50 protein-coding genes and 1 tRNA gene (2 of these 51 running past the window's edge) are annotated in these 57,286 nt (G+C 71.7%); 30 read left to right on the top strand and 21 right to left on the bottom strand.

Going from position 1 to position 57,286, the window contains the following annotated elements; translation table 11 throughout:
- From ABGB21_RS03200 to ABGB21_RS03210, 3 genes are all read right to left on the bottom strand, one after another.
- On the bottom strand, positions 1 to 520 hold the 5' portion of the coding sequence (locus ABGB21_RS03200; RefSeq protein WP_347652844.1) for a hypothetical protein. 83 nt of this gene lie to the left of the window's left edge; 520 of the gene's 603 nt are visible here — the first part of the coding sequence; the start codon lies at positions 518 to 520; its stop codon lies beyond the left edge, outside the window.
- Positions 521 to 842: 322 nt separating this feature from the next.
- Positions 843 to 1,052, bottom strand: a complete 210-nt coding sequence (locus ABGB21_RS03205; protein WP_347652843.1) for a hypothetical protein — start codon at positions 1,050 to 1,052, stop codon at positions 843 to 845.
- A 93-nt stretch (positions 1,053 to 1,145) separates the two neighbouring features.
- Positions 1,146 to 3,749 (bottom strand): DEAD/DEAH box helicase, encoded by a 2,604-nt coding sequence (locus tag ABGB21_RS03210; protein WP_347652872.1) that lies wholly within the window; start codon positions 3,747 to 3,749, stop codon positions 1,146 to 1,148.
- A 362-nt stretch (positions 3,750 to 4,111) separates the two neighbouring features.
- Between ABGB21_RS03210 and ABGB21_RS03215 the strand changes: the two genes are divergently transcribed.
- From ABGB21_RS03215 to ABGB21_RS03250, 8 genes are all read left to right on the top strand, one after another.
- Positions 4,112 to 4,468, top strand: coding sequence for an STAS domain-containing protein (locus tag ABGB21_RS03215; RefSeq protein WP_347652842.1), 357 nt, complete (start codon positions 4,112 to 4,114; stop codon positions 4,466 to 4,468).
- 16 nt (positions 4,469 to 4,484) lie between these two features.
- Positions 4,485 to 4,922 carry an ATP-binding protein gene (locus ABGB21_RS03220; protein WP_347652841.1) on the top strand — a complete coding sequence of 146 codons (438 nt, stop codon included), beginning with the start codon at positions 4,485 to 4,487 and terminating at the stop codon, positions 4,920 to 4,922.
- Between the two features lie 467 nt (positions 4,923 to 5,389).
- The gene (locus ABGB21_RS03225; protein WP_347652840.1) at positions 5,390 to 7,774 is read left to right on the top strand and encodes a sodium-translocating pyrophosphatase; all 2,385 of its coding nucleotides are present in this window, start codon (positions 5,390 to 5,392) and stop codon (positions 7,772 to 7,774) included.
- Positions 7,775 to 8,017: 243 nt separating this feature from the next.
- Positions 8,018 to 8,560: a hypothetical protein gene (locus tag ABGB21_RS03230; protein WP_347652839.1), complete on the top strand. Its 543-nt coding sequence runs from the start codon at positions 8,018 to 8,020 to the stop codon at positions 8,558 to 8,560.
- Between the two features lie 113 nt (positions 8,561 to 8,673).
- Positions 8,674 to 9,240 (top strand): hypothetical protein, encoded by a 567-nt coding sequence (locus tag ABGB21_RS03235; RefSeq protein WP_347652871.1) that lies wholly within the window; start codon positions 8,674 to 8,676, stop codon positions 9,238 to 9,240.
- Between the two features lie 470 nt (positions 9,241 to 9,710).
- Positions 9,711 to 12,572, top strand: a complete 2,862-nt coding sequence (gene topA, locus ABGB21_RS03240) for a type I DNA topoisomerase (protein WP_347676268.1) — start codon at positions 9,711 to 9,713, stop codon at positions 12,570 to 12,572.
- 509 nt (positions 12,573 to 13,081) lie between these two features.
- Positions 13,082 to 13,990: an NlpC/P60 family protein gene (locus ABGB21_RS03245; protein WP_347652837.1), complete on the top strand. Its 909-nt coding sequence runs from the start codon at positions 13,082 to 13,084 to the stop codon at positions 13,988 to 13,990.
- A gap of 208 nt (positions 13,991 to 14,198) precedes the next feature.
- Complete coding sequence (locus ABGB21_RS03250; protein WP_347676381.1) at positions 14,199 to 17,465, top strand: BTAD domain-containing putative transcriptional regulator; 3,267 nt, start codon at positions 14,199 to 14,201, stop codon at positions 17,463 to 17,465.
- A 35-nt stretch (positions 17,466 to 17,500) separates the two neighbouring features.
- Here the strand turns inward: ABGB21_RS03250 and ABGB21_RS03255 are convergent, their stop codons facing one another.
- Both ABGB21_RS03255 and ABGB21_RS03260 read right to left on the bottom strand, forming a co-directional pair.
- Complete coding sequence (locus ABGB21_RS03255; RefSeq protein ID WP_347652835.1) at positions 17,501 to 18,136, bottom strand: GNAT family N-acetyltransferase; 636 nt, start codon at positions 18,134 to 18,136, stop codon at positions 17,501 to 17,503.
- A 122-nt stretch (positions 18,137 to 18,258) separates the two neighbouring features.
- Complete coding sequence (locus ABGB21_RS03260; RefSeq protein ID WP_347652834.1) at positions 18,259 to 19,584, bottom strand: D-arabinono-1,4-lactone oxidase; 1,326 nt, start codon at positions 19,582 to 19,584, stop codon at positions 18,259 to 18,261.
- A 197-nt stretch (positions 19,585 to 19,781) separates the two neighbouring features.
- Here ABGB21_RS03260 and ABGB21_RS03265 point away from each other — a divergent pair, with 197 nt between their 5' ends.
- A complete protein-coding gene (locus tag ABGB21_RS03265) occupies positions 19,782 to 20,426 on the top strand; it encodes a TetR family transcriptional regulator (RefSeq protein ID WP_347652833.1) in 645 nt (214 codons plus the stop codon).
- 38 nt (positions 20,427 to 20,464) lie between these two features.
- On the opposite strand, the gene ABGB21_RS03270 is transcribed toward ABGB21_RS03265, so the two are convergent.
- Positions 20,465 to 21,685, bottom strand: coding sequence for an amino acid deaminase/aldolase (locus ABGB21_RS03270; protein WP_347676271.1), 1,221 nt, complete (start codon positions 21,683 to 21,685; stop codon positions 20,465 to 20,467).
- Positions 21,686 to 22,051: 366 nt separating this feature from the next.
- Here ABGB21_RS03270 and tmk point away from each other — a divergent pair, with 366 nt between their 5' ends.
- The 6 genes from tmk (at position 22,052) to ricT (ending at position 28,335) form a co-directional block, all read left to right on the top strand.
- Positions 22,052 to 24,379 carry a dTMP kinase gene (gene tmk / locus ABGB21_RS03275; protein ID WP_347676383.1) on the top strand — a complete coding sequence of 776 codons (2,328 nt, stop codon included), beginning with the start codon at positions 22,052 to 22,054 and terminating at the stop codon, positions 24,377 to 24,379.
- Positions 24,379 to 25,638: a DNA polymerase III subunit delta' gene (locus ABGB21_RS03280; protein ID WP_347652831.1), complete on the top strand. Its 1,260-nt coding sequence runs from the start codon at positions 24,379 to 24,381 to the stop codon at positions 25,636 to 25,638. The genes tmk and ABGB21_RS03280 overlap by 1 nt, the downstream gene beginning before the upstream one ends.
- Positions 25,639 to 25,971: 333 nt before the next feature.
- Entirely contained in the window at positions 25,972 to 26,298 is a 327-nt protein-coding gene (locus ABGB21_RS03285; RefSeq protein ID WP_347652830.1) for a YbaB/EbfC family DNA-binding protein, read from the top strand.
- Positions 26,299 to 26,736 carry a hypothetical protein gene (locus ABGB21_RS03290; protein WP_347652829.1) on the top strand — a complete coding sequence of 146 codons (438 nt, stop codon included), beginning with the start codon at positions 26,299 to 26,301 and terminating at the stop codon, positions 26,734 to 26,736.
- On the top strand, positions 26,736 to 27,425 hold the full coding sequence (locus tag ABGB21_RS03295) for a hypothetical protein (RefSeq protein WP_347676273.1): 690 nt from the start codon (positions 26,736 to 26,738) through the stop codon (positions 27,423 to 27,425). The genes ABGB21_RS03290 and ABGB21_RS03295 overlap by 1 nt, the downstream gene beginning before the upstream one ends.
- Before the next feature lie 76 nt (positions 27,426 to 27,501).
- Entirely contained in the window at positions 27,502 to 28,335 is an 834-nt protein-coding gene (ricT, locus tag ABGB21_RS03300; protein WP_347676275.1) for a regulatory iron-sulfur-containing complex subunit RicT, read from the top strand.
- A 394-nt stretch (positions 28,336 to 28,729) separates the two neighbouring features.
- On the opposite strand, the gene ABGB21_RS03305 is transcribed toward ricT, so the two are convergent.
- On the bottom strand, positions 28,730 to 29,017 hold the full coding sequence (locus tag ABGB21_RS03305) for a hypothetical protein (RefSeq protein WP_347676277.1): 288 nt from the start codon (positions 29,015 to 29,017) through the stop codon (positions 28,730 to 28,732).
- A 152-nt stretch (positions 29,018 to 29,169) separates the two neighbouring features.
- Here ABGB21_RS03305 and ABGB21_RS03310 point away from each other — a divergent pair, with 152 nt between their 5' ends.
- The 3 genes from ABGB21_RS03310 (at position 29,170) to ABGB21_RS03320 (ending at position 30,433) form a co-directional block, all read left to right on the top strand.
- Positions 29,170 to 29,910, top strand: a complete 741-nt coding sequence (locus tag ABGB21_RS03310) for a DUF5753 domain-containing protein (RefSeq protein WP_347676279.1) — start codon at positions 29,170 to 29,172, stop codon at positions 29,908 to 29,910.
- Positions 29,907 to 30,095 carry a DUF397 domain-containing protein gene (locus ABGB21_RS03315; protein ID WP_347652823.1) on the top strand — a complete coding sequence of 63 codons (189 nt, stop codon included), beginning with the start codon at positions 29,907 to 29,909 and terminating at the stop codon, positions 30,093 to 30,095. Before ABGB21_RS03310 ends, ABGB21_RS03315 begins: the two co-directional genes overlap by 4 nt.
- 146 nt (positions 30,096 to 30,241) lie before the next feature.
- On the top strand, positions 30,242 to 30,433 hold the full coding sequence (locus ABGB21_RS03320) for a DUF397 domain-containing protein (protein ID WP_347652822.1): 192 nt from the start codon (positions 30,242 to 30,244) through the stop codon (positions 30,431 to 30,433).
- Between the two features lie 78 nt (positions 30,434 to 30,511).
- On the opposite strand, the gene ABGB21_RS03325 is transcribed toward ABGB21_RS03320, so the two are convergent.
- Both ABGB21_RS03325 and ABGB21_RS03330 read right to left on the bottom strand, forming a co-directional pair.
- The gene (locus tag ABGB21_RS03325; protein WP_347676281.1) at positions 30,512 to 31,360 is read right to left on the bottom strand and encodes a hypothetical protein; all 849 of its coding nucleotides are present in this window, start codon (positions 31,358 to 31,360) and stop codon (positions 30,512 to 30,514) included.
- A 52-nt stretch (positions 31,361 to 31,412) separates the two neighbouring features.
- Entirely contained in the window at positions 31,413 to 33,146 is a 1,734-nt protein-coding gene (locus ABGB21_RS03330; protein WP_347676283.1) for a metallophosphoesterase, read from the bottom strand.
- 139 nt (positions 33,147 to 33,285) lie between these two features.
- On the opposite strand from ABGB21_RS03330, the gene ABGB21_RS03335 reads away from it, so the two are divergent.
- The 4 genes from ABGB21_RS03335 to ABGB21_RS03350 all read left to right on the top strand — a co-directional run bounded on the left by ABGB21_RS03335 (position 33,286) and on the right by ABGB21_RS03350 (position 37,722).
- Positions 33,286 to 33,359 (top strand) — tRNA-Thr (locus tag ABGB21_RS03335).
- 579 nt (positions 33,360 to 33,938) lie between these two features.
- Complete coding sequence (locus ABGB21_RS03340; protein ID WP_347652819.1) at positions 33,939 to 34,403, top strand: hypothetical protein; 465 nt, start codon at positions 33,939 to 33,941, stop codon at positions 34,401 to 34,403.
- Between the two features lie 388 nt (positions 34,404 to 34,791).
- Entirely contained in the window at positions 34,792 to 34,917 is a 126-nt protein-coding gene (locus ABGB21_RS03345; protein WP_347652818.1) for a hypothetical protein, read from the top strand.
- A 582-nt stretch (positions 34,918 to 35,499) separates the two neighbouring features.
- Positions 35,500 to 37,722: a BTAD domain-containing putative transcriptional regulator gene (locus ABGB21_RS03350; protein ID WP_347676285.1), complete on the top strand. Its 2,223-nt coding sequence runs from the start codon at positions 35,500 to 35,502 to the stop codon at positions 37,720 to 37,722.
- Here ABGB21_RS03350 and ABGB21_RS03355 read toward each other — a convergent pair.
- The 8 genes from ABGB21_RS03355 to ABGB21_RS03390 are packed head-to-tail and all read right to left on the bottom strand — an operon-like array spanning position 37,644 to position 47,874.
- Positions 37,644 to 38,681, bottom strand: coding sequence for a glycosyltransferase (locus tag ABGB21_RS03355; RefSeq protein WP_347652816.1), 1,038 nt, complete (start codon positions 38,679 to 38,681; stop codon positions 37,644 to 37,646). The genes ABGB21_RS03350 and ABGB21_RS03355 overlap by 79 nt on opposite strands.
- Positions 38,678 to 39,940: an FAD-binding protein gene (locus ABGB21_RS03360; protein ID WP_347652815.1), complete on the bottom strand. Its 1,263-nt coding sequence runs from the start codon at positions 39,938 to 39,940 to the stop codon at positions 38,678 to 38,680. Before ABGB21_RS03360 ends, ABGB21_RS03355 begins: the two co-directional genes overlap by 4 nt.
- Positions 39,937 to 40,776 carry a hypothetical protein gene (locus tag ABGB21_RS03365; protein WP_347652814.1) on the bottom strand — a complete coding sequence of 280 codons (840 nt, stop codon included), beginning with the start codon at positions 40,774 to 40,776 and terminating at the stop codon, positions 39,937 to 39,939. The genes ABGB21_RS03360 and ABGB21_RS03365 overlap by 4 nt, the downstream gene beginning before the upstream one ends.
- On the bottom strand, positions 40,769 to 42,856 hold the full coding sequence (locus ABGB21_RS03370; protein ID WP_347676287.1) for an ATP-binding cassette domain-containing protein: 2,088 nt from the start codon (positions 42,854 to 42,856) through the stop codon (positions 40,769 to 40,771). The genes ABGB21_RS03365 and ABGB21_RS03370 overlap by 8 nt, the downstream gene beginning before the upstream one ends.
- Positions 42,853 to 43,920 (bottom strand): hypothetical protein, encoded by a 1,068-nt coding sequence (locus ABGB21_RS03375; RefSeq protein ID WP_347652812.1) that lies wholly within the window; start codon positions 43,918 to 43,920, stop codon positions 42,853 to 42,855. Before ABGB21_RS03375 ends, ABGB21_RS03370 begins: the two co-directional genes overlap by 4 nt.
- Complete coding sequence (locus ABGB21_RS03380) at positions 43,913 to 46,642, bottom strand: thiopeptide-type bacteriocin biosynthesis protein (RefSeq protein WP_347652811.1); 2,730 nt, start codon at positions 46,640 to 46,642, stop codon at positions 43,913 to 43,915. The genes ABGB21_RS03375 and ABGB21_RS03380 overlap by 8 nt, the downstream gene beginning before the upstream one ends.
- Entirely contained in the window at positions 46,639 to 47,607 is a 969-nt protein-coding gene (locus ABGB21_RS03385) for a hypothetical protein (RefSeq protein WP_347676289.1), read from the bottom strand. The genes ABGB21_RS03380 and ABGB21_RS03385 overlap by 4 nt, the downstream gene beginning before the upstream one ends.
- Before the next feature lie 48 nt (positions 47,608 to 47,655).
- On the bottom strand, positions 47,656 to 47,874 hold the full coding sequence (locus ABGB21_RS03390; protein ID WP_347652809.1) for a hypothetical protein: 219 nt from the start codon (positions 47,872 to 47,874) through the stop codon (positions 47,656 to 47,658).
- A 345-nt stretch (positions 47,875 to 48,219) separates the two neighbouring features.
- Here ABGB21_RS03390 and ABGB21_RS03395 point away from each other — a divergent pair, with 345 nt between their 5' ends.
- Complete coding sequence (locus ABGB21_RS03395) at positions 48,220 to 48,657, top strand: hypothetical protein (RefSeq protein ID WP_347652808.1); 438 nt, start codon at positions 48,220 to 48,222, stop codon at positions 48,655 to 48,657.
- A 637-nt stretch (positions 48,658 to 49,294) separates the two neighbouring features.
- On the opposite strand, the gene ABGB21_RS03400 is transcribed toward ABGB21_RS03395, so the two are convergent.
- Positions 49,295 to 49,903 carry a hypothetical protein gene (locus tag ABGB21_RS03400; protein ID WP_347652807.1) on the bottom strand — a complete coding sequence of 203 codons (609 nt, stop codon included), beginning with the start codon at positions 49,901 to 49,903 and terminating at the stop codon, positions 49,295 to 49,297.
- A gap of 1 nt (position 49,904) precedes the next feature.
- Positions 49,905 to 50,396, bottom strand: coding sequence for an SMI1/KNR4 family protein (locus ABGB21_RS03405; RefSeq protein ID WP_347676291.1), 492 nt, complete (start codon positions 50,394 to 50,396; stop codon positions 49,905 to 49,907).
- Positions 50,397 to 50,580: 184 nt separating this feature from the next.
- Here ABGB21_RS03405 and ABGB21_RS03410 point away from each other — a divergent pair, with 184 nt between their 5' ends.
- The 4 genes from ABGB21_RS03410 (at position 50,581) to ABGB21_RS03425 (ending at position 53,996) form a co-directional block, all read left to right on the top strand.
- On the top strand, positions 50,581 to 51,126 hold the full coding sequence (locus tag ABGB21_RS03410) for a GNAT family N-acetyltransferase (protein WP_347676293.1): 546 nt from the start codon (positions 50,581 to 50,583) through the stop codon (positions 51,124 to 51,126).
- A gap of 99 nt (positions 51,127 to 51,225) precedes the next feature.
- Positions 51,226 to 52,293 (top strand): suppressor of fused domain protein, encoded by a 1,068-nt coding sequence (locus ABGB21_RS03415; RefSeq protein WP_347652804.1) that lies wholly within the window; start codon positions 51,226 to 51,228, stop codon positions 52,291 to 52,293.
- 69 nt (positions 52,294 to 52,362) lie between these two features.
- A complete protein-coding gene (locus ABGB21_RS03420) occupies positions 52,363 to 52,866 on the top strand; it encodes a sigma-70 family RNA polymerase sigma factor (protein WP_347652803.1) in 504 nt (167 codons plus the stop codon).
- Complete coding sequence (locus ABGB21_RS03425) at positions 52,866 to 53,996, top strand: sialidase family protein (protein WP_347676295.1); 1,131 nt, start codon at positions 52,866 to 52,868, stop codon at positions 53,994 to 53,996. Before ABGB21_RS03420 ends, ABGB21_RS03425 begins: the two co-directional genes overlap by 1 nt.
- Positions 53,997 to 54,021: 25 nt before the next feature.
- Here ABGB21_RS03425 and ABGB21_RS03430 read toward each other — a convergent pair whose 3' ends face one another.
- Entirely contained in the window at positions 54,022 to 54,378 is a 357-nt protein-coding gene (locus ABGB21_RS03430) for a hypothetical protein (protein WP_347652801.1), read from the bottom strand.
- A 183-nt stretch (positions 54,379 to 54,561) separates the two neighbouring features.
- Here ABGB21_RS03430 and ABGB21_RS03435 point away from each other — a divergent pair, with 183 nt between their 5' ends.
- From ABGB21_RS03435 to ABGB21_RS03445, 3 genes are read left to right on the top strand one after another with little or no spacing between them, the layout of a single operon-like run.
- A complete protein-coding gene (locus tag ABGB21_RS03435) occupies positions 54,562 to 55,068 on the top strand; it encodes a DUF2231 domain-containing protein (protein WP_347652869.1) in 507 nt (168 codons plus the stop codon).
- Positions 55,069 to 55,126: 58 nt separating this feature from the next.
- Positions 55,127 to 55,711: an Hsp20/alpha crystallin family protein gene (locus tag ABGB21_RS03440; protein ID WP_347676297.1), complete on the top strand. Its 585-nt coding sequence runs from the start codon at positions 55,127 to 55,129 to the stop codon at positions 55,709 to 55,711.
- A 22-nt stretch (positions 55,712 to 55,733) separates the two neighbouring features.
- Positions 55,734 to 56,870 carry a glycosyltransferase family 9 protein gene (locus tag ABGB21_RS03445; RefSeq protein ID WP_347652799.1) on the top strand — a complete coding sequence of 379 codons (1,137 nt, stop codon included), beginning with the start codon at positions 55,734 to 55,736 and terminating at the stop codon, positions 56,868 to 56,870.
- Here ABGB21_RS03445 and eccD read toward each other — a convergent pair.
- Positions 56,840 to 57,286, bottom strand: partial view of a type VII secretion integral membrane protein EccD gene (eccD, locus tag ABGB21_RS03450; RefSeq protein ID WP_347652798.1) — the end only. The gene runs 957 nt beyond the window's last position; only the last 447 of its 1,404 coding nucleotides appear in the window; the start codon falls outside the window, past its right edge; it ends in the stop codon at positions 56,840 to 56,842. The genes ABGB21_RS03445 and eccD overlap by 31 nt on opposite strands.

Genomic DNA, 57,286 nt, shown 5'->3' on the forward strand with positions numbered 1-57,286 from the left:
TCCGCTCCAGGCAGCCCGGACAACGCCGGAAGAGCAGCGCGGCGGTGAAGTTGTCCGGGTGAGCCAGCCCGGCCCGGTCCAGCGCCTCGGCCACCGCCGGCCATGAATCGGGGTCCGGGCAGTAGCCGGTCGACTGGTTGCTGATCTCGCTGACCACCCAGTCCCGGCCGGCCGATTCCCCGCCACCCGCTTCCTGGCCGGCCCCGTTCCGGGCGCCCGCCTTCCACGTACCCGCCCGGGAAAAGGTGATCTCGCCGGCCGCCAGTACGTCCCGTCCGCCCGCACAGGCGACATGCTCGCTGTGCCGTGGTGCCAGTCGGAGCACACCGGCCAGGTCGACGACAAAGGTGAACGGCTCGGTCAGCTCGGCCGGTTGTACCGTGGCCAACCAGGTTGCCAGGGCGTGGGGAGTGCGGATCGCCCGGCCGCCCCGGTGCGGTGTGGCTGCCCCACCGGTGACAACAGCCGCCAAGATCTCGGGCGGCCCGAGGTAGCGGTACCGTCGGCCGCTGTCCGCCATGGCCCGACCGTAGCCCGGTAGCGTCCCGTCCCGCGACCGGAAATCGCCGGCCCGGTGGTGCCGCGACGGGGGCGCCAGGTGGTGCGCCGCCGGTCGCCGGCCCGGTGGTGCCGCGACGGGCCGTCGTCACCAACAGTTTTTCGGTTTCCGGCTGAACATCCTGACGTGCCGGGCCGGTCATACCGCCGGCCCGGCACAGCAGCCCGCCGTCGCGCCCGTGGCTCCCGCCGTCGGTCCGGTACGGCCCCGTACGGCCTGGGTGGCGGCGGGGCCCCGGCGCAACCCTCTGTCGCCGACGTGTCCGGGGTGCCGGCGCACCGGCTCAGCACTTGCCGCCCTCGGTCGCCCGTCTGACCGCCCAGGTGTTCAGCACCTGGTGGATGCTGTGCAGCATCTGGTGGATCTGGTCCAGGCGTTCGGCCTGGGCCAGTGCCGCGTACGCCTGAGAGAGTGCGATCTGCTGATCGACCGTGAGGCGGGACTGGTCGATTGTGTACAGGATCTCGACGGTCTCGGCGATGGTGTCGGCCACGACGTCCTCCTCAGGCGGATCCGTGGAAGCGCTCCCAGCGTAACGTAACCGAATCCTCGGAGATTCATGCGTGCGAATACCGACTATCCGCGATCAGTGACCTGACGGGTCGCCGGACGACGTCGAACCGGCGTCGGCCACCGGCCTGTCGGGCGGTGTCCCGGCAGTCGCGGCCAGGTGCGCCAACACCACGTCGAGCACCCGTACGGCGTCCGGTTTGGAGAGCGGATTGTTGCCGTTGCCGCACTTCGGGGACTGTACGCAGGACGGACAGCCGCTCTCGCAGCCGCACTCGGCGATGGCGGCCCGGGTCGCGCCCAACCACTGCGACGCCACCCCGTACGCCCGTTCGGCGAAGCCCGCCCCACCCGGGTGACCGTCGTAGACGAAGACCGTCGGCGCCTCGGTGTCCGGGTGGTTCGCGGTCGACAGGCCGCCGATGTCCCACCGGTCGCAGGTGGCGATCAGCGGCAGCAGCCCGATCGCGGCGTGTTCGGCGGCGTGCAGCCCACCCGGCACGTCGGGACCGTCCACCCCCGCCCCGGCCAGCGCCTCCGGCGAGACGGTGAACCAGACCGCGACGGTACGCAACTCCCGGGTCGGCAGGTCCAGCGGCCGGGTGTCCAGCACCTCTCCGGAGGCGATCCGGCGACGCTGGTACGACACCACCTGACTGGTCACGTCGACCTCGCCGAGGAACATCCCGACCGGCCCCGCGTCGACGTAGGAGCGGACCGAGACGACCGAGACCGAGGTGACGTCCCGGGGGTGGGTGGACCAGTCCGGCTCCTCGGCGTGCACCAGCGCGCAGCCGTTCGCCAGGTCCAGCTCGTCCACCACGTACGACACCCCCTGGTGCAGGTAGACCGCACCGGGGTGGACCAGGAAGTGCGACGACCCCGGGTCGACCGTGCCGAGCAGCCGACCGGTCGACGTCTCCACCACGTCGACCGGGTTGCCGCCGGTGCCCCGCAGGTCCACCTCGGGGCGGCCGGTGTGTCGCCAGTACCACCCGGTCGGGCGCTGCCGCAGCGCCCCGGCCGCCACCAGCGTCTCCACCGCCTCCTTCGCCCCCGGACCGAACAGGGCCAGGTCCGCCGGGGTCAGCGGGGACTCGGCCGCCGCGCAGCACAGTTGCGGCCCCAACACGTACGGGTTGGCCGGGTCGAGCACCGTCGCCTCGACGGGTCGGCCGAACAGCGCCTCGGGATGGTGCACCAGATAGGTGTCCAGCGGGTCGTCCCGGGCCACCAGGACGGCCAGCGCCTCCCGCCCGGACCGGCCGGCCCGGCCGGCCTGCTGCCACAGTGAGGCCCGGGTGCCGGGGTAGCCGCAGATCAGCACGGCGTCCAGGCCGACCAGGTCGACGCCGAGTTCCAGCGCGTTGGTGGAGGCGAGTCCGAGCAGGTCCCCGGTGAGCAGCGCCCGTTCCAGGGACCGCCGCTCCTCCCGCAGGTAGCCCGCCCGGTAGGCGGCGACCCGGGCGCCGAGACCCGGCACCGCCTCGTCCAGGGCCCGCCGGGCGGTGGTGGCGATCACCTCCGCGCCGCGCCGGGAGCGGACGAAGGCCAGGGTCCGTACCCCGGCCGCGACCGCGTCACTGAGCAGGTCGGCGGTCTCCCGCAGCGCCGAGCGGCGGACCGGCGCGGCGTCCCCGCCCCGGATGTTCCGGTCCACCGGGTCCTCCCGCCCCGACCCGCCGGCCGCATCCGCCGACCGGTCGCCGGTCGGGTCCTCCGGCTCGGCGGCGGGGTCGCCGGTCACGTTCTCCGGTTCACCGGTGGCGTCGACCGGGCTGGCGGGTCTGGCCGGCCCGGCCGGGGCCGGCATCAGTGGTGGTTCCCAGAGCGCGAAGGTCAGACCGCCGCGCGGCGAGGTGTCCTCGGTGACGGCGGTGACGGGCAGGCCGGTCAGGCGTTCGGCGACCGTCGCCGGATCCCCGGAGGTCGCCGAGGCGAGGACGAACACCGGACCGGAGCCGCCCGGCTTCCGGTCCGGCCGGGCGACACGCTGTCCGGGCAGGTGGCGCGGGCCGGCCTCCGGCGGCGGCGAACCGGGTCGGGGCGTACCGGGATAGCGGGCCACCTGGCGCCGCAGCCGGCGCAGCACGTGCGCCACGTGGGAGCCGAAGACGCCCCGGTAGGTGTGGCACTCGTCCACCACCACGAACGACAGCCGGCGCAGGAACGGACCCCACCGGGCGTGTGCCGGCAGGATGCCATGGTGCAGCATGTCCGGATTCGTCAGGACGAACCTGGAGTGCTGGCGAATCCAGTCGCGTTCGGCGCGCGGGGTGTCGCCGTCGTAGCAGGCCGGTCGTATCCCGTCGAGGTCGAGACTGGCGACGGCGCGCAACTGGTCGGCGGCGAGCGCCTTGGTCGGTGCCAGGTAGAGCACCGTCGCCCGGGGATCCGTGAGCAGGGTGGCGAGCGCGGGCAGTTGGTAGGCGAGGGACTTGCCGGAGGCGGTGCCGGTGGCGAGCACCACGTGTCGGCCCTGGTACGCGAGCTCGGCCGCCTCGGCCTGGTGTCGCCAGGGCGCGCCGACCCCCTGCCGGGCGAACGCGTCCCGGAGCGGCTCCGGCACCCAGCCCGGCCAGGCGACCGCCTCACCGGCGCGGGCCGGCACCCGCTCGACATGGGTGACCGGATCGCCGTCGGGACCACCCGGGATCCGGGAGCGTAGCCGCCGTAACAGGTGGCCGGGGTCCCCGCTGCCGGCCGGGCGGGGGCGGTCGCCACCCGGGCCTGCCGATACGCTTGCGGGGATCGTCACGTCCTGCACTCTCGCACTGTCGGCGGGGAACCGGAAAGCCGGGTGACGCGCGGCACGGCGGATCGACGAGTTCCGGTGACCTGGGGCACGGCTGGGGTGCGTACCCGGTTCAGCTGTCGGCGGAGGTGGCCGGCGGCGGTCGACGGTGTGGCGGTGCCGACCACGGTGTCGGGTCTGGGACAGCCCGGGGCTGGGTACCGGACGGTCGGGTCCGCCGCCGGTGCGCGACCCGCCCGTCGATGGTTAGATGCCCAGGAGCGTTCCTGGTGGTCAGAGGAGGACTGATGGAACTGTCGCTGACGACCCGCACCATGGGTGAGCACACGGTGCTGGATGTCGGCGGCGAGGTGGACGTCTACACCGCCCCCCGCCTGAGGGAACGGCTCGTCGAGCTGATCGACGGCGGGGCCCGCCGGGTCGTGGTGGACCTGGGGCGGGTGGACTTCCTCGACTCGACCGGCCTCGGCGTGCTGGTCGGCGCGCTCAAGCGACTGCGTACCGTCAGCGGCAGCTTCGGTCTGGTCTGCGACAAGGAGCCGCTACTCAAGATCTTCCGGATCACCGCGCTCGACCAGGTGTTCCCGATCCACCCCACGGTCGACGCCGCGATCGCCGCGGACGCCCCGGGCGCCGGTGCGTGATGGTGACGGTCGCCGCGTGATGTCGAAGGTCAAACTGTCGTTCACCCCGGCGCCGGTGCACGTGCGTACCGCCCGGCTGGTGGGGGTCGCGGTAGCCCGGCGGGCCGGGGTCGCGGAGGAACTTCTCGACGAGGTACGACTGGCCATCGGTGAGGCGTGCGCCCGGGCGGTCGCCCTGCACCGCCAGTACGGGCTGGACGACCTGGTGAAGGTCGAGATGTCGGACGGTCCGGCGTACACGGTCCGGGTGATCGACCGTGCGCCGATCGAGGCCGGCCTGGGCCTCGCGGCGCTGCCGCCGGACGAACTGGCCGACGAGTCGCTCACCGACGAGGCGTTGACCGTCGGGGTGGGCTTCGCCCTGCTCGCCGGCTTTGTCGAGGACCTGCAGGTGCGCCCGGTGGACGAGGGGATCGGCACCGAGGTCCGGATGGCCTGGCCCGTCGGCCGCTGACCCGGCCTGACCTGCGTCGACCTGGCCCGTCGGCCGCTGCCGTGACTCGCCCTGATGAGCCGCTGACCTGGTCACGGCCCGGCTGGTCGGCGGCTGTGTGGCCGGCCGGCCGACAGTTGTGGCCGTGTTGTTTCCCGGCCGATTCGTCGCCGGCCGGCGGCCGGACTCTGTTGCGGTACAACAGATCGAGGGTGCCCTGCGCCCCTCTAGCAGATTTCGTCCGCTAACACAGCGATGAAGATCATCATAACCGGGTGGGTCCTCTGTGTGACCTCCAACACGGCGGGCGACTAAAGTACCCGGGGTTATCAGCATGTGCGCTGGTCCCGCCCGTGCGGGGAGGTGGCCACCACCCGGCTCCGACCGTCCAGGGCCGACGGCGTACCTGCGAAGTCGCTCCACGCGTGGAGACGTCGGGCCGGTTCGTCCCCCGGCCCGGCGCGAGTGTTCGGTACAGGAGGACATAGATGTCCGTACTCTGGGCCGCCGACAACGGCGGGCTGTCCCTCGAAGGCGAGAACCTGTCGTACGTCGTCGTCGCCGCGGTCATCGCGTTGGTGGCGCTCGGCTTCGCCGGCGCCCTGACCAAGGCCGTGCTGTCGACCGGCAGGGGCACCACCAAAATGCAGCAGATCGCCGGTGCCGTCCAGGAGGGCGCCTCGGCCTATCTGCTCCGCCAGTTCAGAACCCTCGGCATATTTGTCGTACTCGCCGTGGTGCTGCTCTTCCTGCTGCCGGTGCACGACACCGACGGCAACGAGACGCTGGTGAAGATCGGCCGTTCCGCCTTCTTCGTGGTCGGTGCCGCGTTCAGCGCGTTCATCGGCGGCGCCGGCATGGCGCTGGCCACCCGGGCGAACCTGCGGGTCGCGGCGGCGGCCCGCGAGCATCAGGGAGGCCGGGAGGCGGCGATGCAGATCGCCTTCCGCACCGGTGGCGTCGTCGGCTTCCTCACCGTGGGCCTGGGCCTGGTCGGTGCGGCGGCGGTCGTGCTCATCTACCGGGGCGACGCGCCGACCGTGCTGGAGGGCTTCGGTTTCGGTGCCGCGCTGCTCGCCATGTTCATGCGGGTCGGCGGTGGCATCTTCACCAAGGCCGCGGACGTCGGAGCGGACCTGGTCGGCAAGGTCGAGCAGGGTATCCCCGAGGACGACCCGCGCAACGCGGCGACCATCGCCGACAATGTGGGCGACAACGTCGGTGACTGCGCCGGCATGGCGGCCGACCTCTTCGAGTCGTACGCCGTGACCCTGGTCGCCGCGCTGATCCTCGGCCGGGCCGCCTTCGGCGAACAGGGCCTGGTCTTCCCGCTGATCGTCTCGACGATCGGCGTGCTGATCGCCATCCTCGGGGTCTTCATCACCCGGCTGCGGGCCAACGACCGGTCCGGGATGAGCGCGATCAACCGGGCGTTCTACGCCTCGGCGGTGGTCTCGGCGATCCTGGTCGCGGTGATGTCCTACCTCTACCTGCCGGCGTCCTGGGCCGACCTGCTCGGCGCCGACTGGCGGGAGCGGCTCGGCCTGGCGGCCGGCGCGGCCGAGCCACTCGGCCCGCAGGTCGTCGCGATCGGCGCGGTCGTGATCGGCATCGTGCTGGCCGCCGCCATCCAGGCGCTGACCGGCTACTTCACCGAGACCAACCGGCGGCCGGTGCAGGACATCGGCAAGTCGTCGCTGACCGGCCCGGCCACCGTGGTCCTCGCCGGGATCAGCGTCGGCCTGGAGTCGGCGGTCTACTCCGCACTGCTGATCGGGGCCGGGGTCTTCGGCGCGTTCCTGCTCGGCGGCAGCTCGATCACCCTGTCGCTGTTCGCGGTCGCGCTCGCCGGCACGGGTCTGCTCACCACCGTCGGCGTGATCGTCGCGATGGACACCTTCGGGCCGATCTCCGACAACGCGCAGGGCATCGCCGAGATGTCCGGCGACATCGACGAGCAGGGCGCGCGGACCCTCACCGAACTGGACGCGGTCGGTAACACCACCAAGGCGATCACCAAGGGCATCGCGATCGCCACGGCGGTGCTCGCCGCGACCGCGCTCTTCGGGTCGTACACCGACACGCTCGGCACGGCGCTGGCCGACGCGGGTTCCACCCTCTCCATCGACGGGCTGCTCAACGTCGCCAACCCGCGTAACCTGGTCGGCCTGATCGTCGGCGCGGCGGTGGTGTTCCTCTTCTCCGGTCTGGCCATCAACGCGGTCTCCCGCTCGGCCGGTGCCGTGGTGATGGAGGTACGCCGGCAGTTCCGTGAGCTGCCCGGGATCATGGACGGCAGCCAGCGGCCGGAGTACGGCAAGGTCGTCGACATCTGCACCCGGGACGCGCAGCGGGAGCTGATGACCCCTGGTCTGCTCGCCATCATGGCGCCGATCGCGGTCGGGTTCGGACTCGGCCCGGGCGCGCTGGCCGCGTACCTGGCCGGGGCGATCGGTGCCGGCACCCTGATGGCGGTCTTCCTGGCCAACTCCGGTGGTGCCTGGGACAACGCCAAGAAGCTCGTCGAGGACGGCGCGTTCGGCGGCAAGGGCTCGGACGCGCACGCGGCCACGGTGATCGGTGACACCGTCGGTGACCCGTTCAAGGACACCGCCGGTCCGGCGATCAACCCGCTGATCAAGGTGATGAACCTGGTCTCGCTGCTCATCGCGCCGGCCGTCGTCGCGTGGAGCGTGGGCGACAGCCAGAACGACCCGCTGCGGATCGCGGTCGCCGTGGTGGCGGCCCTGGTCATCGTCGTGGCGGTGCTGTTCAGCAAGCGCAAGCCGGTGGCCATGTCGGAGTCCGGATCGGACCCGGACGGGACCGCCGGTGGCAGCGCCACCAAGGAGCCGCAGACGGTCGAGGCCTGAGCGGCAACCCTGCCCGGTAACCACGGACCTGGTCCGGCACCTGTGGAGGTGCCGGACCAGGTCCGTTTCCGGTGCGTCCCGGGTGTGGGGCGGGGAGGAGCCCGGCGGGGGGTCGGTTCCATGCTGGTTTGGCCGGCTCTGTGGTTGATCGGGAGCACGGTCGGCGGACCAGAAGTACGGCGGCCGGACGGCCCGGCGAGCTGCCTCCGCACGAAGGCCGGCGGAAGCCGTACGCTGCAACGCATGCGTACGCCCCGCGCGGCAGCCGCCGGACGCTTCACGGTGGTCCTGTGCACGATCGCCCTACTCGTCGGGGCCTGCGCCGGGGGACCGACCCCACAGGTCTGGGCGGCGGCGGTCTGCAAGGCGTTGGCCCCGTGGCGTGCCGAGATCGACAGCCTGACCCGGAGCACCCAGCAGCAGATGACCGCACAGACCAGCCCGGCGCAGGCGAAGGAGAACCTGGTCCGACTGTTGCGTGGTGCGGAGAAGGCGAGCGAGACCGCCCGGAAGAGGGTGGAGGATGCCGGCGTACCGGACACCGACAAGGGTGCGGCGGTCTCCCAGGGTTTCCTCGCGTCGCTGACCGCGGTCCGCGACGCCTACGGCAAGGCGAGCATCTCGATCGAGAAGCTCGACACCGCGCGGGCCAGCGAGTTCTACCAGGGCGTCCGGGCCGCCGTCGACACCCTCAACAAGGAGTACGACGCCAGCTCGCTGGACACCACCGAACTGGACTCGGTGGAGCTGCAGCAGGCCTTCGACGAGGTTCCGGAGTGTCGCTGACCCCGCCGCACGAGCCGGACCGGCGGGTGGCGGATGGACAGTCCGCCGCCGAGCCGCCGGACCAGGGGACAGCCGGCGGTCAGCCGGACCAGTGGCCCGCCCGACAGCTTTCCCTGTTCGGCGTCGAGGCCACCGAGCCGTCGCCCGGCGATCTCGCCGGTCTGCTCGCCGGTCCGGGTGAGGTGGTCCGGATGGGCGGTACCGCTCGGGTGTCGATCGTGGTGGACGCGGCCTGGCGGGTGCACGTACTGGTCGCGGAGCTGGCCCGGCGTGGCCTGAAGGCCAGCTGGATCGGACGGGTTGAGGAGCAGCACGGGGTGCGGACCTCGTACACCAACCGGCTCGCCCCGCTGGCCACGAGCTGGTTGCGGGGCACGCTGAAACGTCCACCGCCGGGTTTTTTCCTGACCGGCCCTCGGCTGCGGCTCTGGGCGGCGGCGGCCGGCCAGCCGGAGCAGGTCGGGTTCCTGCTCCGACTCGGTGCCGCCGACGAGGGCTGCTGGGAGCCGGTCGGGGCGGCCCTGGCGGCGATCGGGCTGCCGGCGGTACTGCTCGACCCGGGGGCGGGCGGTCCGGCGTACCGGATCACCGGACGGCGCCGGCTGGCCCGGCTGGCCGAACTGGTCGGCGACCGCCCGCCGGCCGCCCCGCCCGACCGGTGGCCGGGCGCGCCGGGTTGACGTCACCGGACCGGCGGCCGACCGGCGGGCCCGACCGCCGGGGTGGCCGGTTGACGGTGCCGGCGGGGCCGTTCGGCGGGGGAGGCGGTGCCGGCGGTCGATACCCGGTCGACCGGTTGGCGGAGTCGACGTACGCTGGGATCGACGGCTGTCGTATCCCGGACAACGGATGTCAGATTTGTTCGCTTCCGCCTGTTGTGAGCGTGCTGTCGCAGGCGGGATCCATCCGGTTGGCCACGCGGGAATCAACCGTGGGTGTACGGTGTCGCCGTCCGGCATGACCGTGCGCCCGGCGTTGTCGCGTCCGAGGTCACCGCAGCGTAGCGGGGCGATTCGGCGCCCGCGCAACCCTGGGGTCGGGGAGCGCGTTACGTTGGACGTCCGGCCACCGACGGGTGGATCCGGCGCCGGGGCGAGTGCGGACAGGGCGGTCTGTGGCGCGGAGATCGTGAGTGAGGGCAGGGGACGAAGTGCCGAGTAACGCCAGGAGTACCCGTCTGGTCATCGTCGAGTCACCGGCGAAGGCCAAGACGATCTCGGGCTATCTCGGCCCGGGATACGTCGTGGAGGCGAGCCTGGGTCACGTCCGTGACCTGCCGCGCAACGCCGACGACGTGCCGGCGAAGTACAAGGGCGAGTCGTGGGCGCGGCTGGGTGTCGACGTCGACAACGGCTTCGCCGCCCTCTACGTCGTCTCACCCGACCGCAGGCAGCAGATCAGCAAGCTGACCAAGCTGGCCAAGGAGGTCGACGAGGTCTTCCTCGCCACCGACGAGGACCGGGAGGGCGAGGCGATCGCCTGGCACCTGGTCGAGACGCTGAAGCCCCGGGTTCCGGTCAAGCGGATGGTCTTCCACGAGATCACCCGGCAGGCGATCCAGGCGGCGGTGGCGAATCCCCGGGAGATCGACCGCGACCTGGTCGACGCCCAGGAGGCCCGGCGGATCCTGGACCGGCTCTACGGCTACGAGGTCTCCCCGGTGCTGTGGCGCAAGGTCCGGTCCGGCCTCTCCGCCGGCCGGGTCCAGTCGGTGGCGACCCGGATCGTCGTCGAGCGTGAGCGGCAGCGGATGGCGTTCCGCACCGCCGAGTACTGGGACATCCTGGCCACCCTGTCGGTGCGTAACGGCGGCGACGGACCGCGTACCTTCGGCGCCACCCTGATCGCGCTGAACGGCGACCGGATCGCCACCGGTCGCGACTTCGAGCCCACCACCGGCCGGGTGCGGCCCGAAGCCGGGGTCATGCACCTCGACGCGGACGGCGCGCGAGGACTGGCCGCCCGGCTCGACGGGCGGCCCTTCACCGTCACCCGGGTCGACGAGAAGCCGTACCGGCGTCGGCCGTACGCGCCGTTCATCACCTCCACCCTGCAGCAGGAGGCGGCCCGCAAGCTCCGCTTCTCGTCCCAGCAGACGATGCGTACCGCGCAGCGGCTGTACGAGAACGGCTACATCACCTATATGCGTACCGACTCGGTGAACCTCTCCGAGACGGCGATCGCCGCCGCCCGCCGCCAGATCGCCGAACTGTACGGCGAGCGCAACGTGCCGCCGGAGCCCCGCCGCTACACCGGCAAGGTCAAGAACGCCCAGGAGGCACACGAGGCGATCCGACCGGCCGGCGACAACTTCCGCACCCCGGGCGAGGTGGCGAACGAGCTCTCCGCCGAGGAGTTCAAGCTCTACGAACTGATCTGGCGCCGGACCATCGCCTCCCAGATGACCGACGCGGTCGGCTCCAGCGTCTCGGTCCGGATCCGGGCGGTCTCCAGCGCCGGCGAGGAGGCCGACTTCGGCGCCACCGGCAAGACCATCACCGAGCCGGGCTTCCTGCGGGCGTACGTCGAGTCCTCCGACGACGAGAACGCCGAGGCCGAGGACGCCGAGCGGCGACTGCCGAACCTGGTCAAGGACCAGCCGCTGACCGCCGACGAACTCGCCGCCCAGGAGCACCACACCCAGCCGCCGTCCCGCTACACCGAGGCGTCGCTGGTCAAGGCGCTGGAGGAACTCGGCATCGGCCGGCCGTCGACGTACGCGTCGATCATGCAGACCATCCAGGAACGGGGGTACGTCTCCAAGCGCGGCCAGGCGCTGGTCCCGTCCCTCCTCGCCTTCGCCGTGGTCGGCCTGCTCGAACGGCACTACCCGAGGCTGGTCGACTACAACTTCACCGCGGCGATGGAGAACGAGCTGGACGAGATCGCCGGTGGTGACCACGCCGCGGTCGACTTCCTCACCGCGTTCTACTTCGGCAGCGGGGACGGCGGCGACCAGTCGATCGCCCGGGCCGGCGGCCTGAAGAAGATGGTCACCGAGAACCTCAGCGAGATCGACGCGCGCAGCGTCAACTCGATCCCGCTCTTCGTCGACGACGAGGGGCGCGCGGTCGTGGCCCGGGTCGGCCGGTACGGGCCGTACCTGGAGCGGCACCTGCCCGGTGCCGAGCCGACCCCGCACGCCGAGGGTGAGGACGGCGGCGGGCACGGGGACCGGGCCACCATCCCGGACGGGGTCGCCCCGGACGAGCTGACCCCGGAGAAGGTGCACGAACTCTTCCTCGGCGGTGGTGGCGAGCGCAAGCTCGGCGAACATCCGGAGACCGGCGAGCCGATCGTGCTCAAGTCCGGCCGCTTCGGCCCGTACGTCTCCAGTGGCGAGCGGACCTCGTCGCTGCTGCGTACGCAGTCGCCGGAGACGCTGACCATGGCGGACGCGTTGAAGCTGCTCTCCCTGCCCCGGGTGGTCGGTACCGATCCGGAGGGTGCCGAGATCGTCGCCAACAACGGCCGCTACGGCCCGTACGTGAAGCGGGGTGACGACTTTCGCTCCCTGGAGTCCGAGGACCAGCTTTTCACCGTCACCCTCGACCAGGCGCTCGCCCTGCTGGCGGCCCCGAAGACCCGGCAGCGCCGGGCCGCCGCGCCGCCGCTGCGCGAGATGGGGCCGGACCCGCTGACCGAGAAGCCGCTGGTGATCAAAGATGGCCGGTTCGGGCCGTATGTCACCGACGGTGAGGTCAACGCGTCGCTGCGGCGCGGCCAGACTCCCGAGGCGCTGACCCTGGAGGAGGCCTCGGAGATGCTGGCCGAGAAGCGCGCCAAGGGGCCGTCGCCGCGGAAGAAGGCAACCAAGAAGGCGGCCGCGAAGAAGGCTGCCGCGGGGGCCGAGGCGGGTACGACCGCGGCGAAGAAGACGACGGCGAAAAAGGCCACGACGGCGAAAAAGGCCACGGCGGCGAAGAAGACCGCTGCGAAGAAGGCTCCGCCGAAGAAGGCGGCGCCGAGGAAGGCGGCCGCGGGGACGGGGGCGGCGGAGGATTCCGCCTGACGCCTGCGGTTGGTGGTGGCCGTGGCGGCGAAGCCGTCGCAGGTTCTGACCAGGACTTCACGCATCATCCCGGCGTGTGCCGAGGGTGCCTCGAAGGTCAACGTGGCGGCGGGGTCCGGTGTCTGGCCGTCCACCGCGACGCGGCCCCGGGACCCGCCCCGGCCGGCTGACCGCGTAGCGGTGGCGGTTTCCGAGTCGCGCCTGGTCCGCCTGATCGACGAGTAGCGGCCGGGCCCCCGGAACTGGGCCCAGGTGGCGCACCGGGCGCAGGCCCGTGCTGACGTCAGCTCCCACCAGCGTCCGTACTCGGTCCGCGTCCAGCCCGGGGCGGCGGGCGGTACGGGTGACGTACGGGCAGCGCCGCGCCAGTGTCGATTCCTACCGTTCCCACCAAGCCGCCGTGGACGTGCGGCAACGCCTGACTCCGATTCCCCGACGGCTTGTCGAAAACGACAGGACGCCGGGGTTGCGAATCTCGCCGATCCCACCGTGGAAGGGAGATCTCACGTATGCAGAGGAAAGCCGGGAAACCCCGCCTCACGACGTTGGTCGCGACTCTCACCGTCGCGGTCTCCGGTGCCGTCTTCGTGGCCGCGCCCTCGGCGTCGGCCGACGGTCTGACCAACCCGAGCGGCACGCTCACCGTCTCCTGCCCGGGCGCCGAGGCCTTCATCCAGGTCGACTGGAAAGCCGGGGACAGGGTGACCGTTCGCTGGCGTGTCGACGACACCGGTACGGCGACCAACATCTCTCCGGTGCTGCGGATCCAGGCCCACTCCGCCGACCACAGCGCGGCGCCCTTCATCTTCCCCAGCGGCGACGCCTACTTCGTCCTCAGGGGCGGCAACGGCCACCACGAGGTCGGCCTCAGGTCCGACTGGAACCCTGACAGCATTCCCAACATCAATCACCTGAAGGTGCGGGTCCAGAACGGGACGACCGAGCAGGGAACCTCCTGCTACCAGGAGAGGAACATCTTCAACTGGAGCATGATCGGCCACAAGAACGCCATGGCCAAGCGCGGTGTGGCCTATCGAACCGGAGGAGTGGGAACTCCGGAGCACCCGGGCTACGACTGCTCGGGCCTGGTCTACGCCTCCTACAATCCGATCGGCAACTTTCCCGGCTGGCCGGTCCGCCGCGCCGTCGACATGTGGAACTGGGCCAAGGACAACCAGTCTCCGGGGAAGTTCTACGCCAAGTCGGTCGACTACTCGGACCTGAAGGTCGGTGACCTGATCTTCTACAAGACGACCAGCGAAGCCGTCGGCCACGTCGCCTTCTGGGAGGGCGACGGCCAGATCCTCGACGCGCTCGAACCGGGCACCACCGTCAGCGTCCATTCCGAAGGCAGCCTCCGCAACGTCCGCGTCGCGGCGTTCCGCATCCTCGGTGTCTCGACCGTCGCCAACGGATGACCGTCGCCCCTGGGTGTCCTGGCCGCGCCCGGGACGCCCAGGAGCCGCCGCCGCACGACGGCTGACCGGCCCAGCGCCGGCTCTGTGGAACCTCGGCCCCGGCGTGCTCCAGCCAGCACTCCGGGGCCGCTGGCGTCTTCCTGGCCTAGGATCATCTGGTGCTCCGAAGACCGCGGATCATCAGTCTGGTCACTCGGCGCGGGTACGAGTGACGGCGACGAGCTTCGGCGGGCTGCTTCGCGCCCATCGCCGCCGTACCGGAATGACACAACAGGAACTCGCCGCGCGGGCGGGCGTGAGCACGGGCGCGATCCGCGATCTGGAACAGGGCAGGACGAGAAGTCCGAAATGGGGCTCGGTCCAGGCCATCGCCACCGCACTCGGGCTGAGCGCGCGTGACGTCGGACAACTTCACGCCACCGCCGAGGCCCAACGCGTACACCGCGCCGAAGCTGGTCCGGTCCGTGCGGGCCCGCTGCGCATCCGGGTGCTCGGTCCGGTCGAAGTCTGGCACGGCGATGTCCAGGCATCCCTCGGCTCCGACCGGCAACGCACGCTGCTCGCGCGGCTCGCACTCGGCGCCGGCGCGGCGGCCGGCCAGGACGAACTCGTCGCACTTCTGTGGCAGCACGGCGAAGCCCAGAACGCGGTGAGCCTGCTCCACACGCACGTCGCCAGGTTGCGCCGGCTGCTGGACTCCGACGGACGGACCGGCAGCGTGCTTGTCGGCGGTCAGGCCGGGTACCGGCTCGTGGTCAGCGCCGATCATCTGGACCTACTGACGTTCCGCGAACTCGTCGCGCGAGCGGCGTACGACGCGCCGGAGGCGGCGTTGACCCGGCTTGCCGAGGCCGTCGCGCTGTGGCGCGGTGAGATCGACGCGGAGCGGGTGGTGTTGAGCCCGCTCTACACCGCGGTAGCCGCCGAGTACACCAACGCGGTCCGGACGTTCGCCACGCTGGCGCGCGATCTCGGCAGGCCGGAACGGGCACTGACACCGTTGCGGGAACTCGCGGATCGGCACGAGCTGGACGAGCCGCTGCACGTCGAGCTGATCCTGACCCTGGCCGCGAGCGGCCGGCAGGCAGAAGCACTCGCGGCGTACGACCGGATCCGGTCCACACTCGCCGACCAACTCGGCATCGATCCTGGAGAGCGGCTGCGGTCCGCCCAGCTCGCGGTGCTTCGGCAGCAGGAACGACAGGCCCGCCGGACCACGGGGCGGATCGCAATCCACCAGGCACCCGCCCCGCCGCCGGACTTTGTCGGCAGGGCGGACGAGATGGACAGCATCGAGACAGCGCTGGTCAGAAGCGGTCAGCAGTCCGGACCGGCCTCGTCCCGAATCGTCCTGATCAACGGAATCGCCGGGGTTGGTAAGACCGCTCTCGCGCTTGCCGCCGCCGACCGGTTGCGCGCGAGGTATCCGGACGGTCAGCTCTACGCCGACCTGCACGGTGCCGCCGCGACCGCGTCGAAGCCGATGCAGGTGCTCGGCCGGTTTCTGCGCGCGCTCGGCGTGCCGGGCCGGCGGATCGGGACCGACGACGTCGAGGCGGCCGCACTGTTCCGCAGCGAGCTCGCCGACCGGCGGATGCTGGTGTTACTGGACAACGCTCATGACGCCGACCAGATCCGGCCGCTGCTGCCGGGTGCGGGCCACAGTGACGTGATCGTGACCAGCCGACGGCGGATGCCCGGCCTCGCCGGGGCGAAGGTTGTTGACCTCGAACCGCTCGACGCGGAGGAGGCGATCACCCTGATCGCCGCGACCGCAGGGGCGCACCGGACCGACGCCGATCCCGCTGCGGCGCGTGCCCTCGCCGAGGCGTGCGCACGGCTGCCGCTCGCGCTGCGTATCGCGAGCGCGCGGCTCGCCACCCGGCAGGCGTGGGCCATCGGCGACCTCACCCGCCGACTGCACGACGACAACCGCAGACTCAGCGAGCTGTCCACCGGTGACTCGAGCGTGCTCAGCAGCTTCCAGCTCAGCTATGCCGACCTGAGTGCCGCGGCCCAGCGCGCGTTCCGGCTGTGCAGCCTGCATCCCGGTGACGATTTCGGCGCCGACGGCACCGCCGTCCTGCTGGGGATGCCGCCGGACGAGGCCGATCGCGTGCTGGAGGACCTGCTTGAGGCGAACATGCTGATGCAGTACGCGACGGACCGCTACCGGTACCACGACCTGCTCGGCCTGTACGCCCGACAGCTACTCGCCCAGGACACCGAGCGCGAAACCGCGCGCTCGCGGCTGTACAGCTGGTACGCCGAGGCGGTGACCGCCGCGATGGAGTGGGTGTACCCGCAGCTCGTGCGACTCGAGACGCATGCCGGGCGGGACGGGTTCTTCGCGTCCGGGAGCGATGCGCTCGCCTGGCTGGACGTCGAGCTGCCCGCGTTGGTCGCCGTCGTCAGGCAGACGGCCAAGTCCGCCGACCCGGCGCTGTCCTGGCGGATCACCGACCAGCTCCGCGGCTACTTCCTGGTCCGCCGGCATGTTGATGGCTGGCTACCCCTGGCGCAGGTGGGTCTGGACGCGGCCGTCAGGGCGGGCGACGACGTCGCGCGGACCGCGATGTTGATCAGCCGTGGCCAGGCGCTGTGGTCGGTCGGCCGGGACGAGGAGGCGCTGTCCGACTGCCTCGCCGGCGAGCGGTCCGCGGTCACCATCGGCTGGACGACGGCCGCCGCGTACCTGTCTCACCACATCGGGTGGCACCATCTGGAGCAGGGCAAGCTCGCCGACGCGGACCAGTGGCTGCGCCGCGCGCTCGACCTGACCGAGGACGACCAGCTCGGCCACGTGCGGGCGGTCGCGCTCAACGGACTCGGGGTGATGCGGTTGTGCCAGGGCGAGCTGCGGGACGCCGCCGAGCTGCTCAACGCGGCGCTGGAGATAAACGAGGCAACCAGCCGGGAGACCTCGGCACTGGCCAATCAGGGCAATCTGGCGAGTGCGCTACGTCAGCTTGGCGCGGAGGCGCGCGCCTCCGAACTGCTCACCAAGGCACTCGCGGGTTACCGGAAGGGGGCGAACCTGCGCGGAGAGCTGTCTACCCTGGATGAGTTGAGCCAGCTGCACAGACAGCGTGGAGACGCCACCGGGGCGCTGGAGGTGGCGAGGCGAGCGCACGACATCGCCGTCGCGGTCCACGACCGGAAGGCCACCGCCCAGACCGCGGCCACCGCGGCACAGGCGTATCTCGCGCTCGGCGACGCGACGACCGCAACCCGGTGGTTCGAGGACTCCGTGCGGATCGCGCACAACACCTACCCGTTTGTCGAGGCACGGGCCTTGGTCGGCCTCGCCGCCGCCCGGCTCTCCGCCGGTGACCCTGCATCGGCGAGCCGCACCGCTGAACAGGCCGTGGCGATCGCCGGGTCCTGTGGCTTCCGGCTGCTCGAAGAGCGGGCGTTGGCCGCGCTGCGCGCATCGACGGGACAGGGAGGCCCACCACCACGACCGCACCGGTAGCGGTGGTGGCGGTCGGGGCACGGCCGGGTGGTCCGTCAGGCGTCGGCCGTCGGCCTGGGGCGGCGGAAGCCGTACGTCTGGTAGCGCGGCTGGAAGCCGAGTGAGGTGTAGAGCCGGTGCGCCGGCAGGTTGTCCGCGTTGTAGTGGACGCTGACCGTACGCATGCCGGCCGCCCGCATCCCGTGCATCGCTACCAGCATCGCGGCCCGGGCCAGTCCGCGTCGGTGGACGTCGGGGTGGGTGCCGACCGGCTCGAAGTGGCCGAGCCGGTTGTGGTCGTCCAGCCAGTGGACGGTGAAGGCGGCGATCCGACCGTCCGGGGCCTCGACCACGATCTCCCGCTCCGGGTCATACCCGGGTTTGGTCATCACCGCCGACCGGTACAGCTCACCGGTCCAGTCGGTGTCGAAGCAGCGGTTGCGGGCCTCGGCGAGCTGGTCGGCGTCGGTGGGCCGGGCTGGGCGGACCACGAAGCCGTCGGGCACGGTCGGCTCGGGTAGCGGGGCGCCGAGGTCGCGCTCGGTGACGTTGTCCCAGGTACGGAACTGGGTGAAGCCGAGTTCGGTGAGCAGGCGGATCCGGGTGACGTCCCGGTCGTACACGTCGGTGAGGACGTACTCCTCGGTGTCGGCGAGGTGCCGGGCGGTCGTCTCGTACGCGACCCGGAGCATCTCGTGTTCGGTGGGGCCGCCCCGTAGGTCGGGGGCGGTGAAGACGTCGAACGCCGCACCGAACCGCAGGTTGATGGCGAGGCCGACGACCGTGCCGGTCAGCTCCCAGACCTGGACCGGGGTCAGTGGCCGAGGACCTGCTCGGTGTAGGAGTTGGCGAAGACCCGGTCCGGGTCGAGCCGGTCGCGGACCGCCAGGAAGTCGGCGAACCGGGGGTACGCCGGAGCGAGCGACGTCGCGTCCCGGTAGTGCAGCTTGCCCCAGTGCGGTCGACCGCTGAGCGCCGCCGCGACCTGCTCGAAGGCCCGGAAGTACGGCTCGGCGGGCATGCCGGCGTACTGGTGGATCGCGAGGTACGCCGACTCGCGTCCGTAGCCGTGGGAGAGCCAGATGTCGTCCGGGGCGGTGAACCGGACCTCGACCGGGAAGAGGACCTTGAACGGGAGGTCGTCGACGATCCGGCGCAGTCCGGCGAGCGCCTCGGGGAGGGCGGCCCGGGGCAGGGCGTACTCCATCTCCTCGAAGCGGACCCGGCGCGGGGTGCAGAAGACCCGGTCGGAGCGGGCGGTGTAGGTGCGGGCGGTGAGCGCCCGGGCGGAGACCGCGTGGATGGTCGGGACCAGGGCGGGGGCGGCCCGGCCGAGCCGGCAGGCGCCGGCGAAGACCGAGTTGGCGAGGAACTCGTCGTCGAGCCAGCCCCGGAACCGGGGCAGTGGCCGGTCGTCGGTCGGCACCCGATTGTTGATCTTTACCTGGACCCGGTCGGTGTACGGGAACCAGTAGAACTCGAAGTGGTCGTTGTCGCCGATCAGGGTGGGCAGTTCGGCGAGGGTGGCGGCGAGTGGGGCGGGGCGTTCCTCGGCCCGGAGCACAAAGGCGTCGACGCAGCGGAGGGTGACCTCGACGATGACCCCGAGGGCGCCGAGGCCGACCCGGGCGGCGGCGAAGATCTCCGGTTCCACCTCTTCGGAGCAGGTCAGCAGCTCACCGGTGCCGGTGACCAGGGTGAGCCCGGCGACGAAGGTACTCAGGCAGCCGTAGTCGGCCCCGGTCCCGTGGGTGCCGGTGGAGATCGCCCCCGCGATCGTCTGTACGTCGATGTCGCCGAGGTTGGCCAACGCGAGTCCGTGTTCGGCGAGCAGGGTGTTGAGGGTGTGCAGCGGCATGCCGGCGGGCACGGTGACGAGGCGCCGCTCGGTGTCGACGTGGACCGGGCCGGTCAGGGTGGCGAGGTCGAGCCACTGGTCGTCGGCGCGGGCGACGGCGGTGAACGAGTGTCCGCTGCCGACCGGCTTGACCCGGCGTCCGGCGGAGCGGGCGGTTCGGACGGTCTCGACGACCTCGTCCACCGTCGACGGTCGGCGCGCCTCGCCGGTACTGCGCTGGTTGCCGGCCCAGTTGGACCAGACGGCCGGGGTGGTGCCGGAGGGGGTGGTACGGCCGCGCATCTGACCTCCCCGGACATGGCAACCGGTGCCATGGACGAATGTGAATTACTCTCGTGTCATGTGGTGGGTGGGAGTGAGTAAATCAGGATCGTCACGGCGAGTAAATACCACATTTCGCCTGGCTCGTTAGTCCCGGTAGCGTTTCGAAAACCGCGACGCCTAGCAACCTTCATCCCGTCGAAAGGGAGTGGCGACGAGTGTCCACGTCAACCGCCACATCCGGTCCACTGCGCCGCGTACCGGTGCAGGGCCGTAGCGTCGCCCGGGTACAGCGCATGCTCGACGCCTGCGCCGAGATAGTCGACGAGGTCGGCTATGAGGGGCTGACCACCACGCTGCTCGCCGAGCGGGCCGGAGTGGCCATCGGGTCGGTCTACCAGTTCTTCCCGGACAAGCGAGCAATCGTGCAGGCGTTGACCCTGCGTAACATGGAGGCGTACCTGGAGCGGCTGGCCGACCGGTTCTCCCGGGGAGACCTGACCCACTGGTGGGACGGTGTCGACGCCGCGATCGACGAGTACATCACCATGCACCGGGAGGTTCCCGGGTTCCGTACCCTGCACTTCGGTGACGTGGTCGACGTCCACCTGCTGGACGAGGACCGCGACAACAACGGAGTCATCGCCGAGCAGTTGGCCCGGGTGCTGGTCGAGCAGTTCGGCACCACGGACGCGCCCCGGCTGCGTTTCGCGCTGGAGATCGCGGTGGAGGCCGCCGACGCGCTGATCAAGCTGGCGTTCCGCCGCGCCCCCGACGGCGACGAGCTGGTGCTGGCCGAGGCGACCGCGCTGATCCGGGAGTACCTGCACCGGCACGTCGACGCGGCACCGTCCGCCGGCTGAGGCCGTCCGGCGGCCGGTCGGGGGCGTCCGGTGGTCGGTCAGAGGAAGGTGCGGCGCTCGCCGCGGTACGTCGGCACGCTGCCGACCACCCGGTCTCCCTCGACCAGGTGGAGTTCGGCGACCCGTTCGGCCAACTCGCCGGCCTTGGCGTGCCGGAACCAGACCCGGTCACCGACCCGCAACGCGTCCGCGCTGGTCCCGGTCACCGGGGTCTGCACCTCGCCGGCGCCCTCGGTGCCGGTCAACCGCAATCCGGCCGGCAGCCACGGCACCGGCAGCCGGTTGCGGTCGGCGATTCCGGAGGCGATCCAGCCGCCGCCGAGCAGGGTCGCGACGTCGCGGCCGGGCCGGCGGACCACGGAGAGCGCGAAGAAGGCGGCGGGGGTGGGTCGCCAGGCGCGGTAGGCGTCGAAGAGTGTCGGACCGTACAGGCCCGATCCGGCGGTGAGTTCGGTCACCGCCGGATCGGCCGTGGTCAGGGCGATACTGCCGGTGCCGCCGCCGTTGACGAACTCGAGTTCGGCGTGCTCGCGCACGGCGGTCACCGCCGCCGCGCGCCGGTGCAGCAGTTCCCGGTACGACCGGCGCTGCAGCAACCGGATCGTCGCCCCGCGCATCGCCTGCCCGGGCGGGGCGTCACCGAGCCCGGCGATGTGGCCCTCGTACGACATCACGCCGACCAGGCGGAAGCCCGGCCGGCCGGCGATGGCGGCGGCGAGGGCGCCGGCGTCGGCGGCCGAGTGCACCGGTGACCGGCGGGTCCCGACGTGCACCCGGGCGCCGAGGCGACCGGGCAGCGGGCGCCAGGACGCGTCCAGTTCGAGGCAGATCCGCAGGTCGGCCCGCTGACCGGGCGCGGCGACCGCGTCGATCAGGTCGAGTTGGTCGGTGCTGTCCACCATGAGGCAGATCGCGGCGGCGAGGTCCGGGTCGGCGGCGAGTTGGGCCAGCGCCGCCCGGTCGGCGGTCGGATATCCCACCAGGGCGTCGCCGGTGACCCCGCTGTGGACCAGCCAGATCGCCTCGCCAAGGGTGTACGCCATCACCCCCTGCCAGCCGGGCCGGCGCAGCGCCCGGTCGAGCAGCGGGCGGCAGCGCAGCGACTTGCTGGCGATCCGGATCGGTTTGCCGCCGGCCCGGCCGGTCAGCGCGCTGGCGTTGGCGTCGAACGCGGTGAGGTCGACCACGGCGAGGGGTGGTTCGAGGTGCGCCGTCGCCCGGTCCAGGCGTTGACGCAGCGTGTCGCGTTCGGTGGCCATTCGAGCACGGTAGCCCTCCTGACCGTAATGCGAAACCATCTCGCATATTCCTGGACCGGTGCACCCCGAGGTCGGCCCGGGGCGACGGCTCCGGGGAATGTCGGGGTCAGCGCCGCTGCGTACCGGGATTAGAGTGTGCTGCGGGGGAGCCCAGCGATGGGCCGGCACGCGAGGGGGACGGCCATCGACGCGAATCACAGTGGCGCCGGGCAGGGGGCGGCCGAGTCGTCGGCCGGTACGCCTGCCCCGCCCACCACGGCCACCCCGTCAGGCGCGTCCGGCGGCGGCAGCGGTCCGGTCGACCGGACCGGCTACCAGGCGCTCCGCTCCGTCCTGCGGATCCGCCCGTTCCGCCGGCTCTGGCTGGTGCTCGGCGCGGCGTCCTTCGGCGATTGGCTCGGGTTGCTGGCCACCTCGCTCTTCGCCGCCTCCCAGGTCACCGGCGACACCGCCAAGGGCCTCGCGTTCGGCGGCGTGATCGCGGTCCGGTTGCTGCCGGCCCTGGTGCTCGGCCCGATCGCCGGCGTACTGGCCGACCGGTTCGACCGGCGCTACACGATGGTCATCTGCGACCTGCTGCGCTTCGTGCTCTTCGCCTCGATCCCGCTGGCCGCGCTGCTGAACGTCGGCGGCGGTGTGGTGGTCGGCTGGGCGGCGGTCGCCACCTTCCTGATCGAGGCGATCACCCTGATCTGGATCCCGGCCAAGGAGGCCGCGGTCCCGAACCTGATCCCGCGCAGCAAACTGGAGGCCGCGAACCAGTTGACGCTGATCACCACGTACGGGATCACCCCGATCCTCGCCGCGGTGATCGCCGCCGGGCTGGACCGGACCATCCGGGCCGCTGCCGGCGGTCCGCCGCCGGGCTGGGCCGAGCCGGCACAGCTCGCCCTCTACGTCAACTCGCTCACCCGGCTCGCCACCGCGCTGGTGGTGCTCTTCGGCATCCGCGAGATCAGCGGCCGGGGCGGGATCCGGGACCGGGCCGGGCAGGCCGAGGAACAGAGCGCGCTGCGGCAGTTCGTGGACGGCTGGAAGTTCATCGGAAAGACCCCGCTGGTCCGTGGCCTGGTGCTCGGCATCTTCGGCGCGTTCGCCGGCGGTGGCGTGGTGATCGGCACCGCGAACTTCTTCACCAAGTCGCTGGCCGCCGGTGAGGCGGCGTTCTCGCTGCTCTTCGGCTCGATCTTCCTCGGCCTGTCGCTCGGTATCGGGCTCGGTCCGATGGTCGTCCGGGAGATGTCCCGCCGCCGCTGGTTCGGGTTGAGTATCGTCCTGGCCAGCGGCTCGGTGCTGGTGCTGGCCGGCTCCATCCACCTGTCGATGGCGATCCTCGGCGCACTGCTGGTCGGCGCCGGCGCCGGAATGGCCTTCCTGGCCGGCACCACCCTGCTCGGCGGCGAGATCGCCGACGAGGTACGCGGCCGGGTCTTCGCGGTGGTGCAGACCGGCACCCGGCTGGTGCTGATCCTGGCCATCTCGGTCAGCAGCCTGCTGGTCGGTCTCGGCGGATCCTGGCAGCTGCGCATCGCCGACCTGGGCATCTCGGTCTCGTCGACCCGGGTGCTGCTGCTGGTCGCCGGACTCGCCGGCATCTTCACCGGGATCAAGGCGTTCCGCCAGATGGACGACAAGCCGGGCGTGCCGGTCCTGGCCGACCTCTGGGGCTCGATCCGGGGCCGGCCGCTCTTTCCGGCCGAGCCGTTCGCCGCCACCGGGATGTTCGTGGTCTTCGAGGGCGGCGAGGGGGCCGGCAAGTCGACCCAGGTCAGCCGGCTCGCCGAGGCGCTGCGGCAGCAGCACCGCGAGGTCGTGGTGACCCGGGAGCCCGGGGCGACCGCCGCCGGCGAGCGGATCCGCCGACTGGTGCTGGAACGGACCGAGGGCCAGGAGCCGCTGGCGCTTCGGGCGGAGGCGTTGCTCTACGCCGCCGACCGCGCACACCACGTGGCCACCGTGGTCCGGCCGGCGCTCGCCCGGGGCGCGGTCGTGATCAGCGACCGGTACGTCGACTCCTCCCTCGCCTACCAGGGGGCTGGTCGTACCCTGCCGGTCGAGGAGATCTCCTGGCTCTCCTCCTGGGCCACCGGTGGCCTCAAGCCCGACCTGGTTGTCCTGCTCGACGTCGAGCCCCGGACCGGCCTGGCCCGGGTGGCGTCCCGGGGCGGCGAGGCGGATCTGCTGGAGAGCGAGTCCCGCGAGTTCCACGACCGGGTCCGGTACGCCTTCCTCGACCTGGCCTCCGACGACCCGAAGCGCTACCTGGTGCTGGACGCCTCCCGACCGGCGGACGAACTCGCCACGCAGGTCGCCGACCGGGTGGTCGGCATGCTCGGCGATCCGGAGGGTACGGCGGCCGACACCCGGTCGACGGAGTCGGCGAACCGGCCGGAGTTATCCGACCCGAGCTCCTTCGACTCCGACCCGGACTCCTTCGACTCCGACCCGAGCTCCTTCGACTCCGACCCGGGTTCCTCTGACGCTGGCCGGGCGACGGACAGCCGCCCCGATGGGGTCGGTTCCGTCCCGGCGACGGGCGCGGACGCCGAGGTCGTCGCGGCCGACAGCCATCCCGGTGCGGCCCCGGTGGACGGGCACGGGCGCCAGGGCGGCGGGTCCGGGGACGCCGGGGCGCCGGCGGAGAGTCGTTCCGCCACCGTCACGGGTGAATTCGAGCTCGAACGGCGGTCCTGATGCCGGACGTCTTCGCCGAGCTGGTCGGCCAGCCGGAGGCGGTCGACACGCTGCGCCGGGCCGCCCTCGCCGCGGCGGAGACGGTCCGGATCGCCGCGGAGACGCTCCGGGACGGTGTGCAGTCGCCCGGAGGTGATCCGGCGCCGGGCGGCGACACATCGGCCACCGGGGCCGGGAGCGCGATGACCCATGCGTGGATCTTCACCGGCCCGCCCGGATCGGGGCGGTCGGTCGCGGCCCGGGCGTTCGCGGCGGCGTTGCAGTGCCTCCGGGGCACCGGCTGCGGCGAGTGCGCCGGCTGCCACACCACGCTCGCCGGCACCCATGCCGACGTACGGTTCGTGGTCCCCGAGGGGCTCTCGATCGGGGTCGCCGAGATGCGGGCCCTGGTGCTGCGGGCGGCGAGTACGCCGAGCGGCGGCCGCTGGCAGGTACTCGTGATCGAGGATGCCGACCGGCTCACCGAGGCGGCCGGTAACGCGCTGTTGAAGGCGATCGAGGAGCCGCCGCCGCGTACCGTCTTCCTGCTCTGCACCCCGTCCACCCACCCGGACGACATCTCGGTCACCATCCGCTCCCGGTGCCGACTCGTGGCGTTGGTGCAGCCGCCGGCGGAGGCGGTGGCTGCCGTACTCCGGGACCGGGACGGCATCGCGCCGGACGTGGCGGCCTGGGCCGCGGCGGCGGCGCAGGGGCATGTCGGCCGGGCCCGCCGGTTGGCCCGCGACCCGGACGCGCGCAAGCGGCGGGAGTCGGTGCTCGCCGTACCGCGTCGGCTGACCAGCGTCGGCGCCTGCTTCGACGCGGCCTCCACCCTGATCGAGGCGGCCGAGGCGGAAGCGGCGGCGGCGGTCGCGGAGGCCGACGCGGCCGAGCGGGCCGCGCTGGAGACCGCACTGGGCGCCGGCGGCACCGGGCGGGGGGCGGCCGGGGCGATCCGGGGAGCCGCCGGGCAGCTCAAGGACCTCGAACGACGGCAGAAGTCCCGGGCCACCCGGGCTCAGCGGGACGCCCTCGACCGGGCGCTGGTGGACCTGGCCGGGTTCTACCGCGACGTGTTGACCGTCGCGATGCGCGCCCCGGTCGCCCCGGTGCACACCGATGTGGCGACGACGGCCGAGTCCGCCGCCGGGAAGTGGACGCCCGAGAGCACGTTGCGCCGGCTGGAGGCGGTGCTCCGCTGCCGTACGGCGATCGAGACCAACGTCAAGCCCCGGATCGCGGTCGAGGCGATGATGCTCGCCCTGTGGCGCGGCTGACCCCGAGCCTCCCCTCGCCCGACCCTCACGCCGCGTGGGGATCCCGTTGATGATCTGAGCGTTACCGCCCCTACCGGGCCGGAATAAGGTCCAGGATGCTCAGATCATCAGCATCTGGGGGGTGGCACGTGGCTGGCGGACCGAAATGCCCGACCGTTGGCTCCGGGCGCTTCTGCGTAGGACGTTTTGGAAGCGGGTCTTCCGTTCGGGTGGACCGAGCGGTACGGTCCAGTGCCGTAACGTATCGAAGGTGACATATTCGAGCGTCAACCTCCGTCGGCGGCCGGAAGGCGATGGCCAACGGACATCCGGGCGACGGGAGAGGACCGGCCGATGGCGCGGGAGATCGACGAGGCCTGGGTCGAGGAGGCGATCGAGCGCTACCGCCGCATCGAGGCACTGCAGGCCGAGTTCGACCAGGCCGTGCGGCGGGCCGAGGTCAGCGTCCAGTCCCCGGACGGCCTGGTCGAGCTGATCGTCACCGCCGACGGGACGATCAGCGACGTACGTTTCCTGGGACCGTTGCACGCCCGCAGCGGTGTGGAGGTGGCCCGGTCCGTCCGGTCCGCGATCGCCGCCGCGCAGGACGCCGCCCGGTGGGCCCGGGAGAAACTGCATACCGAGACGTACGGCGAGTACCGCCGGCTCACGGAGGCCTGAGTGGACAGTCTCCGCGACCTGGCCGGCCGGATCGACGACGCGACCGAGACGCTGGCCGAACTCGCCCGCCGGCTGCCGTACGTCGGTGCGGCGGGGGACGCGCTGCACGCCGACGGCCCCGGACGGCCGGGCGAGATCGGCCGGGCGCTGCGGCGTCAGTGGGAGACGATCCTCGACGACCGGGTCCGGGAGCTGACCGGCGCCGCCGACCGGCTGACCGACACCGCCGCCGCGCTGCGCACCGCCGCCGAGTGGTACGCCGACAGTGACGACGCCGCCGAGCAGCGGTTCCTGGGCGGCGCGACCGGTCGGTACGCCGAGAGTGGCGGTCGGTACGCCGAGGGTGGCGGTCGGTACGCCGAGGGTGGCGGTCGGTACGCCGAGGGTGGCGGTCGGTACGCCGAGGGTGGCGGGCGTGGGACGGGAGGGGAGGGCTGATGGACGCGCTCGACCATCTCGCCGGCCCGGGCGCCGACCTGCTCCGCCGGGTCGACACGCTGCTCGGCGACGCCGGTGCTCCCGCCGGACACCCGGTCTGGCCGTTGCTCCGCCGGCTCCGGGTGTTGCCCGGGGACGCGCTGGACGCGGTGCTCGCCTGCCGTCCGGCCCCGCTGGTCGCCGCCGCTGCCGCGACCCGTACCGCGGGGCGGGCGTACGACGAGGTGCGGGTCGTGCTGACCGGGCCGGGGAACTGGCGGGGGTCGGCCGCCGAGGCGTACGCGGTGCGGCGGCGGGCACTGGTGACCTACCTTGGGGACGGGCCGGGGAGCCTGGCCGGGCGGATGACCACCACGGCCGGGTACGCCGACGCGGTCGCCGACTGGATCGGACGTACCCGGGGCGCGTTGGCCCGTACCCTCGCCGAGGTGCTCGGCTCGGCGGAGGCGGTGACGGTGGTGACGGCACCCGCCGACGGTCCGGTGACCGGTCCGGTGACCGGTTCGGTGGCCGCCGCCGAGATCGGCGCCCGGGTGCTGGCCACGGTCGCCGAGGCGTACGACGAGGTGGAAGCGTTGTCGGGACGGTGGGCGGCGGAGCTGGCCGGGGTGGGTCAGCCGCCGGCCGGGCCGCCCGTACCCGGTCCGGACGGGGACGGTCCGGTCGACGCCGGACCGGTCGTGGTCTGAGCTGGCGTCACCCGGCCGGGGCGGCTGGCGACGGTGACCGTTCGGTCCATGGTCGGATCCGTCGTAGGGTGTCGGTATGGGCATGCTGTGCGCGGTCAGTTTCAACCGTTACGGCCGCCTCTACTACCTCGACCCGGGTGAGCTGCGTCCGGAAGTCGGCGACCGGGTGCTGGTGCCGACCGACGAGGGTACCGAGGTGGCCGAGTGCGTCTGGGCGGCGCAGTGGGTCTCCGACGACACCAGCGGTTTTCCCCGGCTGGCCGGCATGGCGACCGAGGCGGACCTGCGTCGGGACGAGACGCAGCGGCGGCGTAAGGCCGAGGCGAAGGTGGCGGCGAAACGGCTGATCCGCGAGCACGGGCTGCCGATGAAGGTGGTCGCGGTCGACCACGTACTCGACGCGGGCTCGGTCGGCTCGAACAGCGCCCGGACCACGATCTACTTCACCGCACCGCACCGGGTCGACTTCCGGTCGCTGGTCCGCGACCTGGGCGCCACCCTGCACTGCCGGGTCGAGCTGCGTCAGCTCTCGGCCCGGGACTCGGCGCGGGTCCAGGGCGGCATCGGCTCCTGCGGGCGGGACCTCTGCTGCGCGACGTTCCTGACCGACTTCGAGCCGGTGACCATCCGGATGGCGAAGGACCAGGACCTGCCGCTCAACCCGCTGCGGATCTCCGGGGCGTGCGGGCGGCTGATGTGCTGCCTGAAGTACGAGCACCCGCTCTATGCCAACAGCGCCAGCTATCCGACGCCCGGCCAGCGGGTCGAGACACCGGAGGGGCCGGGGCGGGTCGTCTCCCGGCACCCGCCGAGTGAGACGGTCACCGTCCGGCAGTCGTCGGACGGCAGCACCAGCCGGTGCGCCCTGTCCGACGTCTGCGGTTCACGCCGGGCGTACGAGCAGCGTTGACCTGACCGGCTACGGGCCGCTGTTGCCGCCCCGCTGATCCGGTGACCGGGACGGTGGGAACGTGCGGACCGGGTCGGCGTACCCGCGGAGCAGCAGCGCGCGGCGGATCATCCGGTCGACCGGCACCCAGCCGATGAACCGGGCGTGCAGTTCGACCGGGTCCGGTCCCGGATTCGGATTCAGTTTGTGTAGATCCTCGGTAGCCTCGTGGAGGCAGAGGCCGAGGTAAACGAAAAGGGCCAGCGGGTCGAGTCGGTATTCGACGCGTAACGTCGCCTTGGCGCTGTGCAGGGCCAGTCGGTTTCGCAGATCCGGCAGGCCCAGGTGGGCCGCCGGGGAATGTGTTCACCGGGATTGTCGAGGGCCGCCGCGTTCCGTAGCACCGGGGTGCCCATCAGTTCGGGCGGTCACTGGTGCGGGACCGCTGTGCCGGGGTGAGTCGGCCGACCCGGCCGACCCGGTGCCCGTACCCGGTGGGGCCGGGCCACGACGGTCGCTGGTTGCGCCGGTCGGACCCGGCGGGGCCGTGCCACGCCGGGCTCTGGTTCAGGGTACGGGGTCGGGCGCCCGGGTCCGGGTCGAACGGCATCGGTACGACCGGTACCGCGTCCGGGCAGGCCCAGCGGAATCCGCACCAGCAGTAGCGCCAGAGTCGTCGCCAGTTTCTCCGGTGGGCTCGCATGTGTTGGCACCTCTTCGCCGATCCGATTCCATCAACGTCGTCGATTTCCACCCTGGACTGACAGCACTCAGTTACGGAAGATGTGTGATGAGTAGTGGTCGGCGAGTGTGGACCCGCTGGCCGCAGTACGACACACCTGGGGAGTAATCGGCATGAACGAGCTTCGGGAACTGCTTCGTCGGGAGCGGACCAGGCGCGGACTGACACGGGACCAGACCGGGGCGGCGGTCAACGTTTCCGCCTCCTCCGTCGGTGCGTTCGAGTCCGGGCGCATGGTGCCGATGCCGGACACCGCGCGGGCCTACGACACGCTTTTCGAGACCGGGGACGAGGTCCAGCGGCTCTCCGCGGAGGCGAGGTCGGAGGCACAGGCACCGTGGTTGCGTCCGTGGACCGACAACGAGCGGCGGGCCACCCTGCTGCGGTGGTTCGAGCACTCGCTGATCCCCGGTCTGCTGCAGACCGAGGCGTACGCCCGGGCGATCCTCGCGGTTGGGCCGCACCGGCCGGACCGGGTCGAGGAGTTGACGGCCGCCCGGCTGGAACGGCAGACCGCCGCGCTCGACCGGAACGACCCGCCAACGATGGTGGCGATCATCGGCGAGGCGGCGCTGCGCTACGGCAGCGGGCCGATGATGAAGGAGCAGCTGGAGCACCTGGTCGACATGGGCGACCGGCCGAACGTGCACATCCGGATTAGCGGGCGCGTTCATCATCGCCAACCTGCCCGGGGCCGGTGGGCCCCGGCTCAGCTACCTGGACGACCAGCTCCGGGGGCGGACCGTGGCCGACGTGGAGGACATAGCCGATCTCGACCGGACGTGGGAGAGTTTGAGTGCTCTCGCACTGCCGTGCGACCAGTCCCGCGACCTGATCCTGAGGATTCTCCATGAGCACAGCTGAACCGAGCTGGCGGAAGTCCAGCCGCAGCAGTTCGAACGGCGGCGCCTGCGTCGAGGTGGCCGACAACCTGCCCGACCGGGTGCTGGTCCGGGACAGCAAGGACCAGGCCGGTCCGGTGCTGACCTTCGGGCCGACGGCGTGGCGGAGCTTCGTCGGCCTGGCCAAGCGCGGCTGATCCGAGCGTTCGGGGAGTCCGTGACCACATTGTCGGGCCTCCCCGCCCTCAGGCAGCCCTTGGCCACATGTCAAGCGGCCGTCCTCCGCACACCTTGTCTGCGGCTGTAGCTGTCCGGTTACTGCGAACACGGAGGTGGCGAAAGCATGGCGCTGACCGAGAGACCCCATTGGCGTACCAGCACTCGCAGCGGTTCGAACGGCGGCGCCTGTGTCGAGGTGGCCGACAACCTGCCCGGCCGGGTGCTGGTCCGGGACAGCAAGGACCGGTCCGGCCCGGTGCTGGCCTTCGGGCCGACGGCATGGCGCGACTTCGTCGGCTTGGCCAAGCGCGGCTGAGCGGGCCGTCTCTGACGTCGTGAATCTTGGTATTCCAGCGCTGCTGTGGCGACGCGGGAATACCAAGATTCGCACTGATCACCTGGGCAGTCGGGGCTTCGCGGCCTTGAAGATGGCGATGGCGAAGTCCTTGTAGTCGATGTCCAGCGCCCTGGCCTCGACCCGGACCGTGAAGACGCCGTCCGGCAGCTTCACGTCAAGGATCCCGAAGTCGCTGTGCTCGAACCACCACGCGGTGACACCGAGGCCGGACACCGGCGGCGGGAACTGGAACTCCGGCTCGCCGCCCGGCTTCCAGGTCGTGACCACCCGGGTCGCGTCGTTGTCCACGGTGTACGTGCAGCGGTTCTCGTTTCCGGCCACCCTCTGCACCGGCTTGTACACGCGGGCCAGGTCGCTCACGATCTCGGTCAGCTCGTCACCCTTGACGAACCGGCAGCCCGCCGGCTTCGACGGGGCGGCGGAGGTGGCCGGCGCCGACGGCAGGGCCACCACAGAGGGTGTCGGGCTGGCGGTCGGCCTGCTGGCCAGGATCGCCGGCAGCTTCGACAACTCGAAGCTGGCCGAGCAGGAGTACGGAGCACGGTTGTCGGCGACCTGCACGCCGTCCACAGTGATTACGCAGGTCAGCCGGTACGACAGGTCCGAGCTGATCGCCTGCCCGCTGACGGACAGGAAGGTGAGCCCGGGCTTTGTGGTGACCTCGGTGGCCCAGACCGGCACGGATCCCGGCGACGTCGCCTCGACGTTGCCGCCGTCTGCGCCGGTGTACGTGATGGTCAGGTTCTCGTTGGCGGTGCCGGAGGCACTGATCGAGTACGAGACCTTGTGTGACGGTTCCTCCTGCGGTTCGGGTACGTCACCGGGCCCGCACCCGTTCACCAGCACCAGCAGTCCCACCAGTAGCACTGTCCCCGTTGCTTTCACGCGGGCACTCTAACGAAACACTCCGTGTCCCTCGATCGCACGCAGGATGGGGTCAGCGGAGGGTGAACGGGGGCTCGGCGAGGCGTACCCGGAGGGGTTGTTCGGGGTCGAGCCAGGCGGCGTCCGGGGCGGCGTCGGGATCCGGTCGCCACCGGCGGCAGATCCGGTCCACGGCAATCGGATAGCCGGTCAGGGTGCCGTCGGCGGCCAGGTGCAGCCGCAGGAAGATCTTCGCGTCCTCGATGCCCTGGGCGGCGTACAACTCGTTGAGGTTGACCCCGAACGCGCCGGCGACCAGCAGGTAGAGCGCGGTCAGCTGGCTGGCGACCAGGCCGGCGACCGGCCCGTAGACCACCACGGCGGCGACCGCCGGCAGCGGCCACGGCGCGTCCCAGAACGGCAGCTGCAGCCAGGCCCAGGCGCCGACCGCGGCGAGCCCGATGTGTGCGAAGCCGTGGCCGAGCCCGAGCAGCCAGTGCCGGACGTGCCGTTTGCCGCTGGCGCTCGGCGGTTTGGCGAAAAACGCGGCGCCGAGCAGCGTCACCGCCAACATGATCACCAGTGGGATGCTGAACAGCCGCTGGGCGTTCGCCTCCGCCCTCGGCAGCGCCACTCCGGCCATGGTGAGCATCAGGCTCGTCTGCAGGACGCCGAGCAGGGTGGCGAAACCCGGGTTGCGCAGCGGCAGCCGGGCGAAGATGCCCCAGGCGTAACGCCGGGACACCGCCGGTTCCGGATAACGGCCGACCAGGTCGTACGACTCGCTGTGGCTGGTCCGCCGCATCAGGGTGTCCCGGGGCGGCACCTCGATCCGCTCCGGCAGCTTGTGCGTGGGATAGAGGTAGGCGCCACCGCCGCCACAGGTGATCAACTGCCGGTCCGGGCCGGCGTAGCGGGCGTAGTGGTGCAGGTCGCCGGAGAGCAGCAGCCGGACCTGCGCGCCGCGCGGCGCGACCACGGTACGGATGAAGTACTCGATCGTGTCGTACGCCCCGGGCAGGTCCACGGCCTTGACCCAGGACGGCTCCGGTACCGAGATGATCACCTTCGACTCCGGGGTGAGCCGGGTGGCCGCCTCCTCGAAGTAGCGCAACTGCGGATCGTCGAGGTACGCCCCGGACTGGCCGTCGAGCCCGTAGAGCCACCAGCCGCCGGGCAGTTCGACCGCGAAGTAGGAGCGGGCCTGCGGGGTCCGCCAGCCGCCGATGTCACCGCCCCGGGAGGCGGCGAAGACCCGCAGGAAGGCGGTCAGGCCGTCGTACCAGTCGTGGTTGCCGGGTACGGCGTAGAGCGTCGGCCGGGGCCGGTCGGCCGGCGGCTGCGGCAACGCCGCCTCGTACGGTCCCTTCGACCGGTTCTCGTACGCCTCGCCGCTGGCGGTCGGATAGACCTGGTCGCCACCCATCAGCAGCATCTGCCCCCGGGGCAGCCGCTCCCCGTCGACCTCCAGTTCGGTTCGGGACAGCAGCCAGGCGACCGAGTAGGTGGCGTGGAAGCCGTCACCGAGGTCGGCGACGAAGTCGAGCCAGAGGTCCCCGTCCGGACCGACCTCCCGGTGAACCGGGCTCGGCAGCGAGTTCTGCAGCTCCCGTTTGTCCAGGTACGCCCCGAAAAGCAGGGCCAGCAGCGTACGCAGTCCGGTGCTGATCAGGAGCAGCGGCGCGAGCCAGGGCACCGGCCGCTGCGGGGTGAAGCCGAGTTCCTTCGGGTCGAGGCTGCGCGGCCGGGCCGGGCCGGCCGGCGGGGACTCCGGCAGCACGGTCGGCCGGGACGGGTGGTCGGTCATCGATGAAAGCCTAGTCGGATCGGACACCGAGGCACTGTCCGGACGCTGACGCTCTGCCATGATCCCCTCGTGTCCGGCCGGGCCGTCGGCGAAACCCCTGCGGCGGGTCGCCGGGCGGTGTCGTACACTTGCCGACGTTGCCGCCTTAGCTCAGTCGGCTAGAGCGACGCACTCGTAATGCGTAGGTCGACGGTTCGATTCCGTCAGGCGGCTCGGCACGGAAGCCCAGGTCACCGACCTGGGCTTCGCTGTTTCCCGAGGTCGACAGTCTCGCTGCCAGCACTGCCACTCCTTCTCCCCGCGGCGTTTCCGGATCGAGCGACGCGACGGGCTGATTCCGGGCGGGGTTACTTCGTGTCATGCGGCGCACGCAGAGCGCTGTTCGCGGCCGAGGACGAGCCATCAGCGCGCCCCTGCGGCGGTTGACAGCAACGGCAGCGAGCGGATGCGGACCGGCCAGGGCGGAGACGGACGCCATCTCGAGCCGACAGCCGCTCATGGGACGGCGGTGGGCGTCGTGCACGGAGCCTGTGGGCGAGGGTGAGCCCGCTGGCGGCCTGTCTGTGGCGGGTTGCCGACCGGGCCTCGTGTCTTTTCAGGTGGAACGCGATCGGGAATATCGCTCCGCTGGACCCGGGAAGTCGTCTTCGGCGAGGGCCGCCCCGGGTCGGGCATAGCACAACAACGATCGTCTGCCCACCAACTGCGGAACGCGTTTGACAGGCTTGCTTTTCCGGTCCCGGGTTCCCGACAGTAGGCCACATGTCATGGTGGCGACGTTACCGATACTCCGTGCCCGGCGTTCCCCCGAGCGGTTCGGGGGGAGGCTGGGACGGCTACCGCCCATCGACCCTCACCGGCCGGCCCGTCGTGGCCGCCGCGCTGGCCCGGGCGCCGCAGCGGTTCGCCGACCTCGTCTTTGAGCCCGGGAGCCCGGAGCCGGCGCTGACGCAGGAGCAGTTGCTGGACAACATGGGGATCTCGACCGGCGACGGGTTGACCTGGGAGGTGGGAATCGACGACGAAATCAAGCCGGTCATCGACACCGGACCGGACGTGGTCGACGAGGATCTGATGGTCACCGCACTCGAAGCCCGACCCGGCGTCGTCTGGGCGCAGCATCCGGATCGGGAGTTCTACGAGATCCGGCTGGCCGAACCGATCCGGGCGGACGAGGCGCTGGCCCTGTTCATCGACGCGATCGCGCACGCCCACCGCGAGCTCGCCCAACGACTGCGGATCGACCTCGGGGAGTGACGGCACCGTCCAGGGCGCCGGCAGCGAGTCCGGGTCCTTCTTGTACGGGCCACTTGATATCACCAACGCTGCCTCCGAAGGCACCAAACTGCGTCATCAAGACCCATCCCCGCAGGGCCCCGGCAAAGTCGTGGGGCTGTCCGGCTTGATGTGGTTGGTGTAGACGCGCCCTTGCTGGTGGTAGCAGGGCGGGCATGACCGGTTCAGATAATCATCGAGCGAGACCGTCTACGCCATCACCGACCTCCGCGTCCACCAAGCCAAACCCGCCCAGCTCTCTGGCTGGATCCGCGGCCACTGGTCCATCGAGAACAAGGTTCACTGGGTCCGCGACGTCACCTACGACGAAGACCGCAGTCAAATCCGTACCGGCACCGGACCACAAGTCGTGGCCGCCCTACGCAACGCCGCCATCGGCGCCCTACGCCTCGCCGGGATCACCAACATCGCCGCCGCCAACCGACATCACGCCCGCGACAGCACCCGCCCGCTGGCACTACTCGGCATCACCTGACGACTTTGCCGGGGCCCTGGCACAACAACGCCGGGCTGTGCGCCATCTGTTACCTTGAAAGGCTCGTTTGCTGCCTTGGCGCCGTGATCCTCGACCTGACAACTCGCCGGAGGCTTTCGGGCCTCGGCCATAACCGCGGCGACGGTTACCTGTCAGCCCTGATCAACGCCTGTTTCGAGTGAGTGTGCCGATGTCCGCCGTACACCGCCGCGACAGTACGGGCGGTTATCGCATGTACTCGGCGTGTGCACTGAATGTGCGCAGGCTCCGTACCATCGATTAAACGACGCCGGGTGGTGGAGAATCCCCCGAGACTGGCCTTCGGATACGGTTCCGGATCAATGCGACACCGAGTTGGTGTGATGGGCGACGTGTATCGATGATGATAAGTGCTGCTGCCGTGTATCGCGGGCTGCGCGCCGTGTTGCTTGTACTTTGCATACGGCAATCATATTGGCAATCAGGACACTTTCTGCTCTCCGGACCCCGTTGGGACGGGTACGACGTGATTGTGGGAATCCAGCGCAAGGACTGCAGTTCCTGGGTGATCCGGAGATCCGACAAATTCGCCCGGGTAACGACATGACTCTGCGGTTCACCGTGCTTGGTACGGTCGCCGCGACCACGGACGGTGAGCCGGTCGGTGTGGCCCGGCCCCGCCGCCGGGCGGTGCTCGCCTACCTCCTGCTGAACGCCAACCGTGTGGTGTCGGTCGACCAGCTGACCACGGCGATCTGGGAAGGCACGCCGCCGGCAACGGCGCGGGCGCAGGTTCAGTCCGAGATCTCGGCACTGCGCTGGACGTTCCAGCGAACCGGCGACGCCACCCTCCCGCTGCTCACCAAGCCCGGCGGCTACGTGTTGGACCTCGCCTCGAACGAACTCGATCTGGCGACGTACACCGGACTTGCCGGCTTGGCGCGAGCCGAGCGCGACCGCGGCCGACTTCCGGGTGCCCGCAAACTCATGCGCGACGCGCTGGCGCTCTGGGGCGGCCCGGCACTGGCCGGTGCCGTCGCCGGGTTCGTCGCCCCGGCCCGGCAACGGCTGGAGGAGACCCGGCTCGCCGACCTGGAATGCCTGATCGATATCGAGCTTCAGCTCGGCCTGCATCACGGCCTCATCTCGACGTTGACCCAGTACGTAGCCGAATATCCGTTTCGGGAACGACTACGCGGCCAGCTCGTGGTGGCGCTCTATCGGAGTAACCGGCAACCGGAGGCGCTCGAGGTGGCCCGGCGCGGCCGCCAGTTGCTGGTGGACGAGCACGGGCTCGACCCGGGCCCGTTCCTGCGCGAGCTGGAGTACGCCGTACTCCGGCAGGATCCGAGCCTCGACCTCGTCGCCGCACCCGATCCCGACCAACCCACCGTCGGCGAGCCGCCGGCCTCCCGCGTCGCCGCCCAGCCACGGCCAGCCCAACTACCGCCCGCGCCGCCACTTCTCGCGGGGCGCCAGACCGAGCTGGCGAATCTGGTCAGGCGGCTGGGCAGCGACCCGGACCGATCCGGGGACGCCGGGCCGCAGGTCGTGCTACTGCACGGCATGCCCGGGGTCGGCAAGTCCGCCCTGGCGCTCCAGGTCGCCCATGCCGTCGCCGTCGCCTATCCCGACGGCCAGCTCTACGCCGACCTCGCCGGCAGTGGACAGCCGCGAGACCCGGACCAGGTTCTCGACGGATTCCTCCGCGCCTTGGGCGTCGCCGACGCGGTAATCCCGGTCGAGCAGGCCGAACGGGCCGCGCTCCTGCGCAGCCTCCTCGCGGAGCGGCGCTGCCTGCTGCTGCTCGACGATGCCGGCGAGGCCGACCAGGTCCTGCCGCTACTGCCGGCCGGGGCGGGCTGCGCAGTGCTGGTCACCACCCGCTGGCAACTCGACCTCCCGGGGGCCCACCGACACCTGGTGGCGCCGGTGTCGCAGGCGCAGGGACTCGAGATCCTCGCCGGCCATCTCGGCCCCGATCGGCTCGCGGTGGAACCAGCCGCCGTCCGGGCGCTCTGCATCCTCTGCGAGGGCCTGCCGCTGGCCCTGTGGTTCGCCGCCCGTCGGATGTACCGGGGCCGGTGGGCCGCCGACCTGGTGGCACTGCTGCGCGACCCGCAGCACCGGCTCGACGAACTGGGCGGCGACGACGGCTCGATGCGCGACGTCCTCGAACCGTCGTTCCGCAGGCTCGGAGCGGCGGCGAGCCTCGCACTGCGCCGGGTCGCGGTACTCCCGACCGTCACCATCCCGGACTGGGCGCCCGCGGTCTGCACCGGCCTGGCACCCCGCGAGGCGATGCAGGCCCTGGACGAGCTGGTCGGTGCCCACCTGCTGACGCCGGTGCCGCGCCAGAGCTTCGGCCCGCACCGCTACGTGCTCTCCGAGCTGGTCCGGGCCTATGCGCTCACCACCGCCGCGGACGAGCCGTCGTACGGTGTCGGATCCGCCGACCAGGCACTGGCGCGCGCGGTCGACGGCTGGAGCGTCCTGGCGCGGGAGGCCGCGTACCGGCTGGCGCCATCCCGTGCGCGGCGGATGGTCACCCGGCAGGTGTCGCCGGGAGGCTGTTCCCGGCCGCTGTTCACCCCGGCGGAGCTGGACCGGCTGCTCGCCGTGCCGGGTGACTGGTTCCACGAGGAGCAGGCGAACCTGGCGACGGTGGTGGCGGTAGCGAACGAGCGGGGCTGGACCAGGCCGGCGGCGCTGATCGTCGGTGCCATGCGCCGGGCTGCCCGACGCACTCACCCCGGCGACGAGCCGAGCACCGCCCGGTACGCCCGGACACTGTCCGAGGTGGCCCGGGACAGCAGCTCCGGTTGACGCCGGTGGGTGCCGCGCAGCGCGGTGACCACGGCCGTCAGCCACGTCCTGACCTCGGCCGTGGTCATTCGGACCTGGTAACCGGCGCCGTACTCCGGCGGTTCGAGGCACACCCCTCCGGTACGGACCGCCTGCGGTAGCCCGCCGACCCGGGTGGCCACCACCGGCACGCCGTGGATCACGGCTTCGCGGGCGACCATCCCGAAACTCTCCTGCCACAGGCTCGGTACGAGCAGCAGATCGGTCTCGGCGTAGAGCGCGCAGATGTCGGAGCGGTATCGCACGATCTCCACCCCGGGCAGGCTCGCCGGGTCGATGCCGAGCCGGGCGAGGTGGGTCGCGGTCCACCGCCCCTCGACGAACCGGAACCGGAACGGCAGCTTCGCCCCGTTCGCGGCCGCCACGAGGTGCATCACGATGCCAAGGCCCTTGGCCGGCTCCGGGTTGATGAACGTCAGTCGGTACGGCCCGGTACGCGCCGGGTCGCGGGGCCGCTCCGCGGGGCAGTCGCAGCCACGCAGGCACGGTTCGACAGCCCGAGCCGGGCGGCCGGTCTGCGACACGAACAGCCGCCGGGCGAACTCGGACGGGACCACCACCTCGTCGACCAGCCGCAGTGTCTGCGGCACGGGCCGCAGGTCGGCGGCCGGATGCTCCAGCACGGTCGGCACGCCAGCTGTCGCCAGCCGCCGCGCCAGCTCGGTCTCCTCGCCCAGATGCCCCCACAGCAGGGCGGCATCGGGCCGGTCCCGGGCCAGCAGGCTGCCCAGTCGCTCGGCGAGCGACCGCAGCCCGACCTCGTGGCCGGTGTCGGCGCTACCCGGCTCCATCGGACCATCGAGTACGGTCACCCGCTCGCCGGCGGCCCGCAGCGCCTCGGTGAGCTGGCGCAGGTGGACCGCCTCCCCGGAGCGGCCGGCGTGGATCCGGTGGACGCTGGTGACCAGGACATGGCTCATCGGTTGCCCCGTACCGCGCCGGACCGGTAGGCCGGGACGGCGAACTCGTCGCGGAGCCGGGTAACGGCGGCCACCCGACGCCGCAGCAGCGCGACGCTGTCCGGGTCGTCCTTGCGGTAGACGAGCGGTGCGAGCCAGACCAGCGCCCGGGCGTCGAGTGGGCGCAGGGTCCACGGGACGTCCGCCAGCACCGGGTCCGCCCGGACGGCGCGGGCGAAGGCAGCGACAACCGACGGGGCGAACGGTAGCGCCGCGGTGTGCCACTCCAGCCCTTGTGACAGTTGGCCGACCGCCTCCGGAAGGTCCCGGTTGCCGCCGATGATGCCCAGGTCGTCGTAGTTGCCGCCGAGTCGGGCGGCCAGCCGCTGCCCGTGCTGGCGGGCCAGCCGCTGCACGTCGGCGGTCTTGGCCCGCAGCATCGCGGGTGAACCGGCGGTGACATACAGGTCGAGGACGAGTCCGTCGTGGCTGCCGGTGACGCCCTGAGCGCGGCGGCGGGCCGGCGAGGCGAGGACGGTGGACGTCACCAGTTCCTCCAGGAGCATGTCCCGCCAACAACGCAGCAGCTCCTCGGTCAGCTCGGCGCCGGCGAGCAGCACCGGGGCGGCCGTCAGCACGGTCGCCACCGGCAGCACGTGCGTCAGCTCCACCACCACCGGTCCGTACCCGGCGGCCTGGAACAGTGACCCCTGTAGGTGCGGACCCGGTGGGTAGGGCAGCGCCCGCCGAACCCGGTCGTCGACCGCGTCCTCCCAGCCCAGACGCGTGAGTTCGCCGTCGCGGCTCAGCACGAGGAAGTCCCGACAGTGGCGTTCCCGCTCACCCAGGCCGGCGAGCAGGCCACGCTCCAGGGCGTTACCCAGCACCGAGGTGTGCGGGCCGGAGCCCGGCTCGGGCAGCTGGAAACGGGCCTCGGACCGCCGTAACGCCTCGTTGAGCTGCGCGAAGGTCACCCCGGGTTGCACCGTGGCGAGGCCGAGCTCGACGTCGAGGTCCAACCGGTCCAGTCGAGCCAGGCGGACGATCAGCCCGGGGGCGGAGACGCGGGTGTCGTCGTACCCCCAGTTGCGGCCTCGGGCGTCCACCCGCCAGGGCACGCCGCTGCGGTGCAGCATCCTGACCAGCGCGGTGAGCTGCGCCAACGACTCCGGCTCCAGCACCCAGTCCGGAACGTGTCCACCGGGTACGGTCGATCCGGCGGCGCGGGCCACCGCGGCACCGGTGTTCGCCAGCCGATCGAGCAGCTCGGTCGAGATCATATCCGCTCCAGGAGTGTGCGCACCCGGTCCGGGGCGACCCCGTACTCGTCCCGGAGTGTGTGCGTGACTGCCACGTACGCGGCGAGCAGGTGCTCCGCCGGCGCTCCTCGTTTGAGGTTCCACAGATGGCCGAAGTGTGGTGGATCGGTGAGCCAGCGCAGCGTCCGAGCGCACCACAGCGCGTCGAACAGGTTCACCACCGGCTGCCCCGCGACCGTGGTCAGATGAGTGGCGAGCACCTGCTCGGCAACTGTCATGTGCAGGTGGACGTCCCGGCCAGGGGTGGTCGGATTGTCGGCCAGGAAGCTGAGCCCGGCGTGGCTGATCCGGCGGGCCAGGTCCGGGCTGGCCGCCCGGAACAGCGACGTGTTACCGATCGTCGGCGGCGTGTCCGGCAGCTCCACCCCGGCGGGATTGTGCAGCTCGCGCAACCGGGAGTAGAAGCCGCCGCCACCGCGCTCCAGATGCGCGAAGATCGACCCGGCGGCGGGCAGACGTAGCCGGCTACGCAGGTAGGCGTCGGTGTCCACCAGGACCGCGTCCGGGTACCGGTCCAGCGCGAGCAGCTTCGGCAACGCGAAGCAGGCGACCCGGTCGTAGTGCTGGTCGAGATCCCGGTCGTCCAGCGTCTCGGCATGGTCGTAGCAGTCGAGCCAACCGAGCCGGTCGAGCCACTCCAGCGTGGGCGGGTCGGCGTAGAGCGTGATCGGGCCGGCGTACCGCCGCCACGAGAGGACACTCAGCAGCCAGGTCACCCGGGACAACTGCTGGTACGCCCGAGGCGGCCGGCTGGGCAGCTGCCAGTAGGCGTGCACACCACGTACTCCCTCAGCCACCGACGACCGCCGCGCCCGCCGCCGACTCGAGCCGGGACACGCCGGTGTCGTCCCGCACGATCCGCACCTGCCGACTGTCGAGGTGCTCACCGACCGGGCGATGACTGATCACGATCAGCGTCTCCACCCGCCGCTTCGCCACGACGAGCAGTCGTAGCTCCAGGTCCCGGTCCAGCGAGTTGGTCGCCTCGTCGAGGATCAGCAGCGACGGTCGGCGCAGCAGCGCCCGGGCCAACGCGAACCGCTGCACCTCTCCAGCGCTGAAGGTCGAGGCGTTGATCCGCAGCTTGGTCCGCAACCCGAGCCGCAACGGACGCATCACCTCGGTCAGTTCCAGTTGGGCGAGCAGGTCGTGGATCTCCTGGTCGGTCACGTCGGCCGCCCCGCTGGACAGGCTGTCCCGGATCGTCGTGTGCAGGAAGTCGGACCGGGGCGGGACGTAACACACCAGCGGGCGGAGCCGATCCGGGTCCCAGTCCACGGTCGGCACCCCATAGACGGTCACCTGCCCGGCCGGCGCCGGGTCCAGGCCGCTGACGATCTGGGCCATGGTGGACTTGCCGACCCCGCTCACCCCGCTGACGGTCACCGTCTCACCCCGCTCCACCCGCAGGTCCAGCCGCAGGTCGAAGTGCTCCCTCGGGCGGTGCACCCGGACTCCCTCCAGCACCACCGCCGGCGCTCCGGGCACCGGCTCGGTACGGGCGCCCCGCTCCATCACCGGCAACGCGAAGAGACTCGTCACATAACGCAGTTGCCGCTCCAGCGAGGCGGCGTTGGTGAGGCTCTGCGCGATCGCGGTGATCGAGAACAGCACGGTGCCCCCCAGGGTGAGGAACCCGAACAGCTCTCCGGTGCTGACCAGCCCTGCCGACAGCAGCACCGAGCCGACCACGAGGATCACGTACAGGCCGGCGAACCGCAGGGCGCTGCTCGGCCCGTACACCCAGGCCAACCGGTACTCGAGCCCGCGGACCGACCGATGCAGCAGGTCCAGCCGCCGGGAGTGCTCGGCCTCCAGGTGAGAGACCGCCCCGAGCCCCCGATAGGTGGTCAACCCCTCGGAGATGCCGATCAGGAGATCCTGGAGCTCGCCGTCGAGCCGCAGTTGCTCCTCGAAACGGCGGTTGATCGGCATCCGCCCGAGGATCGTGAGGATGATGTGGAGTACGGCGATACCGGTCACCACGCCGGTCAGCGGCAGCGACATCGTCGCCATGAACGTCAGCAGAATCACCACGGCGACCGCGTCGGTGAACAGCGACAACGCCAGGCCGGTGCCGGCCTCCCGGACGGCCCGGGCGCTCTGCACCCGGTTCAGCACATCGCCCGAGGTCATCTCGGTCCGCGCCGACGTACGGGTCAACCGGTCGACCAGCTCGCGCAGCATGGCCCGGTCGAACGACAGCCCGAGAGAGGTCAGCTGTCGATGTCGAACCCAGAACAGCACGCTGACCGCGACGCTGAACGCCACCAACGCGGTGACCAGGGTGGGGGTCGCGACCGTGCCGCCGACAGTGACCTCGTTCAGGTACGGCAGCAGGATCATGTTGAGCAGGGTCAGGCCGGTGTAGAGCAGCAGGCTCATCGCGAGAATCGGCACAACCTGCCGGAATCTGATTTTCCCGGAGCGCAGCATCGGCCACAGCCATTCGGCCCGAGCCGCCGCCCGCGGACGCCGAGGCGCGCCGACAGCCGGCTCCGGCGTGGCCGGCGACAGTACCCAGCCGCTGGCCTTCTCCTGGTAGTCGGGTTCGGTCAGCCACCCGTACCCGACCGAGGGGTCGAAAATCCGTACCCGCCGCCCGCGCCGTCGCTCGACGGTGATGAAGTGGTCGGCGCGCAGGTGAACGATCGTGCCCGGGGTGAGTTCGGCGAACGGGAAGTCCCGCCGGCCCCGGTAACGCACGCCCACCACCGCGGCGCAGGTGTCCCGCAGGTCCTGTAGCGACAATGCGCCCCGGGTCGCCAGCGCATCCCGTAACGCCGACTCGGAGAACTGATGTCCCTGCAAACGCAGGCTGGCGATCAGTGCCCACACGCCGCAGTCGTTGTCCTCGGTCTGCAATGTCACCGTCATTGGCTGCTCCCCATCGTTGCGGCAACGGACCCGTCACCGAGGCTCACGCAGACTCCCCACCACGGCCGTGACGTGGTCTCGGTTTCCGCCAGCGCCAGCGCCACCCCGAGCGTCCCCTCGATCAGCGACAACTTGAGCGGCGTGTCAAGGACGGCGGTGACCGTTCGGTCGTCGGTCTGGTCCAGGTGACGGGCGAGCCGGGTCGCCAGCCGGGACCGCCGGCCCGGGCCGACCAGGTCCCACCAGCCCGGCGCGAGCCTGGTGGCCAGGCTCAGCCCGGCCAGGCCGTGGCAGACCGTGACGTCGGCGTCGGGGTCGGCCAGCAGTTCGTCGAGCCGTTGGACGGCCGGGCCGGTGATCGCGGCACTGACGATCCCCGCCAGCACCCCCGGGTCCACCTCCGGCCCCAGCGCGGTCAGCATCCCGGGCTGGCCATAGCACATGGTGACGCCGCCGACACCCAGCCAGCCGCGGTCGAGGACGTCGGGGGTCAACCGCTCCAGATGCCGGACCAGCGCGTCGACCGCCGTGGTCATCGGTCGGTCCTGGCCGTAGCGGCGGCCCAGCATCCGCAGCAGCAGGATTCCGCCGCTGCGGCCGTGGTAGAGACCGTACGACTCCTGCTCCATCACGGACATCGCGATCTGGGCCAGGGACCGTGCCATCCTGGCCCGGGTTGCCTCGTCGGCGAGGTCCCACCGGGTCATCGCGACCCCTCCGGCACCGTTGATCAGGTCGAGGTCACCGTTCTCGAGGTAGTGCCGGTAGAAGGCGTCGACCACGTCCACCGCCTCCGCCCGGGTCCGGGCCAACCTCTCGGCATGGCCGGGGCCAGGCGAAAGGCACTCACCCACCAGCCGATGACGCAGCCAGCCGACCCGGAAGTCGGGCACCTGCCCGCCCCGTACGGCCAGCTCGGTCAGGGACGCCGCCAGGGTTCGCTGACCCAGCCGGGACGCGAGCAGGGCGAGAGCGGCCATCGCCTCCGGACTCGCGTGCCCGCGCTGCCGTAGTTCGGCGACAAGCCGACGTAGCAGCCGCCGGGCCGCGTCGGACTCAGCCATCGACCGCTCTGCCGTGGGCTGCCCGCGCCTGCCGGCCCTTCAACAACCGCGCTGCCGCCAGCACGAGTTCCGGCTCGCGGCTCACCGCGCGGGCCAGCGGCAGTCCACGGTTGACGCTCATGTGGATGAGGGCGCTCAACGCCGTGGCGTAGGCGTCCCGGTCCAGGCGGTCCAGGTAGTCCAGGGCAGGCTCCGGCTCGGCGAGTGCGGCGTCGAGGGCCTGCTCCAGGTCCGGCCGAGCAGCCCGGAAGGTCGCCATCCACTCCCGCTGGGACCGCGAGCTGGGCAGCCGGGGGTCCAGGCCGCGCAGGTCGCAGAGCATCGCCAGGGCCCGCTCCTCGCCCGCGAGCTGCTGGCACCAGGCGGCGATCCGGGAAACCGCCAGGTTGTACCGGCCCGCCTGGTCCGGGCCGGCCGCGAGCCGCTGCGCCCACCAGGCCGAGTCGGCGCAGAACAGCCGCACGGCGTCGGGCCGGGTCGCTCTGCCGCCGTACCGGTAGTCCTCCGGTGTCCAGGTCCGGAGGTCGACCTCGCAGGGCTGCTGCGGCACCATCGCGGCCAGGTGGGTGCGCAGATCGGCCAGGTGCGACTCGGCATCGACGTCGCGATGCACCCGGACCCGCAGGTGCGGCCGCTCGTCGTGGTAGCGGATGTAGAACAGGTGGGCCCGGCGCATCAACGTCACGATCTCGGGGCGGGCCAGCCAGAGCTCCACCACCCGCTCCGGTGCGTAGACGTACCAGCTCGTCCACTCCGGGTCGGCGACCGGCTGCCGGTCCACCAGCCGGGTTCGCGCCATCGGTCGGACCGGTTCCGGATCAGGGCCCCGCCAGGGCACCCACACGTCGTGGAGGTGCCCGCCCAGCTCCGAGTCGACAAGCGTCGCCACCGGCAGGGCCTCGTGCAGCATCAGCCGGCTCTCGCGACGGAGGCGTCGGACGAACCACCACCGCTGGGTGGCGTCGGTGAGATCCAGCCGCATGGTCACATCCGGTCCCTCGCTCGCGTCCAGTTGCGGCCCGAGCCCCACCTCCGTGAGCACGTCGCACAACCGCACCGGGTCCTCGGCCAGCGCCAGAAGGTCGGCGCGGTGCTGGGCGTCCAGGACCACGCTGCGCCGGGCCACCAGGCAACGGCCGGCGGTGATCCGCGGAGCCATCCCACCCGGCGGCGCCCACAGGCTCGGGTCGGCGGTCAGCGCCGGGCCGTTGGCCTCGTCCAGCAGCAACCCGAGGAGCTGCACCAGCCATGGATTGGCCCGGTTGGCCAACGTGAGCGGGCTGTCCCACCGCAGTTGCACGTAGCGCCCGTCGGACCGGTGGACCAACTGGAGCCGCCCGGCCAGCACGGTCACGGCCAGATCCGCCAGTCGCAGGTCACCGGCACGGGGCGGCAGGTTGAGGTTGAGCCGGGGCAACCCGCTCTCCGGCCGCCGGACCAACGGCGCCCGCCGGTCCGGCGAGACCCATCCGATCTCCACCGGAAGCCAGCCGGCGTCCACCGCACCGAGGTCGAGCTTCGGGATCCCCAGCTGGTCAGCGAGCCGCGCGCCGGGCCCAGCCCAGAAACCCGGCAGGACCAGTTTGATCCAGGCATCCGTTCCGGCCACCGGTTCGGCCAGCAGCGCGCCGTTGACCATGCCGAACTGCGGCTGGGCGAACCCCACGCCATCCCCGGCGCGCGACGGCTCCCGGGCCCGCCACTGGTCCAGCGTGACCGCTTCCTGCCACCACCGCACCGCGCCGCTGTCGCGACGGGCCCGCGGCACGAACAGTCGCCGCGCCGGGTCCGGGCGGTCGCTCTCGGCCTCGGCCTCCTGCCGCCGCCAGCTGCCCAGCGGATGGTCCACCGGAGCGGTCAGCAGCCACACCAGAGGCACCGCCCCGCCGCTGTAGCCGCCGGCCACATGGTCCCGCACCCGGTCGAGCCGCTGGGGTCGCCACTGCACCCGCAGGAGCTGCGCGGCCCCGTCGAGCAGCGCGGTCGTGCCCGCCCTGGGTAGTCGGGCCCGGACCTCGCTGAACGCGTCCACGAACTGGTCGTCGCGGAACGGCCGCTCGGTGGCCAGCGCCGCCTTGACCGCCTCGGTGGGCGTGGCCGGCTCGGCCAGGTCGACCAGCATCGGTGGCGTGTGCTCCGGCAGCAGCAACCGTCGGCCCACACACAGGTCGAACTGGGCCTCGCCGCCGAGCAGAGCCGCCCATTCCTCCGCTGACCGGGGTGCGGCGGCGAGCTGTGCGGCGAGTCCCTCCGCGAGCTGGCGTACACCCGGGGCGTCCGATATCGAGGTGACCCCGCCCCTGCCCGGGTGCAGGTACGACCACCGGCCGTGCTCGGCGGCGAGGGAGGGATTGACGAACCACCCGCCGGTCTGCCGCGGCAGGTCGAGGCGGCGCAGCCGCACGTCGGTCCCGAGTTCGAGCCGGGTGGCCGGTGCGCCACCACCCTTGTCGTCGACCTCGGCGAGCAGGCTGAAGCTGAACACACCGAACGGGGTCGGGCGGTAGGTGGCCCGGCTGCCGTAGATCGCCAGCCGAGTCGCCGGATCCTGCCAGTCCCGGTCCTCCTCCGCCGCCCGCTGGAACACGGTCGCGTAGTCGACGGCCAACTCCAGCAGCTGCCGCGCCAAACCCTCGGGCGCGGCGGTGGCTGGCACCGCCGGCAGCACCGGGATCCGGAGCAGGCACCAACCCGGCGTCGACAGTGGCGGCGGTGAGGTCATCGGGGCGTTCCTTCCAGGGCCGGTGAGCCCGGCTTCGCGTTGACCAACCTGGACGGCCGCATCGCCGCGTGTGGCCGCATGGTCGTGATGTCGATGCACGCCTGCTCCAGCTGCCGCCGGACCTCCGGATCCGTCGAGTCGCAGCCCTCCGCCAGCGCGAGCGCGGCATCCAGACCGATGTGGTAAGCGGCGCTCAGCATCAGCAGGAACTCCTGCCGCAACGCCGGCGAGAACAGTCCGAGCCGCCCTGCTCGGGCCAACGTGTCGAAGCTGTGCAGCATCCCGGTCAGGCCGCGCCGGGCGAGGGTGTTCCGGGCGGCCGCGTCGGCGTAGGTGGCCTGCCACGCTCCGGGCGTCGGGCCTGGGCCGAGCAGCGCCAGCAGCCGTTCGGCGAGCCCGATCGCCACCCCGGGCATGTTCGCCAGGAACAGGTCCGGATCAGCGTAGATCCCGATCGGTCGATCGGCCGGGACGTCGGTCATGTCGACCACGTCCGCCGGCGACACGCGGACGCCGCTGGCCCGCAGGGTGTGGCTGGCGGTCGCGAGCAACCCCGGCCCCTCCCACGGGTGCACCACCTCCAGCCGGCCCCGCTCCACGAGGACGGTCGTGCGGCGTCCCGCCACGGGCTCGCACCCCATCGCCATGACGGCAGCCCGATGAGACCCGGAGCCGAATCGCCAGGACCCGTCAAGCACCAGCCCGCCATCCGCGCCGGTACGGAGCCGGCCGACCGGGGCGACCACGCCGTACAGCTCGTTGTCGCCGACGTACCACCTCGACAGCAGTTCCGTCGACGCGTAGGTGGACAGATAGTGCGCGGTGCCGTTGGCAATCATGCACAGCCATGCGTGGCTGGCATCCTTGTGGGCGGCGGTCCGAACGAGGTCCAGGCCCGCTACCAGGCTCTGGACCTCCTCCGGACCGTCTCGCAGCCACAGCAACGGAGGGCTGAGCTGTTTCACCGGTCGTAAACCAACCTCACCGAACGTCGTGTACCAAGCTCACGGAACTCAGTACGTGCCACCGGGCGGCGGCCCGCTGCAGTCGATCGAGCCGCAGACAGCCCGGGTGGCAATGATGATGGTGCGAGTGACGCACGCGATGGTGGTGCCGCCCGCGGTCTTGTCCCAGGTGTCGACGTCGACACCGGCCAGGTCGAGGTCGTCGAGGTCGACGAAGTACTCGGCCTGGTCAGCCACGGTGAAACCCGCGGCGCTGTTGTCGGCCATACCAGTCCCTTCTCGGATCCGTTAGGGCTCGGTGCCACGCGGAGGTTCCGCGCACGCCCTGATTGGTGGCCAGTGTGATCAAGGGACTTATGCGTCGACTACGCGTTCGCTGTCCGGCTCGGCCGCCTCGCGCGCATCCACGCCGCGTTGGCTGGTCAGCCGGCCGACCGGGGCTGCCGCGAAGCCCACCTGGTACTGCTCGCGCGGCCGGGTTCGCCGGCCTCGACGTGGTCGACGAGAACGCTCACCGGGGTGGAGAGGCCGGCCGGTGTTCGATGACTGCCGACGAGGAGATCCGTACGCGACATCCTGGCCAGGTGAAGTAGCAGGCCGTAGCGTCATCGCATGGCGGATGTCCCGTATGTTTTCGCTTCGGGAAAGCGGATTGCGGCCCTCAGGGACACGACCGTGTATCTGCTCACCGTCGAGCTGTGGAGCCGCAACCAGGTAACGGTTCGGCTGGTCGGCGAGCTGAACGAGCGGATGCGGTCGGCGATCGCCGTCTACAACGCGGCCCTGGAGGGCTGGACGCCCGACCGGGGCAGGGACGCGGTCCCCAGGTCGCCCGGGGAGAAGATGTTCGACGCACTCGAGGTCGTCCTGAGCGACGAGGTGGGCACGGTCTACACCTGGGAGTCGGGCAGCAGTGGCGGGACGGGGCATGAGTTGCTGTGCGAGTGGCATTTTCGGGCGTCGCCCGACCTGCGGGGAGGCCGCATCACGCTGACCGTCACAAGCGGCGAGGGCTCGGGCGGCTCGGAGGAGATCATCGTTCCGTGCTGAGAGCGCGGCGGCACCCGTCGTGTCATCCCGGGCTGACGGCCCGCGCTCGGATCATCCGGTTACTGTGACCATGGCGACGGCGGCCGAGGTGCGTTGTCGTACGCGCTTGCTACGGTGCGCCGCAGTTGGCCGGTCAGAGCAACCCCAGGTGGGACAGCGCGGCTACGGGAGGCGGGCACTGGTAGGTCTCTGGAGTGCTCCCGGGACTGAATATGGGACACCGCGACCCGCCTCCCGCCACGCACGCCACGAGCCCGAGGTGGGCGGTTCCCGTCCAAGCCGCAAGAGGTCGACGGCTTGCCTCCCCGGCGTGGTCAGAGGAACCATGGCCCACATGTCGATCATGGTTCGTTTCCTGGCGTCCGACGACTGGCCCGGACTGTGGCCGATGCTGAAGGACATGGGGGTGAAAGGTGATCACCCCGATGCCCAACACCGGCGGTTCCTCGACCTGCTCGCGGACCCGCGATGGGGTTTCCTGGGCGCCCACGCGAACGACGAGTTGGCGGGATATGCGGCCGTCCAGGACTACGGTCCGCACCTTCGATCAGGCGACGAGCACGGATCGCCCGGCTGCACGATCTCTACGTCCGCCCCGACCTTCGCCTCGGCGGGGTGGGGCGCTGGACGGCTGGCTTCACCGCGTATAGGAGTGCGGGCCTTCGAACCACCGGCTGAGGTACTCGGATTGGATCTCGCCGGTCAGCAGGCCGACCAGGGCTGCCGAGAAACCCACCTCGTACTGCTCCCAGTACGGCCCTTCCTCCTTGAACACCACCGGCCAGTCGTCGGGTGCTACACCGGGCTTGACATGCCAGAAGAGGAAGTCGCCGTTGCCGGTGCGTCCCCACGAGAGGAGGTCGTCACCCGGCTCGAACCAGACCGGCACGTCCGCGCGGCCGGGTTCCCACCGTGAGGCGTCACCCAGGTGCCAGCCGTCGAGATCGTCGCCCAGTGCTCCGAAGTCCAGGCGGACGCACTCCTGAGCCCAGGTGTTGTGCCCTACCAGGTCCACGCCGTCAGGTGGTCCGCCGGGGGCGCACACGGTCAGGTGGTCGTCAACGCGGCCGGCACCGTGAGCGCTGACAAAACGCTTGTAGTCGTCCGGAAGCGTCGTAGCCAGCGCGGTCTCGACAGGCAGCCAGTCGGGTCCATCCCCGGCCGCGTCGGGCGCAGGCAGCCCCAGAATTTGGGCCAGGCGTTCCGTCAGGTCCGACCTGTGCCGTTCGCCGTTGGAATCACGCACCTTACCGGCCTTCGTCTTCGTCGTCGTAAACCTCGCTCGGGACCAGGGCGGCCATGAATTCCTCGAAGGACTCCGCGACCTGTCGGGGAATCCTATCCTCATCGACGTACACCACCGCCGGCTCGCCGCCCGGTCCGGTCCGGGAGTAGTCGAGCATGACCGTGTCGGGACCGGCCGCCGGCGTCACACCGAGCACCACCCCGACCTGCGGGTAGCCCCACTCGGAGATCAGGTCGGCGGACACGGTGTCGATCCCCTCCGCGTATCCGAGGCCCATCAGGACATCCACCTGGAAGTGGCCGGCGGCCCACGACGTCCGGAAGTCGGTGGGACAGCAGTTGTTCGTCAGGATCCCGCCGTTCTGGCGATACATCAGCGCCAGGTAACTCCGGGGCAGGTGTACCCCGAGCGTTTCCTCGGCGCGTCGCACGATGTCCGCGGTCAGCGGCGGTCCTACCCACGGCGACGTTCCTGGTTCGAATGGAACCGTCATCTCAGTGCCCGCCTGGTGTGGAGCACGGCGGCGGAGCTCCGTGGTGATCCCGCCTCCGGCTCTGCTGTTCCGCAGAACACCTTCAGGCCCACGATCGGGGACTGTACCGCCATCGGGTACGGCCGTCGCCGCCGTACCGGATAAACCTTTGCCGGGGTGTCCAGGTCGGGGCTAGGTTCGCCGGATGGTGGAGATCAACACGGCGCGGTTGGTGCTGCGGAACTGGCGGGACGCCGACCTGGCGCCGTGGGCGGCGATGAACGCCGACCCGGAGGTCCGGGAGCATCTCGGGCCGCTGCTCAGCCCTGAGCAGGCAGCCGCCTCGATGCGCCGCTTCCAGGCCGATCTTGACCGCGACAGCTTCGGCTTCTGGGCGCTGGAGGTCCGCGAGACCGCCGAGTTCGTCGGGTTCGCCGGCCTCGACGTGGTCGACGAGGGCATGCCGTTCACCGGGGTGGAGGCCGGCTGGCGTCTGGCCCGGTCGGCCTGGGGACACGGGTACGCCACCGAGGCGGCGCTCGCTGTGCTGCGGTACGGCTTCGACAAGGTCGGGTTGACCGAGATCCTGGCCGTCACCACCCGGACGAACCTGCGTTCGCAGGCGGTGATGCGCCGGATCGGGATGACCACCGACCCGGCGGACGACTTCGAGGACCCGGGGGTGGCCGACGGTCCACTACGCCGGTGCGTGCTCTACCGCACGCGTTCCGAACCGGGAGGACAGGGCTGACCGCCGGTCGTTCCCGCCGGGGCGGGGCGGGGCGCCGGCGCGGGCGGACGGCGGCACGGGCGGACGGCGCGTCGTAGCCCTGCCCTACAGTCACCGGTCATGATTGATGACGACGAGCACACGTCGCCGGGCTGGGACGCCATCGACGCCGCCCTGGACCGGCTCTACCCCGGCGTCGAACCGCAGCACTACGGCACGCTCATCAAGTGGATGATGGGCGGCCCGGACCCGCTCGACGGCATCAGCTTCTATCCGCGTCCCGACCACTGGCACCTGGTCAGCTACGGCATGTCCGAGCTGTACTCCAAGGACTCCGACAATCCTGACGAGTCGGGCTGGGGCTTCGAGTTCACCTTCCGGGTCGCCCGGACCGCCGACGAGACCGAACCGCCGCTCTGGGCGGCGAACCTGCTGCAGAACCTCGCCCGGTACGTCTTCAACTCCGGCAACCCGTTCGGGCCCGGTCATCACCTCGACCTGAACGGTCCCATCTCCCTCGCCCGGCCGGAGACCCTGATCCGCGCGGCGGCCTTCGCCACCGACCCGGAACTCGGGGTCGTCGACACCCCGCACGGCCAGCTGCGGTTCCTGCAACTGGTCGGGCTGACCCTCGACGAGTACGCGGCGATCGAACGCTGGAACGCGGACCGGCTGCTCGAGGTGATGACACCGGAACTGCCGCTGCTCGTCACCGACCTGGACCGGGGCAGCCTCACCGACCGGCCCGGCGTCCGTGCGGCGATCGAGGAGGGGGTACGCCGGGACGGCTCCTCCACCGACGCGCTCCTCGTCGAGGAGGCCGGTTGGCGGATCGGGCCGGGCGGGCAGCCGGGGGAACCGGCGACGACGACGGTGACGGTCGGGGCGAACGCGGCGGAGCGGATCAGCCGGGTGCTGGCCGCCCGACTGCCGTTCGGACATGGACTGTTCCTCCAGGCGCGGGAGAGCGCGATCAGTTTCCGCCCCAGCGACCGGTTCGCGGTCACCGACAACGGGAACGGGCTCGTCTCGATCGACGTACCTCCGGCGGTGCGCGCCGAGCTGACCGACGTGCTGCGGCCGGTCGCCGGGACGTACCGGCTGGCCGGCGCCCCGGAACTGGTCGTGGAGATCGTCGTGTCCCGGATCCGTGACCAGGAGGGCAACGTCGTCGCCGAGATCGGCTGACCCCGCGCGGGACTCCGGAACCTTCGACGCCCCTCGATAGTGGAAGAGGGTGAGGAGAGGGGCCGTTTGGTGGGGCAGCTGAACACGATTGCCGAGGTCTACGCCGCGAGCTTCCGGCGGCTGATCGTCCATCTGTACGCCGTCACCGGAGACCTGAACGAGGCGCAGGAGGTGGTGCAGGAGGCGTTCGTCCGGGCGTTGACCGCGCCCGGGCGTTTCGACCAGTTGGAGAACCCGGAGTCGTGGCTGCGCCGGGTCGCCCTCAACCTCGCGCACACCCGCTACCGACGGCGACGGACATTGGACCGCCTGTTACGTCGGGTCGGTCCACCCCCGGTGATCCCGGACCTCTCCTCCGAACATCTCGCGCTGATGGCCGCCCTCCGGCAGCTGCCGGCCGGACAACGGCACGCCATCGCCCTGCACTACCTGGTGGACCTGCCGGTCGAGGAGGTCGCCCGGACCCTCGACGTGTCGGTCGGCACCGTCAAGTCGCGGCTGTCCCGGGGGCGTACCGCGCTCGCCGCCCTCCTCGCCGAACCAGCCGAACTCGTCGGCTCCGGGAGCACATGATGCCGAGGTATCCGTTCGACCCGGCCACGGTGGCCGAGGCGGTCACCCAGCCACCCCTGACCGACCTGGCCGAACGGGCCGGTCGTCGGGTACGACGCCGCCGGGCCGCCGTCTCCGCCGGCGCGATCGGCATCGCGATGGTCCTGACCCTGACCGCCGTGCCGCTGGCCCGGACCTGGTGGAACCTGCCGTCGACCGCGCCCGCCGCCGCGGGTGCCCTCGTCGAGAGTGCGGTACTCGGCCGGAAGGTCGTGGTCACCGTGCGGTACAACCAGTGCGCGGTCGAGTTCAGCGTCACCCGGAACTCGGGTGACACCTGGTCGTCGTGGCGGGGACCGGTCCGGTGGCGCACCTGTGGCGCCCCGACGACAACCTCGTACGAGCTGCTCGGCCCCGACCTCTACGTGGCGGTTGTGCAAGGCGTCCGGTACCTGAGCCGGGACGCCGGCGAGAGCTGGGAGCAGCAGGCCGAGAAGGTCACCGACGTGGCCGAGTTGCCGCCGCACCTCATACCGCGGGGCGACGAGGCGGGCCAGTTCGTCAACCCGGTCACCGGGGCGATCTACCGGATCGGCCCACCGCTGCCGCTGCTCGGCTTCTGGTCGATCCGCCGTACTCCGGACGGCACCCTGTGGGGGTGGGGGCCGCACGGCGCCCCGGAGGCGGTCCACCCGACGGCCCAGGCGAAGGTGGTCCGCAGCGACGACGCCGGCCGCACCTGGCTGCCGACCGCCGCACTACCGGTGCTCGACAACAACCCGATCCTGGTCCCGGCGAGCGGACGGGAGGCGTACCTGCTGGGCCGCCGCGACGGACGGTCGGTGCTCCACCGGACGGAGGACGGCGGTCGGAGCTGGACCGCCAACGCCGTGCCCTGGGCGGACGTGGCGGTCGGCACCGTGACCTACGGCGGTTACCTGCTGCTCTGCGAGTGGCGGGCCGGCGACCGGGACTTTGTGCTGTGGCGCAGCAGCGACGGCGGCCGGACGTTCCAGCAGGGCGACGTCGTCACCGTCTCCGGGACACCGGACTTCGGCGAGGTCGACGGCCTGCTCTGGGCGGGCGGGGACGGACGTACCGCCACGAGCGTCGACGGCCGGTGGACGGTGGCGGTGCCCCGCCGCGTCTGACGCGATCTTCGACTGGGGGTGGAGGCTACCTGCGCCGGCGTGCGGCCCGCACGACCCGCCGGGCGGTGCGCGCGCCGGCCGTGGCGCCGGAGCGTCGGCCGGCCGCGCCGGAGCGCCGACCACGGAGGTTGAGCCAGACGCCGGTGCCGAGAACCAGCAGCCCGAGCGGCAGGCCGAGCAGCGTGATCAGCGCCGCCTCGTACAGCTCGGTGCTCCATTCGGCCCGTATCTGGTCGGTGGCGGCGGGCACCGGCATCGCCGCGCCGGCGAGTCGGCCGTACGTCAGCACCAGCAGGACGGCACCGGACAGGATCAGGAGCCAGCCCAGCTCACGTCGCCAACCGCTCCACCCGAGCCGCGCCCACCACCGCCGTGCCGCCACCCGGCAATGATCGGTACGCCGCCGACCCCCCGTCAAGCACGTGGTCGAGGTTTACCGACGGACAAATCGGGTACGGCCTCCCACAGTGTCGAAGCGCGGACTGTCGGAGCGCGGACTGTCGGGCCGGACGACCGGACGAGAGGTCGGGCGGTCGACATCCGCCGAACCTGGGAGACGACCATGATGGAGAGCCGAGCCAAGGTGCTGGGACATCCGGTGCATCCGATGCTGGTGATGTTCCCGATCGCGCTCTTCGTGGCCGCGGTGATCTTCGACGTGATCGACGTGGCCGGTGGGCCGGGTTTCCTCGGTGAGCTGGCGTACTGGAACATCCTGGTCGGTCTGATCGGCGGCGTACTGGCGGCGGCGGCCGGCGCGGTGGACCTGCTGGCCGTGCCCTCCGGCACCCGGGCCAAGCGGGTCGGCGTCGCGCACGCCTCCATCAACCTGGCGGTGCTGCTGCTGTTCGCGGCGATCTGGGCGGTCCGGATGGCCGCCGACAACCGGGCCGCCGGCGGCGCCCTGGTCGCCATCGAGGTGGTCGCGATCGCCGGTGCCGCGCTCGGCGCCTGGTTCGGCGGGGAACTGGTCGACCGGCTCGGCGTCGGAGTCGACCCGGACGCCGACCTGAACGCCCCCAGTTCGCTGCGACCCCACCCGGCCGACGGCCAGTTCGGCGACCTCCGCTGACCCTGGCGGGGGCGCGTCGGAGATCGAGCACGACCCGGACGAGGAGGTAACACGGCGGATGGCTGAGTCAGGACGTGAATCGGGACGGGGTGGAACGGACCGGGGCTGGGATCCGAAGGACCGGCTGCAGACGCTCCGGGCGGAGCTCGGCCGCCTGATCGACTCCGCACTGGCGGGCCGGGGCGGCAGCCCCGACATCGAACTGCGCCCCGCCGACGACGGCTGGACGGTGATCGCCCGGCTGCCCGGCGTCGCCCCGGAAGAGGTGACGCTCGAACTCGACGACCGGGAACTCTGCGTCCGGGCCCGCTCCGAGGCCGAGGTCAACGCCGACCTGGGGCTCAGCGGCGAGGCGTCGGGTGAGCGTTCCTTCGAGCACCGGGTGCGGCTGCCGAAGCCGGTCGACGCCGACCAGATCGACGCGGTGATGGACCACGGCCTGCTCACCGTGACGCTGCCCCGGGCGCCCCGGCCGGGGCGCCGGACCATCACCATCGGCAGCCGGAGCCACGACCCGGGCCGGCGTGGCCGGGGTACGACCGGGCCCGGCACCCCGCCCACCGTGGTCGACCCGGCCGCCGACCGGGAACTGCACCGCCCGAACACCGCCGCCGGCACGCCGGCGCCCCGGTTCACGGGTTGACCCGCCGACGGGTGCCCGCCCGATGATCGGCACGGTGCGTGACATCGTCGGCGACGTCGAGCGGATCGCCGTACTCCGGGCCAACGCGCTCGGCGACTTCATCTTCGCCCTGCCGGCCCTGGACGCGTTGCGGGCCTGCTATCCGGACGCCGAACTGGTGCTGCTCGGCGCGCCCTGGCACGAACGGCTGCTCCGGGACCGGCCCGGCCCGGTCGACCGGGTACTGGTGGTGCCGCCGGCACCCGGTATCCGGACCGCCGGCCCCGACGAGGAGCCGGACTCGATGGACCGGTTCCTCGCCGACGCCCGGCGGGAGCGCTTCGACCTCGCCATCCAGCTGCACGGCGGCGGGGCGAACTCGAATCCGCTGGTCGCCGCGCTCGGCGCCCGGGTCACCGCCGGCCTGCGCGCCGAGGACGCCCCACCGCTGGACCGGTGGATCCGGTACGTCTACTACCAGCCCGAGATCGTCCGCTACCTGGAGGTGGTCGGCCTGGTCGGGGCCAGCCCGGCCGGGCTGGTGCCCCGGCTGGCGGTCACCGACGCGGACCTGGCCGAGGCCCGGGCGGTGCTCGGCGAACCGGACCGGCGGCGGGTCGCCCTGCACCCGGGCGCCAGCGACCCGCGCCGGCGCTGGCCGCCGGAACGCTTCGCCGAGGTCGCCGACCAGCTCACCGACCAGGGGTACGAGGTGCTGGTCACCGGCGTTCCGGCCGAGCGGGACGTGGTCGGTCGGGTGGTGGCGGCGGCCCGGCTGCCGGTGCGGCCACTGGTCGGCGAGCTGTCACTGGGCGGGCTGATCGGCTGCTACCACGACTGCCAGGTGGTGGTCTCCAACGACACCGGCCCGGTGCACGTCGCCGCCGCGATCGGCACCCCGACCGTCGGCATCTTCTGGGTCGGCAACCTGATCAACTGTGCGGTGCCGCTGCGTGGCCGGCACCGCCCGATCGCCTCGTGGACCATCCACTGCCCGGAGTGCGGCGTCGACTGCTCCCGGGACATCTATCCGGCCCGCTCCGGCGGCGGGATCTGCCCGCACCGCAGTTCGTTCGTCACCGACGTACCGGTGGTGGAGGTGCTGGCGGCGGTGGCCGACCTGACCCGGGACAACACCGGGCGGACCGGTCAGCCGGCCGCGTCCCGTACCGCCGGATAGACCCCGACCACGGCGGCGGCGACCGGCAGCAGGGAGATCAGTACGGCGTACTCCAGGATGTCCAGCCAGCGGGCGCGGAACGGGGAGTGCCGATTGCGGACCACCCGGTCGGCGTAGACCAGGCAGAGCGCTCCGGCCGCGCCGAGCACCGCCGCCGTGGCGAACAGCCAACTCGGGCCCAGGATCGACGGTAGCCGCCAGCCCAGCCCGGCCAGGATCAGCAGCCCGACGGCGACCGTGCAGACCCGTTGTGCCGCCCCGGCGTACGACCGGGAGCGCACCAGCCAGGCCACCCCGGCCAGACCCACCAGCAGCGGTGACCAGGCGGAGCCGTCCCGCAGCAGCACCACGGCGCAGCCGGCCACCGCCACCCCGAGCGCGCTGACCAGGGCGGTCAGCAGGTTCGCCGCCGTCGA

The organism is Plantactinospora sp. B24E8, from assembly GCF_039871735.1.
Lineage (GTDB): Bacteria > Actinomycetota > Actinomycetes > Mycobacteriales > Micromonosporaceae > Plantactinospora.

Bases quoted from the DNA above. Each gene is read 5' to 3' on its own strand.
- ABGB21_RS03215 (WP_347652842.1), top strand. From the start codon at position 4,112: ATGGAACTGTCGCTGACGACCCGCACCATGGGTGAGCACACGGTGCTG.
- ABGB21_RS03225 (WP_347652840.1), top strand. From the start codon at position 5,390: ATGTCCGTACTCTGGGCCGCCGACAACGGCGGGCTGTCCCTCGAAGGC.
- ABGB21_RS03230 (WP_347652839.1), top strand. From the start codon at position 8,018: ATGCGTACGCCCCGCGCGGCAGCCGCCGGACGCTTCACGGTGGTCCTG.
- ABGB21_RS03245 (WP_347652837.1), top strand. From the start codon at position 13,082: ATGCAGAGGAAAGCCGGGAAACCCCGCCTCACGACGTTGGTCGCGACT.
- ABGB21_RS03255 (WP_347652835.1), bottom strand. From the start codon at position 18,136: ATGCTCCGGGTCGCGTACGAGACGACCGCCCGGCACCTCGCCGACACC.
- ABGB21_RS03260 (WP_347652834.1), bottom strand. From the start codon at position 19,584: ATGCGCGGCCGTACCACCCCCTCCGGCACCACCCCGGCCGTCTGGTCC.
- ABGB21_RS03270 (WP_347676271.1), bottom strand. From the start codon at position 21,685: ATGGCCACCGAACGCGACACGCTGCGTCAACGCCTGGACCGGGCGACG.
- ABGB21_RS03280 (WP_347652831.1), top strand. From the start codon at position 24,379: ATGCCGGACGTCTTCGCCGAGCTGGTCGGCCAGCCGGAGGCGGTCGAC.
- ABGB21_RS03285 (WP_347652830.1), top strand. From the start codon at position 25,972: ATGGCGCGGGAGATCGACGAGGCCTGGGTCGAGGAGGCGATCGAGCGC.
- ABGB21_RS03295 (WP_347676273.1), top strand. From the start codon at position 26,736: ATGGACGCGCTCGACCATCTCGCCGGCCCGGGCGCCGACCTGCTCCGC.
- ricT (WP_347676275.1), top strand. From the start codon at position 27,502: ATGGGCATGCTGTGCGCGGTCAGTTTCAACCGTTACGGCCGCCTCTAC.
- ABGB21_RS03305 (WP_347676277.1), bottom strand. From the start codon at position 29,017: ATGCGAGCCCACCGGAGAAACTGGCGACGACTCTGGCGCTACTGCTGG.
- ABGB21_RS03310 (WP_347676279.1), top strand. From the start codon at position 29,170: ATGAACGAGCTTCGGGAACTGCTTCGTCGGGAGCGGACCAGGCGCGGA.
- ABGB21_RS03315 (WP_347652823.1), top strand. From the start codon at position 29,907: ATGAGCACAGCTGAACCGAGCTGGCGGAAGTCCAGCCGCAGCAGTTCG.
- ABGB21_RS03320 (WP_347652822.1), top strand. From the start codon at position 30,242: ATGGCGCTGACCGAGAGACCCCATTGGCGTACCAGCACTCGCAGCGGT.
- ABGB21_RS03330 (WP_347676283.1), bottom strand. From the start codon at position 33,146: ATGACCGACCACCCGTCCCGGCCGACCGTGCTGCCGGAGTCCCCGCCG.
- ABGB21_RS03350 (WP_347676285.1), top strand. From the start codon at position 35,500: ATGACTCTGCGGTTCACCGTGCTTGGTACGGTCGCCGCGACCACGGAC.
- ABGB21_RS03355 (WP_347652816.1), bottom strand. From the start codon at position 38,681: ATGAGCCATGTCCTGGTCACCAGCGTCCACCGGATCCACGCCGGCCGC.
- ABGB21_RS03360 (WP_347652815.1), bottom strand. From the start codon at position 39,940: ATGATCTCGACCGAGCTGCTCGATCGGCTGGCGAACACCGGTGCCGCG.
- ABGB21_RS03370 (WP_347676287.1), bottom strand. From the start codon at position 42,856: ATGACGGTGACATTGCAGACCGAGGACAACGACTGCGGCGTGTGGGCA.
- ABGB21_RS03375 (WP_347652812.1), bottom strand. From the start codon at position 43,920: ATGGCTGAGTCCGACGCGGCCCGGCGGCTGCTACGTCGGCTTGTCGCC.
- ABGB21_RS03380 (WP_347652811.1), bottom strand. From the start codon at position 46,642: ATGACCTCACCGCCGCCACTGTCGACGCCGGGTTGGTGCCTGCTCCGG.
- ABGB21_RS03390 (WP_347652809.1), bottom strand. From the start codon at position 47,874: ATGGCCGACAACAGCGCCGCGGGTTTCACCGTGGCTGACCAGGCCGAG.
- ABGB21_RS03395 (WP_347652808.1), top strand. From the start codon at position 48,220: ATGGCGGATGTCCCGTATGTTTTCGCTTCGGGAAAGCGGATTGCGGCC.
- ABGB21_RS03405 (WP_347676291.1), bottom strand. From the start codon at position 50,396: ATGACGGTTCCATTCGAACCAGGAACGTCGCCGTGGGTAGGACCGCCG.
- ABGB21_RS03410 (WP_347676293.1), top strand. From the start codon at position 50,581: ATGGTGGAGATCAACACGGCGCGGTTGGTGCTGCGGAACTGGCGGGAC.
- ABGB21_RS03415 (WP_347652804.1), top strand. From the start codon at position 51,226: ATGATTGATGACGACGAGCACACGTCGCCGGGCTGGGACGCCATCGAC.
- ABGB21_RS03425 (WP_347676295.1), top strand. From the start codon at position 52,866: ATGCCGAGGTATCCGTTCGACCCGGCCACGGTGGCCGAGGCGGTCACC.
- ABGB21_RS03435 (WP_347652869.1), top strand. From the start codon at position 54,562: ATGGAGAGCCGAGCCAAGGTGCTGGGACATCCGGTGCATCCGATGCTG.
- ABGB21_RS03440 (WP_347676297.1), top strand. From the start codon at position 55,127: ATGGCTGAGTCAGGACGTGAATCGGGACGGGGTGGAACGGACCGGGGC.
- ABGB21_RS03445 (WP_347652799.1), top strand. From the start codon at position 55,734: ATGATCGGCACGGTGCGTGACATCGTCGGCGACGTCGAGCGGATCGCC.